Origin of the sequence: Streptomyces sp. NPDC058195 (assembly GCF_042883525.1) — a bacterium.
Lineage (GTDB): Bacteria > Actinomycetota > Actinomycetes > Streptomycetales > Streptomycetaceae > Streptomyces.
Map to the genome: position 1 here is coordinate 87,595 of NZ_JBHVVM010000004.1, position 55,388 is coordinate 142,982.

The following is a 55,388-nucleotide window of genomic DNA, read 5'->3' on the forward strand; positions in this document are numbered from 1 at the left end:
GGCCCCCCCCGCCGCGCCTGCTTCTCCCCCCCCCCCGCCCCCGCGGCCCGCCCCCCCGTGCCGGGGCGCGGCCGGGGGGTCCGCCGGGCCGGCACCGCGCTCAGGCCAGCAACGAGGTGAGCTCCCCGGCGCGGGCCAGGCGCTCCAGCTCGTCCAGCGCCGCGACCGCCGCGCCGGCCGCCTCCGGATCGCGCCCGGCCAGACCGCTCCGGGTGAACTCGTCCTCGTCCAGCCGCAGTACGGACGAGCCGTCCGCCGACACCCACAGGTCGAGGTCCAGGTCCTCCACCCGCAGCTCCCCGTCCCGCAGCACCGCGGGGCGGGTGATGTCGCAGTACCAGCCCTTGAGCCCGCCCGCGCCGGTGCGGACCTCCTTCACGGCGAACCAGCGGTCACGCCAGTAGTGCTCGGTGAACACATCGCCCGGCTCGAAGCGCACGAAGCCGAAGTCCCGCACCCCCGGCGCCGCCCACGGCGCGCGCACCGTGATCCGGGTGCCGTCGTCGCGGACCGCCGTGGCCGGGTACCTGATCTTGGTGCGCCCGGCCTTCACCAGGGCGACGACCAGCGTGGCCTCAGCCGATCCTGCGGACATGGCGCACCTCCGTGGCACAGAGTTCGTAGCCGAACCAGCGGTTGACCGCCAGCATCGGGCCGTTGTCCGCGTCGTTCCCGGTGTACGCGTCCGTGTACCCGGCGGCGCGGGCCCGGTGCAGCGAGTCGTTCTTGACGAGCTTGGCCAGTCCCCGGCCGCGGTACGCCCGGCGGGTGCCGGTCATCCCGGACATGTACCGGGTCAGTCCGTCGGTCTCGGCCGCGCTGAACGCCGCCACTTCACCGTCCACCACCGCCACCGAGGTGAGCTCGTGGTCGAGCCCGGGATGGCGCCAGGTGTGGTTGAGCCAGTCCTCGTAGTCGGACAGCTCCACCGGGGTGTCGCTCGGTTCGTCGGCCGTGGTCTCGGCGTCCGCCTCGAAGAGCGGACGCGGGTCATCCGCGAAGTCCGCGGCGGTCCGCAGCCCCACGCCCGCCGGAACCTCCTGACGGGGCGGCAGCGAACCGCCCGCCAGGTCGAGATGGAGGAAGTGCGCCGGACGGCTCGGCGCGTAGCCGCGCTTCTCGGCGAAGGCCCGGTCGGACGGGGTGTCGAGCACCCAGGTGTAGACCGAGGTCGCGCCCTCCCGCGCCAGATGCTCCTCGGCGGTGCGCAGCAGCAGCGCACCCGCCCCGCGTCCGGTGCGGTCCGGATGCGTGTAGGCGTTGCAGAACCCCTGTCCGGGCTCGGGACTGTCGTGGACGAGGCCGACCTGCGCGGTCCCGATCAGTTCCCCGTCCTCCTCCGCGACCAGCAGCCGGTAGCGCTTGTCCGGGTGGGCCGAGGCCAGGTCGAAGGCGACACACTCGGGCGTCGTCACCATGAACGGCAGTGCGGCCCGCCGCACTTGTACCCAGCCCTCCGCGTCGGTGGGAAGGAAATCGCGAACGATGACAGTCATGCGCCGGACGCTACGCGGGCGACTCGGCCGGCGCCCCCGAATTTTCCGGCGGCGGGGCGGCTGTGAGGGAGAATCGGAACGTGACCCTGAAGATCGTTCTTGACCCGGACACCGGCATCGCCCCGTACGAGCAACTGCGCACGCGGATCTCCGAACTGGCCCGCTCCGGCGAGCTGCCCGTCGGCTTCAGACTGCCGACGGTGCGCGGCTTCGCCGAGGAGCTGGGCCTTGCCGCGAACACCGTCGCGAAGGCGTATCGCGCACTGGAGGCCGACGGGGTGATCGAGACCCGAGGCCGCAACGGCACCTTCGTGGCCGCCGCCGGTGACGCGGCGGACCGGCACGCCGCGTCCGCCGCCCAGGCGTACGCGGAGCAGGCGCGGCGGCTCGGCCTGCCCCACGAGGAGGCACTGACCCTGGCGGCGGACGCGCTGCGGGCGGCGTACGGGACGGGGTGAGTCCGCCGCGGGCGGCGTGCGGGACGGGGTGAGTCCGCCGCGGGCAGCCGCTCTCAGAGGTACAGGCCCGCGTCCGCCCCGGAGTCCTGCTGGGGCACCGAGGCGGGGCCGCTTCCGCGCCGCAGCGCGTACAGCTCGGCGAGGGTCGCGCCCTCGCGGCCGACCCCGTCCTCCGTGCCCAGCCAGCCCACCGCCTCCTCGCGGGTCAGCTGGCCCACCTCGATCCTGGCGAGGCAGCGACCGGGCCGGACCACGGCCGGGTGGAGCCGCTCCAGGTCCTCATTGGTGGTGACGCCCACCAGGACGTTGCGGCCCTGCCCGAGCAGCCCGTCGGTGAGGTTCAGCAGCCGGGACAGGGCCTGGCCCGCGGTGTGCTTGGCCTCGCCGCGGATCAGCTCGTCGCAGTCCTCCAGCAGCAGCAGCCGCCAGCGGCCCTTGGAGGTGCCGTCGTCCTCGCCGATCGCGATGTCCATCAGATATCCGACGTCGTTGAAGAGCCGCTCCGGGTCGAGTACGCAGTCGACCTGGCACCAGTCCCGCCACGAGCGGGCCAGGGCGCGCAGCGCGGAGGTCTTGCCGGTGCCCGGCGGGCCGTGCAGCAGGAGCAGCCGTCCCGCGATGTCGTCGGGGGTGACCTTCATCAGCCGGTCCATGGCGGTGGCCACCGGCGCCGTGTAGTTGCCCCGCACCTCGTCCCAGGTGCCGGCGGCGATCTGCCGGGCGGTGCGGTGCGGGCCGCGGCGCGGGGAGACGTACCAGAAGCCCATCGTCACGTTCTCGGGCTGGGGTTCGGGTTCGTCCACGGCGCCGTCGGTGGCCTGGTCGAGGATCTTCCGGGCCAGTTCCGCGGTGGTGGCGGTGACCGTGACGTCGGCGCCGCGGTTCCACCGCGAGGCGAGCAGCGTCCAGCCCTCGCCCTCGGCGAGTGTGGCGCTGCGGTCGTCGTCGCGGGCGGCGCGCAGCACCGAGGCGTCCGGCGGCAGCAGGCTCGCTCCCGTTCTGACGCGTTCCAGCGTGGTGCTGTGCGAGTAGGGCTGTTCGCCGGTCGCGAAGCGGCCGAGGAACAGCGCGTCGACGACGTCCGACGGGGAATCGCTGTCGTCCACGTTGAGCCGGATCGGCAGCGCGGACTCGGGGTTGGCGGACATGGCCCCATGATCTGGCACCGGGAGGCCCGGCGCACCAGGGTTTCGCGTCCGTCCCCCCTGCCGGAGGCGCGCAGGGCGCTGACGTGCGCTCAAAGAGCCGCCCGGCGCATGTGAATTGATTGGATCAAGTTGGCATGGACACTTCCGGTGGAGGGCGCCGGACTGCTACCACGTACTCGGTAGACCGGACGGAGGTCCGGTCGGTCGGTCCTTGGAGGTCCCATGAAACTGTCCAGACTCGCGGCGCTCTCGTCCTCGCTCCTGCTCGGCGCCGTCCTCGCGCTGACCGGGGCGGCCACCGCCAGCGCCGCGACGTCCGTCCAGGGCGTCGACTACGTCGCGCTCGGAGACTCGTACTCCTCCGGCGTCGGCTCGGGCAGTTACGACAGCGCCAGCGGCAGCTGCAAGCGCAGCAGCAAGGCGTACCCGGCCCTCTGGGCCGCCGCCAGCGCGCCCGCCTCGTTCTCCTTCGTCGCCTGTTCCGGTGCCCGCACCGGCGATGTGAAGTCCGGTCAGCTCGGCTCGCTCAGCTCCGCCACCGATCTCGTCTCCCTCTCCATCGGGGGCAACGACGCGGGCTTCGCCGATGTCATGACGACCTGTGTCCTCCAGTCCGAGGCCACCTGTCTGAGCCGGATCGCCACGGCGCGCAGTTTCGTCGACACCACCCTGCCCGGCAATCTCGATTCGGTGTACACGGCGATCCAGGCCAAGGCGCCGTCCGCCCGGGTCGTCGTCCTCGGCTACCCGCGCTTCTACCAGGTCGGCGGGAGCTGCGTCGTCGGGCTGAGCGACAAGGTGCGCGCCGCGATCAACTCGGCGTCGGACTACCTCAACGCGGCCACCGCCAAGCGCGCCGCCAACCACGGCTTCACCTACGTCGACGTCGCGGGGAAGTTCAGCGGTCATGAGATCTGCTCCGGGAGCGCCTGGCTGCACAGCGTCAACTGGCTGAACATCGGCGAGTCCTACCACCCCACCGCCACTGGCCAGGCCAGCGGCTACCTGCCCGCCTTCCGGTCGGCGGCCTGACCCCGCGGGCGGGCGGAAGATCCCGTGCACCGAGGTCTCCTGCCCGCCGCCGCGGGGAAGCGGGCGCGGAGCTCTGGGGGTGTGCCCAGAGCTCCGGGGCGACGCGGGCGCCTGACTGGAACGCCGTCGTCCGCTTCCGTTCCGTCCAGCCCGCCCGATCATCGGGTGGAATCCTGAGCGGCAGTCAACCTCCGTATGCGTGTACGTAATCCCGTCACCGGGATGCGCGAGTGTCGGCGCGGGACGATAGGGTTAACCTGCCCGGGTCGGGTGCCCTCGTACGGGTGGGGAGTGACATGGAACAGATAGCGATGCGAAGCAGGCCGCGTGTGCCTGCCATCACCTGCGGGAGCGGTGCGACGAGTTCGCGCCTCGACCGCCATCTCGCGGTGCTCGGCGGCCCCGCCGTGCCGCAGCGGGACACCGCGGAGGCGACGTTGCTGATGCGTGAGCTCACCTCGCGCGACGCCGCCCGCCACCGCCGGAGCAAGAGCGCGCGGGTCTCGCTCTTCGCGCCGCTGCGGCGGCTGAGGCGTTCGCTCTTCGGCAGCCGCCACTGAACGACGACGCGTCACGGCCGCCCGCGGGCGGTCACCCGATCCCGGCGCCGCGCTGCTGTCCGCCCTCCTGTCATCCCCGGGGCGCACGGCAGCGCTTCGCTGTGTTCGCGGGCCCGCTGCGAGGCGCCGAAACACTTCTGGACTGTACGTACATCCGAAGAGCGAGCGGTGTGCCTGGGCCCCGGTGGGCGACGGGCTGCCCAGCTGGTCGCCATCGGTCCGGGCGCGCTCGCCGGGCGGACGCCGGACGCACGTTCCACGGACGAGGGCGCGCGCCGGGCGGGTATCTCGCGGGGGCCGCTCTTCCCCTGGGCCGTCGCCGCCCGCGCCCTGGGGCGTTCGCGCGGGAGGCCGTGACCGGCTGGCCGCGTGCGGAGCCGGAAGCGGCGGTGCGGCTCGGGGGGCCTTTCCGGAGCCGGGCTTCATCAGCCTGCCCGGCGCCCTGGACCGCCCTGTGCGCTGCCCGGCGCCCTGGACCGCCCTGTGCGTGCGCTGCCCGGCGCCCTGGACCGCCCCTGTGAGCTGCCCGGCCGAGGCGGGCGCCCCGCGGCCGGACCGGGGCGGATGGGGTACGGGCGGGCCGGGGCGCGGTCACCCGCCGCCGCGCGCGCAACGCCGTACGGACAGCGGTACGAACACCGCGAGCAGCACCGCCGACCAGGCCAGCGTCCCGGCCACCGGATGGGCGACCGGCCAGGCGGCACCGGCCTGCGGGGCCGCGTTGCCGAACAGGTCGCGGGCGGCCGAGGCCATGGCGCTGATCGGGTTCCACTCCGCCACCGTCCGCATCCAGCCCGGCAGGTTTCCGGTCGGGATGTAGGCGCTCGACAGCAGCGGCAGCACGAAGGTGGCGCTGCCCAGCTGGCCCGCGATCTCCTCGTTGCGGATCAGCAGCCCCAGCCAGCAGCCCAGCCACGACGTGGCGAACCTGAGGAGCAGCAACAGTCCGAAGGCGCCCAGTGCCGCGAGCGGGCCGCCCTCGATCCGCCAGCCGACCGCGAGCCCCACGAGGACCAGCGGGACCATACCGGCGGCGGTGGTCAGCAGATCGGCTGCGGTCTGGCCGAACGGCACGGCGGCCCGGCTCATCGGCAGCGTACGGAACCGGTCCATCACTCCGCGGTGGCAGTCCTGCGAGGACTGGAACATGCCGACCATGAGGCCGTTGGCGGCCGTCGCCGCCAGCAGGCCCGGCAGCAGGAACGCGCGGTACTCCCGGCCGGGCACGGCCAGCGCGCTGCCGAAGACGTAGCCGAAGAAGAGCAGCATCGTGATCGGCATGGTCTGGGTCAGGATCATCACGCCCGGGGCCGCCTTGATGCGCTGGAGGTGGCGGCCCAGCACGGCCAGGCAGTCGGCGACGGGGGTGCTCGTGACGCGCGGGGCGTGGTCCATGGCCGTGCCGCTCATGCTGCCGTCTCCTTCGGTGGCGGGGCGCTACGGCCGCTGTCGCGGCCGGTCAGGCGGAGGAAGACCTCGTCGAGCGTCGGCGGGCGCAGGCCGGCATCGGCCACCGGCACGCCCGCCGCGTCGAGTGCGCGGATCAGCCGGGGGAGGGTGAGCGTGCCGTCGGCCGTGACGGCTCCCACCGTGCGGCGCTCGTGGTCCAGCACGGGTGCGGAGCCGGTGAGCTGGTCGAGCACCCCGGCAGCCGCGACCACGGCCGACGCGTGGGCGACGACCACCTCGGCGTAGCTGCCGATCCGGGCCTTCAGCTCGGCGGGGCTGCCGCGGTGGGCGGCTTGGCCCCGGTCGATCAGCACGATGTCGTCGGCCAGCCGGTCCGCCTCCTCCAGGTACTGCGTGGTGAGCAGGACGGTGGTGCCGCGGTCGGCCAGCTCCCGCACCGCCGCCCAGATCCGGTTGCGGCTGTGCGGGTCGAGGCCGGTGGTCGGCTCGTCCAGGAAGAGCACCCGGGGGCGGGTCAGCAGGCTGGCGGCGAGGTCGAGGCGGCGGCGCATGCCGCCCGAGTAGGTGCGGGCCGGACGGTCGGCCGCCTCGGCCAGCCCGAAGCGTTCCAGCAGCTCGTCGGCGCGGGCGCGGGCCGCGTCGCCGCGCAGCCGTTGCAGTCTGGCGAAGAGCCGCAGGTTCTGCCGCCCCGACAGTTCGCTGTCGACCGAGGCGTCCTGCCCCGTGACCCCGATCGCCGCGCGTACCGCGCCCGCCTCGCGCACCACGTCGTGGCCCGCGACGCGGGCGCTGCCGCCGTCCGGTGCCGTCAGCGTCGTGAGCACCCGGACGGCGGTGGTCTTGCCCGCGCCGTTCGGCCCCAGCACCCCGCAGACCGACCCCTGCGCCACCGCGAGATCGAGACCGCGCAGGGCGTGCACCTCCCCGTACCGCTTCTCCAGACCTTCACTAAGTACAGCGTACGTAGTTGTCATGCGGGCCACCGTAGCGCACTACGTACGGTGTACGTAACTACGATGGGGGGCGAGGTGATGATCGATGGTGGGGCGACCCGCTGTACCCGAAGTGATCTGGGCGCGCCCCGAGCGTGCGGGCCGGGGCCCCAGGCCCGCGTTCAGCAGGGCGGACATCGCGGCGGCGGCCGTCCGGGTCGCCGACGCGGAGGGGCTCGACGCGGTCTCCATGCGCAAGGTCGCGGCCGAGCTCGGCTGCGGCACGATGTCGCTCTACAACTACGTGCCGCGCAAGGAAGACCTGTACGAGCTGATGCTCGACGCGGTCAGCGCCGCCTACGACTTTCCCGAGCCGTCGGGTGACTGGCGCGCCGATCTCGTCGCGCTCGCCCACCAGACCCGCGCGATGATGCACCGCCACACCTGGGCGCCCCGGCTGATGTCGCCGGTGTACGGCTTCAGTCCCAACGCTCTGCGGTACCTGGAGTACGCGCTCAGCTGCCTGGACGGGGTCGACGCGCTCTTCGGCGAGAAGATGGAGCTCATCGCCATGGTCAACGGCGTGGTCACCACCTATGTGGCCAACGAGATCGCCACCGAGGAGCGCGGGCGGTCGCTGCCCTGGTCCCAGGAGCAGGAACAGGCCGCCCGCACCGGCTATCTGATCAGCCAGATCGCGACCGGGAAGTACCCGAGGATGGCGGCGGGATTCGCCGAGAACCCCGGGCCGATCGATCTGGACGGGGTCTTCGAACGGGCGCTCCGCCGGGTGCTGGACTCCTTTGACCGCTGAGAGCGCTGAGAGCGTCAAGGCCGCTGAGGCTGCCGGGCTCGGGGGCGGCCGAGTCCGCCGAGTGGCGCGGCCGGGCGCTCAGAGCAGGGCGAACTGCCCGTCCGGGCCCTCCTCCCGGTGGCCCAGGACCGACGCGGGCCGCCGGGAGGCGGCGGCCACGGGCAGGACCCCCGCCGCCCGTAGCTCGGCGGCCGTGATGCACGGGCCTGCGGCCAGGCCCTCCTGCCGGGGCCGCAGCCCGTCCAGCAGGGCGAGCAGGGTGATCAGCTCCAGCAGCTCCGAGGTCCACGCCTGGGGCCAGGCCCCGGGCCGGAGCGCCGCCAGGCCGTCCGCGTCCTTCGCCCCGGCCGCCGAACGGCGCTCGAACCAGAGCTCCAGCATCCGGACCCCGCCCACCCGGAACTCCCACGCCCCGGCCGGAACCGGTGCGATGCGGCCCGTCCCCAGACCGAGCGTCCCGGTGTCCGCGTCGTAGGTCACCGCGTCCGGCACCGGCGGCACCGCCGCCCGCACATAGGGCCGCCGCCCGCCGGGCAGCCGGGGGCGCTCCCCGCCCCGGGCCCCCCGCAGCTGGACCCGCAGCAGTTCCTGTCCCAGCTCCACCCCGGCCGACCAGCGGGCGGTGTCGGCGGGCAGCGGGACCACGCAACCGGCGGGCGAGGGGCGGGCCGCCGCCAGCGCCCACGCCAGCACGGAACGGGCCGTCACCGTCGCCCCGTGGCGGGCCCGCAGCAGTTCGGTCAGCCCGGGGGCCAGATTGGGCTCCCGGGCCCCGGGGCGCCGGAACAGCGGCCGGATCCGGCCGGGACGGCCCGCGGGGGAGTGGCCGTCCGGCAGCAGCCCCGTCACGGACAGGGCGGGACCGGTGTCCTGGGGCACGTGCCCGTGCTCCACGGCGAAGAGCTGGTGGCCGTCGGCGACCCGCCACAGTTCGGGGCGGGCGGCATCGATCAGCCGGTGGTCGGGGAGCAGCCACTGTTCGTCGTACGGGCCGTGCGCGATCCGCACCGGCTCGGGGCACGGCCCCCTTTCGCGGGCGAACCGCCCGGTCCCGGTGGCCTGGCCGGGCAGCGCCGCGACCGTCGTCCGCGGGGTGCGGGCACGGGTCGCTCCGAACAGCCGCTCCCGCTCCTCGGCCGGAGCCCCCACCAGCCGCTCCCAGCGCGCCCGGAGCGAACCGGCGTCCGGGGCGATCACCCAGGGGCGGCCGGTGCGCAGCGGGCGTACGGACCAGGGCATGAGGTCGTCGAGGAGCGGAGCGTCCGCGTCCTGGCCGTCACCCGAGCCGCCCGCCGCCCGTGCTGCCACCGTGTCGTCCTCCCCGTCGCCACGCCGCCCGTCCGTGGGCATCGTAGGGCCTTCAGCGCGCCTCCACGGTGACCGAGAAGGAGAACCGGTCGCCCCGGTAGCGGATCTGGGCGACGTCGACCACCTGTCCGCTCTCGTCGTAGGTCACGCCCGTGTAGAAGAGGATCGGGCTCAGCAGCGGGACCTGGAGGAGGTCCGAGGTAGCCGGGTCCGCCAGCCGCGCCTCGACCGTGTCGGTGATGCGCGCGATCCGTACACCGACCCGGTCGCGCAGCACCTTCGTCATCGGCCAGCGCTCCAGATCGGCGACGTCCAGGCGGGCCGCCACCTCGGGGCGCACCAGGTTCTCCGCCCAGTTGGTGGGTTCGTCGCTCTCCCCGTCGTGGCGCAGCCTGCGGTAACTGACCACTTCTGGGCAGCCGGGGAAGTACGTGCCGAGCTCGCCGGGCACGGCGACGGGGCCGTGGCCGAGCACCGAGGTCCGTTCGCCCGACTGCTGGGCCACGATCGCGTCGATCGACCCCATCAGCCGGACCGGGGACACCCGGCGGGCGCGCGGCTCGATGAAGGTGCCGCGCCTGCGGTGGCGGCTGATCAGCCCCTCGGTCTCCAGCTCCTTGAGTGCCTGGCGCATGGTCAGGACGCTGACCCCGTAGTGCGCGGCGAGCTGCTCCTCGGTCGGCAGCCGTGCCGAGGCGTCCTGGGCCCGCCCCAGTATCGAGGCGCGCAGCGACTGCGAGACCTGGTACCACAACGGCAGCTTGCGGTTCAGGACCAGCGAGTCGGGGGCGAAGGCGGGCCCCGGGGGGATCTTGGGTGTCTGGGGCACCTGGGGCCTTTCGTCCTGGACCGGCCCGCTCCCCGGCGGGAGCGGGCGTCTTCTTCTCGTCGGCGGCCGTCGTCTACGGCCGGAAGTTGCGGCTCAGACCCTGCCACACGTCGTCGTAACCGTGCTGCAGGTGGTCGGCGGCCACCGCCTGTTCCGTCGTCGTCACCGGCCAGCGGGTCTCGAACATGAAGGCCAGGCCGTCGTCGATCTTCTGCGGCTTCAGCTCCGCCCCGCTCGCCCGGTCGAAGGTCGTCCGGTCCGGTCCGTGCGCCGACATCATGTTGTGGAGCGAGCCGCCGCCCGGGACGAATCCGCCCTTGCCCGCCGTCTTGGCGTCGTACGCGCCCTCGATCAGGCCCATGTACTCGCTCATCACGTTGCGGTGGAAGTACGGCGGCCGGAAGGTGTCCTCGCCGACCAGCCAGCGCGGCGCGAAGACCACGAAGTCGACACCGGCCAGGCCCGGGGTGTCGGACGGCGAGGTCAGCACCGTGAAGATCGACGGGTCGGGGTGGTCGTAGCTGATCGAACCGATGACGTTGAAGCGGTGCAGGTCGTAGACGTACGGGGTGTGGGTGCCGTGCCAGGCGACCACGTCGAGCGGCGAGTGGTCGTACGTCGCCGACCAGAGGTTCCCGCAGAACTTGTTGATCACCTCGACCGGGCGGTCCTCGTCCTCGTACGCGGCGAGCGGGGCGAGGAAGTCCCGGGCGTTGGCCAGGCCGTTGGCGCCGATCGGGCCGAGGTCGGGGAGGGTGAAGGGCTGCCCGTAGTTCTCGCAGACGTAGCCCCGGGCGGTGGCGTCGAGCAGCTCCACGCGGAACCGGACGCCGCGCGGGATCAGCGCCACGTGCCCCGGTTCGGCCCGCAGCAGGCCCAGTTCGGTGCGGAGCAGCAGGCCGCCGTGTTCCGGGACGATCAGCAGCTCGCCGTCCGAGTCGCTGAACACCCGGTCGGTCATGGAGGTGTCGGCGTGGTAGAGGTGCACGGCCATGCCGGTGCGCTGCGCGGCGTCGCCGTTGCCGCCGAGCGTCCACAGGCCCGCCAGGAAGTCCGTGCCGGGGGCGGGCTCGGGGAGCGGGTTCCAGCGCCGCCGGTTGGGGTCGGGCACCGATTCGGTGAACGGGGCGGTCCGCAGCGTGCCGTTGCCGGTCCGGACGAACGGCGGATGGGCCGCCGAGGGGCGGATCCGGTAGAGCCAGGAGCGGCGGTTGTGGGCGCGCGGTTCGGTGAAGGCCGAGCCGCTCAGCTGCTCCGCGTACAGCCCCAGCGGGGCGCGCTGGGGTGAGTTGCGGCCGTGCGGCAGCGCCCCCGCGACCGCCTCCGAGCTGTGCTCGTTGCCGAAACCGGCGGAGTACTCCAGCGCCTCCGCCGTTTTCCGCGCCTGCTCGATGCCGCCCATGTGTGCTCCCGGTGCCGAAGGAATCCTATGGGTAACCGTAGGAATCGGTCCGGGAAGAGTCAACGGCATTCGTGCGCCGCCGGTTTCGAAAGTGCGGTACGCGGGGGGTTCAAAAAGGTGAACATTGCTCTACTCTCGCGTCCATGTCGTGGACACGCAGACTTTTGGTGCTTCTGGCGGCGCTTCTCGCCGCCCTCCTCGCGACGCCGAACGCCCAGGCGCACGAGGAGCGTCCGGTCACCCTGCCCGACGGGAAGGGCAGCGTTCCGGTGCACCGCGCCGGCGAGCCCGATCTGCTGGTCTGCAAGACCGACCGGGCGGACTTCGAACGCCGGGTGTCCGGCTTCCCCGCCGTTCTGCGGGCCCGGAACCTGAAGCTCTTCGAACGGTGCCGCGCCTCCGGCTTCCGCCATCTGCAGCAGGCCGTCGACGCCGTCGACCGGCCCGGCATGAACGTCGCCATCCTGCCCGGCCTGTACGAGGAGGAGCCCTCGCTGCCCAGGCCGGCGGGGGAGTGCGCCCGGCTGAAGGCGCCCACATCCCAGCTCGGTTACCAGATCCTGTCGTACGCGCAGCAGAAGAGCTGCCCGCACAACCAGAACCTGGTGGCGATCCTCGGCAAGAAGGACCTCCAGATCGAAGGCACCGGCGCCGAACGCACCGATGTGATCATCGACGCCAAGTACCAGAAGCTCAACGCGATCCGCTCGGACAGGTCCGACGGCATCTACTTCAAGAACTTCACCGCCCAGCGCACCACCTTCAACTCCCTGTACGTCCTCGCCCAGGACGGCTTCGTCATCGACGACGTCCTCACCCGGTGGAACGACGAGTACGGCTTCTTGACCTTCGCCAGCGACCACGGGCTGTACAAGAACTGCGAGTCGTACGGCAACGGCGACTCCGGCATCTACCCCGGCAGCGCCTCCAACATCAACGACCGCTACGGCTACGACGTACCGCGCTACTCCATCGAGATCACCGGCTGCCGCAGCCACCACAACATGGTCGGCTACTCCGGCACGGCGGGCGACTCCGTCTACGTCCACGACAACGAGTTCGACCACAACATGGGCGGCGCCTCGATGGACAGCGCCTTCCCCGGCCACCCCGGCCTGCCGCAGAACCACGCCCGCTTCGAACGCAACCTGATCCACGACAACAACGCCGACTACTACCCCTACGTCGCGGACGGCACCTGCGCCAGACCGCCCGTGGACCGCGGCTACGAACAGGGCGTCGTCTGCCCGCAGATCTCCATGCCGCCCGGCTCCGGCATCATCACCGCGGGCGGCAACTGGAACCTGTACGAGAACAACTGGATCTACGGCCAGAAGCGCGCCGCCTTCGTCCTGACCGCCGTCCCCGCCTTCATCCGCGGCGAGGGCGCGCTGTCCAAGCAGGCCGACACCTCGCACCACAACCGCTACGCGGGCAACCACCTCGGTGTGGACAAGGCGGGTACCTCCCGGCCCAACCGCACCGACGTGTGGTGGGACGGCCAGGGCGCGAACAACTGCTGGCAGGGCGACACCGGCGCCTCCACGCCGCGCACCCTGCCGGTCTGCGGCGCCGAGCGCGGTGCCGTCTCCACCCGCACCGACCGCCTCCTGGGCGAACCGGTCAAGCTCGCCCAACTGCTCGTCTGCGCCGACTACAACGTGCAGGCGCGCCGCCTCCCGGCCGGCTGCGACTGGTACGGGGCACGGGGCATCGAGCGCGTCGAGCTGCAGGCCGCCCTGGTGATCGCGGTGGTGCTCGGGCTGGTCGGCGGGGTGCTGTGGTGGCGCCGGCTGCGCGGCAGCAGGCTCGCCACCGCGGCCGCGGTCCTCGGCGTGACAGGCCTCGGCCTCGACGTGGCCGGTGCGACGATGGGGCTCACCGCGACCTATGTGCCCGCGCTGGCGCTGCTGCTGACGGGGCTGTGGTGGACCGGCACCGGGATCGTGCTCCGGCGGGAGCGGCCGTGGCTGGGCTGGACCACGGTGGTGCTGGGCGCGCTCACCCTGCTCGACGCCGTGGACAAGGCCGTGTTCATGATCCCGTGGATACCGGTCAGCCCGGCCTGGGTACGGGGCCTGCTCGGCGTGGTCTGGGTGGTGTGGGCGGTGATCGCCGCCGCCCGCCACGGCGACCGCGAAGCGCCGCAACGCGCCGCCGACCCGGTTCCCGTCCCCACCGCCCCGGAAGGAGGCGCGGCGTGACGCGCTCCCGCATCCCCGGCCGGATCACCCGGCCCGTCCCGGCCGCCGCCACCCTGCTCGCCGCCCTGGTCCTCGCCCTCGGCACGAGCGGGTGCGGCGGGCGGGCCACCACCCACCACAAACCCGGCACCAGCCACGAGCAGGCCAGCGGCAGCGTCGGCCGGCTGCTCAGGGCCGACGACGGCTCCGGCAGCCGGCTCCGCCAGGTCGACGCCGAGGGCGCCCCCTCACTGACCCTCGCCGTGCGGCCGGACTCCGAGGACGGCTGGAACGTCCACCTCACCGTGCGGAACTTCACGTTCACCCCGGACAGCGTCGGCGGCGCCGCTCTCCCCGGACGCGGCCACGCCCGGCTGTTCCTGGACGGCCGCCCCCTCGCCCGCGTCTACGGCCCCTGGTACCACCTGCCCGCCTCCCTCGCCCGCGCCACCGGCGGCGGAACGAAGCTCACCGCCCGCCTCTACGCCGACGACCACACCGCCTGGGCCGTGGACGCCGCCCCCGTACACGCCACCGCCTCTCTCGCCGCACCGGCCAGCCCCGCCCCGGACCGCTCCGCGAGCCCCCGGCCCGGTGCCACGGTCGCCGTCGAGGTCGCCGACGGCAAGGTCAGCCCCAGCCCCGGCCGCACCGAGGTCAAGAAGGGCACCACCGTCGAACTCCGCATCCGCAGCGACCGCTCCGACACGCTCCACGTCCACGGCTACGACAAGGAGGCCCGCCTCCCCGCCGGAAAGACCGTCACGATCGCCTTCACCGCCGACCGCAGCGGGCTCTTCGAGGTCGAGACCCACGAGTCCGGCCTGCTCCTGACCCAGCTCGTCGTACGGTGACCGCCCTCGCCCACGGCATCGGCGCCCAGCACGACCTGCCGCTGTCCCCCTTCTACGCCTTCGCCGGAGCCTTCGCGGCGCTCTTCGTCTCCTTTCTCGCGCTCGGACTGCTCTGGTCCGCCTCCCGGTTCAGCGGCGACCGGGCGGGGCGCCCGCTGCCACACGCCCTCCAGCGTCTCGTGGACGCCCGCCCCACCCGTCTCGCGGTGCGCGTCCTCGGACTCGCCGCCGCCCTGTACGTCACGCTCTTCCTCCTCCTCGGCCCCGACGACCCGGACCGCAACCCGGGGCCCGGAGCCGTCTACGTACTGCTCTGGGTGGGGCTCGTCCCCGCCTCGCTGCTGTTCGGGCCGGTCTGGCGGACGCTCAACCCGCTGCGCGCCGTCCACCTCCTCGGCTGCCGGGCGCTGCGGCGCGACCCCGCCGCGGGCCGTCCGCTGCCCGCCCGGCTCGGCCTGTGGCCCGCGGCCGCCGGACTGTTCGCCTTCACCTGGCTCGAACTCGTCTCACCCGACCCCGCGTCGACTCGCAGCCTGCTGCTCTTCCTCGCCCTCTACGCCGCCGTCCACCTCGCGGGCGCCGCCCGCCACGGCGCCGGGTGGTTCGACCGGGCCGACGCCTTCGAGGTCTACTCCGCACTGCTCGCCCGGCTCTCCCCGCTCGGCCGCCGCCCCGCCGACCGCCGCCTCGTGCTGCGCTCCCCGTTCAACGGACTGGACGCCACCCCGCAGGACCCGGGACTCGTCGCCACCGTCTGCGTCATGCTCGGCTCCACCGCCTACGACGGCTTCTCCGACTCCCCCTCCTGGATCACCACCGTCCAGACCTCGCCCCTGGGCCGCACCACCGCGGCCACCCTCGGACTCCTCGGCGCCGTCGCGCTCGTCGCCGCCCTCTACGCCCTGTGCGCCGGAGCCGTCCGGCTCATCTCCGGGCGGATCGACCACCCCCTCACCGCCTTCGCCCACTCGCTCGTCCCGATCGCCCTCGGCTATCTCGTCGCCCACTACTTCACGCTCTTCGTCACCGAGGGCCCACGCACCCTCATGGTGGCGTCCGGCACCGACGGTCCCGCCCCGCCCGCGCCGTTCCTGGGCCCCGGCGGCGTCGCCGTGCTCCAGGTCGCCGCGATCGTCCTCGGTCACGTACTCGGCGTCGTCGCCGCCCACGACCGCTCCGTACGGCTCTTCCCGCCCGGCCGCGCCGTGGCCGGCCAGCTCCCGCTGCTGGTCCTGATGGTCACGTACACCCTCGGCGGACTGTCGCTGCTCATCGCCTGACACCCACGCACCGTCACGCGCCGCGGAGGAGGCTCACGGCATCATGGAGCCCGTGCCCCATGCGAACACGAACCTCCGCCGTGCCCCGGTACAGCAACGCAGCGCCGAACGGCTCGCCCGGATACTCGACGCCTGCGCCGAACTCCTCGACGAGACCGGCTACGACCAGCTGTCCACCCGGGCCGTGGCCGTCCGCGCCGGGGTGCCCATCGGTTCCGTCTACCGCTTCTTCTCCAACAAGCGCGCCCTGGCCGATGCCCTGGCCCGGCGTAACCTGGACAGCTACGCCGAGCGCATCACCGCCCGGCTGGCCGCGATCCCCGCCGACGACTGGCGCAGCGCCATCGACGCCGTCCTGGACGAATACCTGGCCATGAAGGGCTCCGTGGCCGGATTCGCCCTGGTGGACTTCGGTGCCCCGCCCCCAGACGACCGGGACGACGACCCCAACCAGCGGGTCGCGGGCCGGCTCACCGAACTGCTCTGCGGCCACCTCGGCCGCACGTCCGACGAAGCCCTGACCCGCACCGTCCTGGTCTGCGTCGAGGCAGCCGACGCCCTCCTGCGGCTCGCCTTCCGCACCGACCCGTCCGGCGACCCGGCCATCGTCGCCGAGACCCGCGTCCTGCTCCGGGCCTACCTGGCCCGCGCACTGGACTGAACGGGCCGATGCGCCAGGGCGCTGCCGGGCCTCCCGCCGCCGCCCGGTCGCCCGGCCGTTGACCTCAAGTCCGCTGGAGGTCGTACGTTCCTCGCATGAGCATGGAAACCACGGCGTGGACACAGCTCCACAACGTCATGAACGCACAAGCGGACAAACGCCCCTTCGACCGGAAGACCCTGCGGCGCATCGCCGCCTTCGCCCGCCCCCACCAGCGCCGCGTCGCCCTGTTCCTGCTGGTCAGTGTGGCGACGGCGCTGCTCGCGGTCGCCACCCCCGTCCTGGCCGGACGGGTCGTGAACACGATCGTGGCGGGCCGGGACGCGGGCACCGTCACCCGGCTCTCCCTCCTGATCGCCGTCATCGCCCTCGCGGAGGCCGCCCTCGGACTGGTCGGCCGCTGGCTTTCGGCCAACCTCGGAGAGGGCCTGATCCTCGACCTGCGGACCGCCGTCTTCGACCACGTACAGCGCATGCCGGTCGCCTTCTTCACCCGGACCCGCACCGGCGCGCTCGTCAGCCGCCTCAACAACGACGTGATCGGCGCCCAGCGCGCCTTCAGCAACACCCTGTCCGGCGTCGTCAGCAATGTGGTGACCCTGCTGCTGACCCTCGGCGTCATGCTCTCGATCTCCTGGCAGATCACCGTGCTCGCCCTGGTGCTGCTGCCGGTGTTCGTGCTGCCCGCCCGGCGGATGGGCGCCCGGATGGCGCGGCTCCAGCGGGAGGCCGCGGCCCACAACGCCGCGATGGGCACCCGGATGACCGAACGCTTCTCCGCCCCCGGCGCCACCCTAATCAAACTCTTCGGCCGCCCCGCCGACGAGTCCGCCGAATTCGCCGACCGGGCCGGCCGGGTGCGCGACATCGGCGTCCGCACCGCCATGGCGCAGTCCGCGTTCATCACCGCCCTCACCCTGGTCTCCGCACTCGCCCTCGCCCTGGTCTACGGGCTCGGCGGCTACTACGCGCTGCACGGCCGGCTGGACGCGGGCGCGGTCGTCGCCCTGGCCCTCCTGCTCACCCGGCTCTACGCCCCGCTCACCGCACTCGCCGGGGCACGCGTCGAGGTGATGAGCGCGCTCGTCAGCTTCGAGCGGGTCTTCGAGGTCCTCGACCTCAAGCCGCTCATCGACCAGAAGCCGGACGCGCGGGCCGTCCCGGACGGCCCGGTCTCCGTCGAGTTCGACCAGGTGCGGTTCGGCTACCCGTCCGCCGACAAGGTCTCCCTCGCCTCCCTGGAGGACGTCGCGAGCCTCGACACCCGGGGCGGCGACGAGGTGCTGCGCGGCATCTCCTTCCGCGCCGAACCCGGCCAGACGGTCGCCCTCGTCGGCTCCTCCGGCGCGGGCAAGTCGACCATCGCCCAACTGCTGCCCCGGCTGTACGACACGGACGAGGGGGCCGTACGGATCGGCGGCGTCGACGTACGCGACCTGACCGCCGACACCCTGCGCGACACCCTCGGCATGGTCACCCAGGACGGCCACCTCTTCCACGAGTCCGTCCGCGCCAACCTCCTCCTCGCCCGCCCCGGGGCCGCCGAGGAGGACCTGTGGGACGCGCTGCGCCGCTCCCGGCTGGAGGGTCTCGTCGCCTCGCTGCCCGACGGGCTCGACACCGTCGTCGGCGAACGCGGCTACCGGCTCTCCGGCGGCGAACGCCAGCGGCTGACCATCGCCCGGCTGCTGCTGGCCCGCCAGCGCGTCGTCATCCTCGACGAGGCCACCGCGCACCTGGACAACACCTCCGAGGCGGCCGTCCAGGAAGCGCTCACCGAGGCACTCGCCGGACGCACCGCCGTCGTGATCGCCCACCGGCTCTCCACGGTGCGCACCGCGGACCTCATCCTGGTCGTCGAGGACGGGCGGATCGTGCAGCGCGGCACCCACGACGAACTCCTCGCCGCGGGCGGCCGGTACGAGGAGCTGTACCGCACCCAGTTCGCGGACCCCGGCGCGGAGCAGGGTGAACTCGACCGGCAGCCCCTGGCGTGACAGGCGCCTGTGGCGCCTGAAAACTAACAGCGCTAGTTTGGGTTGCGGGCGGCGCCCCGCCCGCAACCGTGTCCGGGAGGAACAGCGATGAAGGCGCACGACGGCATGTACCTCGACGGAGCCTGGCGGCCCGCCGCGGGAACGGACAGGATCGCGGTCGTGAACCCGGTGGACGAGCAGGTCATCGCCGAGGTCCCGGCGGGCACCGCCGAGGACGTCGACGCGGCGGTACGGGCCGCCCGCGCCGCGCTCCCCGGCTGGGCGGCCACGTCCCCCGCGCGACGGGCCGCCCGTCTCGCCGCCCTGCGCGACGCGCTGGCCGCCCGCAAGGACGAGATCGCCCGGACCGTCACCGCCGAGCTCGGCGCGCCGCCGTCCTTCGCGCGGGCGGTGCACACGGGCATGCCGATCGTGGTCGCGGGCTCGTTCGCCGAGCTGGCCGCGCACCACCCCTTCGAGGAGCGGGTCGGCAACTCCACGGTGTACGCCGAGCCGGCCGGCGTCGTCGGCGCGATCACCCCGTGGAACTACCCGCTGCACCAGATCGTCGCGAAGGCCGCCCCGGCCCTCGCGGCGGGCTGCACCGTCGTCCTCAAACCGGCCGAGGACACCCCGCTGACCGCTCAGCTCTTCGCCGAGGCGGTCCACGAGGCGGGCGTCCCCGCGGGCGTGTTCAACCTGGTCACCGGCCTCGGATCGGTCGCCGGACAGGCCCTGGCCGGGCATGAGGGCGTCGACCTGGTCTCGTTCACCGGCTCCACGGCCGTCGGCAGCCGGATCGGCGCGCTCGCGGGCGCTGCCGTCAAGCGCGTCGCTCTCGAACTGGGCGGCAAGTCCGCCAACGTCATCCTGCCCAGCGCTGATCTGGCCAGGGCCGTCGCGGTCGGCGTGGCGAACGTGATGGGCAACTCCGGCCAGACGTGCAGTGCCTGGACCCGGATGCTCGTGCACACCTCGCGGTACGACGAGGCGGTCGCGCTCGCCGCCGAGGCGGCCGCCACCTACGGCGACCGCATCGGCCCGCTGGTCAGCGCCCGCCAGCGCGACCGGGTGCGCGGCTACATCGAGCGGGGCCTCGCCGAGGGCGCCCGGCTGGCCGCGGGCGGCCCCGGGGCCCCGCGCGAGCGCGGCTACTTCGTCAGCCCCACCGTCCTCGCCGATGTCACCCCGGAGATGACCGTCGCCCAGGAGGAGATCTTCGGCCCGGTCCTCTCGGTCCTGCGCTACGAGGACGAGGACGACGCCCTGCGCATCGCCAACGGCACCGTGTACGGCCTGGCCGGGGCGGTCTGGGCGGGAGACGAGGCGCAGGCGGTGGCGTTCGCCCGGCGGATGGACACCGGCCAGGTCGACATCAACGGCGGCCGGTTCAACCCGCTGGCCCCGTTCGGCGGCTACAAGCGGTCCGGCGTCGGCCGCGAGCTCGGCGCGCACGGGCTGGCGGAGTACCTCCAGACCAAGTCCCTCCAGTTCTGAACCTGTTCCGGTCCTGCGCCGGTTCTGCTCCGCACCTGCTCTGCACCTGCTCTGCACCTGTTCTGATCCCAGCACCGCCCGCACCCCTCCCGCCGTCGTCCGTCAAGGAGTCCGCTCGTGGTCCGCGCCGCCGTACTGCCCGCCGTCGGAGCCCCGCTGGAGATCACCGGCATCGAGCTTCCCGCACCAGGCCCCGGCCAGGTGAGAGTCGCCCTCGCCGCCGCCGGGGTCTGCCACTCCGACCTCTCGCTCTGCGACGGCACCATGCGGGTGCCCGTACCCGCCGTCCTCGGTCACGAGGGCGCGGGCACCGTCCTCGCGGTCGGCGAGGGCGTCGGGCACGTCGCACCCGGCGACGGCGTCGTCCTCAACTGGGCGCCCTCCTGCGGGAGCTGCCACCACTGCGGGATCGGCGAGGTCTGGCTGTGCGCCAACGCGCTGAGCGGCGCGGGCACCGTGCACGCCCGGCGCGCGGACGACGGCACCGGACTCCACCCCGGACTGAACGTGGCCGCCTTCGCCGAGGAGACCGTCGTCCCCGCGAACTGTGTGCTGCCCGCCCCGGACGGCATCCCCCTCACCGACGCGGCCCTGCTGGGCTGCGCCGTCCTCACCGGCTACGGCGCGGTCCACCACAGCGCCCGGGTGCGCGCCGGGGAGTCCGTCGTCGTGTTCGGCGCCGGGGGCGTCGGTCTCGCGGTGCTCCAGTCCGCCCGGATCGCGGGCGCCGGACGGATCATCGCGGTGGACGTGTCGCCGGAGAAGGAGGAGCTGGCCCGGCGGGCGGGCGCCACGGACTACGTCGTCGCCTCCGACACCACCCCGCGCGCGATCCGCAAGATCACCGGTGGTCAGGGCGCCGATGTCGCGATCGAATGCGTCGGGCGGCCGGTCACCATCCGCGGGGCCTGGGAATCCACCCGCCGCGGCGGCCGTACCACGGTCGTCGGCATCGGAGCCAAGGACCAGCTGGTTTCCTTCAACGCCCTGGAGATCTTCCACTGGGGCCGCTCGCTGACCGGCTGCGTCTACGGCAACAGCGACCCCGCCCGGGACCTGCCGGTCATCGCCGGACACATCCGGGAGGGCGCGTTCGACCTCTCCGCGCTGGTCACCCAACGGATCGGCCTGGAGGACATCCCGGCCGCCTTCGGCACCATGCTCGCGGGCCGGGGCGGCCGCGCGCTCGTGATCTACGGCTGACCCCGCCCCCGTACGGCCGCCCGGCCCGTCAGCCCTTCGCCGGCCCCGTCTCCGACCGCTCCGTGGTGAGCAGCCGGGCATCCATCTCGCCCTGCTCGAAGAGCCGGGAGGCCGGGCCGACGATCAGCGGGTCGGGCTCGCCCACCACCTCCGCGTCCTTGTCCGGGTAGTCGAAGCGGTGCAGCACGTGCCGGATCGCCTCCAGCCGGGCCCGCTTCTTGTCGTTGCTCTTCACCACCGTCCACGGCGAGTCCGCCGTATCGGTGTGGAACAGCATCAGCTCCTTGGCCTCGGTGTACGCGTCCCACTTGTCGAGCGAGGCGAGGTCGACCGGGCTGAGCTTCCACTGCCGCACCGGATCGATCTGCCGGATCATGAACCGGTTGCGCTGCTCGTTGCGCGAGACCGAGAACCAGAACTTCACGACATGGATGCCGTCCCGGGCGAGCATCCGCTCGAAACCCGGCGCCTGGTGCATGAACTCCAGGTACTCGCGGGTGGTGCAGAAGCCCATCACCCGTTCCACGCCCGCCCTGTTGTACCAGGAGCGGTCGAACAGCACGATCTCCCCGGCGGAGGGCAGATGGGCCGCGTACCGCTGGAAGTACCACTGGGTGCGCTCGCGTTCGGTCGGCTTCTCCAGCGCCACCACCCGCGCGCCGCGGGGGTTGAGGTGCTCGGTGAACCGCTTGATCGTGCCGCCCTTGCCCGCCGCGTCGCGCCCCTCGAAGAGGATCACGAGCCGCTCGCCGTGCTCCTTGACCCAGTACTGGAGCTTGAGCAGCTCGATCTGCAGGGAGCGCTTGGACTTCTCGTAGGCCCTGCGGCCGAGCTTGACGGAGTACGGGTAGTCCTCGCGCCAGGCGTCCCGGGGCCGCCCCTCGGGCGTCACCAGGACCGGATCGTCGTCGCCGCTGTCGGTCACGGTGAAGCCCTCGAGCCCGGCTCCGTCGGCCCTGGGCGCCGCCCGCTTCGTACTGCCGCGGCCGTTCGCCCGCTTGGCGTTCCGTGACATCTAGGCTCCTTCCACCGGCTGTGCCCGATCCCCGCGCCTGTGCCCAGTCTGCTCACGCGCCCGGGAGACCGCCACCCCGGCCAGGCAGAGCAGTCCCCCGCCGACGGCGAGCGGCGCGGGCACCTCGTCCAGCACCAGCCAGGACATCACCACCACCAGCGCGGGCACGGCGTAGGTGGTGGCCCCCATCCGCCCGGCGGTGGTCCGGGCGAGCGCGTAGGCCCAGGTCGTGAAGGCCAGCGCGGTCGGGAAAAGGCCCAGGTAGACCATGTTCAGGGTGGCGGGGAGGGGCGCCTTGGCGGCCTCGGAGACCAGCGCCCCGGCGAACGGCAGACAGGCCACCGTGCCGACCAGGCAGCCGAACGTGGTGACCTGGAGCGCCGAGCCGTGTCGCAGCGCGGGCTTCTGGGCGACCACCCCCGCCGCGTACGCCGCCGCGGCCAGCACGCACAGCGCCACGCCGGACACCGGCGCGCCCGAGCGCCCCGACATCGAGAGGCCGACCACGACGGCGCCCGCGAACGACACCGCCATCCCCGCGACCAGCCGGGAGGGCAGCACCTCGCCCAGCACCCGGGCACCGAGCAGGGCGATCAGCAGCGGGCCGGTGTTCACCACCATCGCGGCCGTGCCCGCGTCCACCTGTCGCTCGCCCCAGTTGAGCACCACCATGTAGAGGCCGAACCAGAGCAGTCCGGACCACAGGATGCCCGGCCACGCGGCCCGCGGCGGCAGCCCCTCGCGCCGCAGCACCAGCAGGGTACCCAGCGCCAGGGTGCCCGCCAGCAGCCGGCCGAGGGCCAGCGCTCCGGGCGAGTAGGCGTCCCCTGCGCTGCGGATGGACACGAAGGCGGAGGCCCAGAGCAGGACGGTGGTGCAGGCCGCTGCGGGGGCCCGCCAGTCACGGGGCGCCACGGGGCCGGGTGTCGTCGTCATGCGCCCGACCGTAGAACCGCGACCGTTCGGCGCCTACCGAAGGGACTGCGGCACGATGCCGAGGTGCGCCAGCAGCTCCCGCTCGCCCGCCTCGGTCGTCTTCACCGCGCGCCCGGACCCGATCCGTACGCACCACCCCGCCTCCAGCGCGTGGCGGCACAGCGCGGCTCCCGCCACGCCCGCCAGGTGCGGCCGGCGTTCCGTCCAGTCCAGGCAGCCCCGGGCCAGCGGACGCCGTGACGACGGCTCCAGCCCGATGCCCAGCCCGTCGAACCAGCGCAGACCGTCCTCGGTGAGGGCGAAGCCGGTGTCCTGCCGGAGCAGTCCCCGCGCGGTCATCGCGTCGGCGATCGTGATGCCGAGCCGTCCGGCGAGATGGTCGTAGCAGGTGCGGCCGCGGGCCGTCGCCCGGTCGGCGCCCGCCGCGCCCAGGCTCCGCGGGCGTACCGGAAGGGGGCCGGGGACGGCGTGCGCCGCCAGGTCCTCGATCAGTTGTGCGGCCCGCGCGTCGGCGAGCCGCAGATAGCGGTGGCGGCCCTGCCGCTCCTCGGCGAGCAGCCCGCCGCCGACGAGCCTGCCCAGGTGCTCGCTGGCGGTCGACGGGGCCACGGAGGCGTGCCGGGCCAGCTCCCCGGCGGTCCAGGCGCGGCCGTCGAGCAGGGCGAGGCAGAAGGCGGCGCGGGTCTCGTCGGCGAGGAGCGACGCCAGGGCGGCCAGCCGGGGCGCGGCCGGATCGGGATGTGCCATGTGGACCAGGATGCGTCAGGGGCGCTTCGGCGGTCGCCGAACCGTCGTGCCGGGCGTCAGCAGTTCGTACTGGACCGACAGACCGTCGACCAGGGCCCGCAGCCCGGTCTCGAAGGCCCCCTCGTCGATCTGCCGGCCGCGTTCGGCCAGCAGATGGGCCTGGCCGAGGTGCGGGTAGTCGGCCGGGTCGTACGCCGTCTCGTCGTCCACGAAGCCGCGGGCGAAGGAGCCCAGCGCCGAACCGGTGATGAAGTACCGCATCAGCGCCCCGATGTACGTCGCCTGGGCGGGCGGCCAGCCGGCCCTGACCATCGCGCCGAACACCGCGTCGGCGACCCGGAGCCCGGCGGGCCTGCGGCCCGGCCCCCGGGCGAGCACCGGAACGATGTGCGGGTGCTCGGTGAGTGCCGCACGGTAGGAGACGGCCCAGTCGTGGAGGGCGGCCCGCCAGCCGCGGGGGTCCGACTCCTCGAACATCGACAGGTCGACCTGGGCGGAGACGGCGTCCGCGACCGCGTCCAGGATCTCGTCCTTGTTGCGGAAGTGGTTGTAGAGGGAGGGCCCGCTGACCCCGAGCTCGGTCGCGAGGCGGCGGGTCGACACGGCGTCGAGTCCCTCGGCGTCCACGAGCGCGCTCGCCGCCTCGACGATGCGGTCTCTGCTGAGGAGGGGCTTGCGCGGTCGGGCCATGCGGCACATAGTAGGGCCTGGAAGCCAAAAACTAGCAGTGCTAATTAAAGTGGGGGAGCCGAAGGATGGACCTGGAACTCAGTGAGGAGCAGGAGGCCGTCCGGCGGCTCGCCAGGGACTTCACCGCCCGGGAGGTCACCCCGCACGCGGCGGACTGGGACCGGGCCGAGAGCGTCGACCGGTCGATCGTGAAGAGGCTGGGTTCCGTCGGCTTCCTCGGGCTGACCATCGAGGAGCGGTACGGCGGCTCGGGCGGCGACCACCTCGCGTACTGCCTGGTCACCGAGGAGCTGGGACGCGGTGACTCCTCGGTCCGCGGCATCGTCTCCGTCTCCCTCGGCCTGGTCGCCAAGACCCTCGCCGCCTGGGGCGACGAGCGGCAGAAGCGGCGCTGGCTGCCCGTGCTCGCCTCGGGTGAGGCGGTCGGCTGCTTCGCGCTCACCGAGCCCGGCACCGGCTCGGATGCCGGGAACCTGACGACGAGGGCGGTCCGTGACGGCGACGCGTACGTCATCAACGGCAGCAAGATGTTCATCACCAACGGCACCTGGGCCGATGTGGTGCTGCTCTTCGCCCGCACCGGCGAGGCCCCGGGGCACCGGGGCATATCCGCCTTCCTCATCCCCGCCGACACCCCCGGCCTCACCCGCCGCGCCATCCACGGCAAGCTCGGCCTGCGCGGGCAGGCCACCGCCGAGCTCGTCCTGCAGGACGTCCGGGTGCCCGCGTCGGCGCTCATGGGCCCGGCCGGAAAGGGCTTCTCCGTCGCGATGTCCGCCCTCGCCAAGGGGCGGATGTCGGTGGCGGCCGGATGTGTCGGCATCGCGCAGGCCGCGCTGGACGCCGCCGTGGGGCACGCGGCCGGGCGTGAGCAGTTCGGCAAGCCCATCGCGGGTCACCAGCTCGTCCAGGAGCTGATCAGTGACATCGCCGTGGACGTCGACGCCGCGCGGCTGCTGACCTGGCGGGTGGCGGACCTCATCGACCGCGGCCGGGACTTCGCCACCGCCGCCTCCCAGGCGAAGCTCTTCGCCTCCGAGGCCGCCGTGCGCGCCGCCGGCAACGCCCTCCAGGTCTTCGGCGGCTACGGCTACATCGACGAGTACCCGGTCGGCAAGCTGCTGCGGGACGCGCGCGTGATGACGCTCTACGAGGGCACCAGCCAGATCCAGAAGCTGATCATCGGCCGCGCGCTGACCGGGGTCTCCGCCTTCTGAGCCCGGACCGCGGCACTGCTCGAACAGACATCTGAGTACCAGCTGAGTATGCGAACGGATGTGGCGTGCGCCACGTCCGCCGATGCTGGCGTCATGAGTGACACACCCTCGGTCAAGCAGCAGGGCACCGCGGCCTTCTACGGGCAGGCCGTCGCCTCCTTCGGAGTGGCGATCGGCGCGGTGGCCCTCGGTATCTACTTCCTGGACGCCGACGCCTGGGTCCGGGGATTCCTCGCGATCGGCGTTCTCTACCTCGTCACCTCCTGCTTCACTCTGGCCAAGGTCATCCGTGACCGGCAGGAGGCCGGGCAGCTCGTCAGCCGGGTCGACCAGGCCCGGCTGGAGAAGATCCTGGCCGACCACGACCCCTTCCAGAAGCTCTGACGGCCCCGGCGGACCGGCGGCGGGGCCCTAAGCGCTTGCTCAGGTTCGGGGTATGGTGTTCGTCCTGCCGATGAGAGGGGCGAGCGACGATGAGCACGGCGGAGGAGACCGACGGCGACAGCGCGCCGTGGGCCGAGGTGACACCCGAGGCCGCCAGGCGGCTGCTCGTCGCCGCCGTCGACGCCTTCGCCGAGCGGGGGTATCACGCCACCACCACCCGCGACATCGCGGGCCGGGCGGGCATGAGCCCGGCCGCTCTCTACATCCACTACAAGACGAAGGAAGAGCTGCTCCACCGGATCAGCAGGATCGGTCACGACCGCGCCCTGTCCGTCCTGGAGGCGGCCGCGGACGGCGGCGGCACGGCGGGGGAGCGGCTGGCCGAGGCCGTACGGTCCTTCGTCCGCTGGCACGCCGAGCGGCACACCACCGCCCGCGTGGTCCAGTACGAACTCGACGCCCTCGGCGAGGAGCACCGCGCCGAGATCGTCGAGCTGCGCCGCCGGAGCGACGCGGTGGTGCGGCGGATCATCGGCGAGGGGGTGCGGGCGGGCGAGTTCGACGTACCCGACGTCCCGGGCACCACGCTGGCGGTGCTCTCGCTCTGCATCGACGTGGCGCGCTGGTTCAGCACGGGGGGCAGCCGGACACCGGATGAGGTCGGCGAGCTCTACGCGGGCCTCGTCCTGCGCATGGTCGGGGCGGACCCGCGGAAGTAGCGGGCCCGCCCGCGCGACGGGCCGTCAGGGAGCGCGGCTCGTCAGAAGTAGTAGCGCGACACCGACTCGGCCACGCACACCGGCTTGTCGCCGCCCTCCCGCTCGACCGTGACGACGGCGGTGACCTGCACCCCGCCCCCGGTCTCCTCCACGCTCTTCAGTACGGCGGTCGCCCGGAGCCGCGAGCCCACGGGCACGGTGGCGGGGAAACGCACCTTGTTCGTCCCGTAGTTGATGCCCATCCGCATGCCCTCGACCCGCATGATCTGCGGGACGAACGTGGGCAGCAGCGAGAGCGTGAGATAGCCGTGCGCGATCGTCGTGCCGAAGGGCCCGGTCGCGGCCCGCTCCGGGTCCACGTGGATCCACTGGTGGTCGCCGGTGGCCTCGGCGAACAGGTCGATCCGCTTCTGCTCGACCTCCAGCCAGTCGCTGTGCCCCAGCTGCTCGCCCACCCCGTCGCGCAGCTCCTGCGCGGACGTGAAGATCCTCGGCTCTGCCATGTCCCTGGTCCCTGCCTTCCGCTCCGGGCCGTCCCTCGGTGCACTGTCCAAGCGCTTGCTCAGCATGGTTGGCGGGTGCGCCCCTGTCAACGGCGGGTCGGCGGGGGCTGGGCCACTAGGGTGGGAGGGGTGCCCCAGATCCCACAGACACTTCATGAGCTCACGGTCGGGCAGCTCTCCGCGCGCAGTGGCGCCGCGGTCTCGGCCCTTCATTTCTACGAGGCCAAAGGCCTGATCAGCAGCCGTCGTACCAGCGGCAACCAGCGCCGCTACACCCGGGACGCGCTGCGCAGGGTCGCCTTCGTCCGCGCGGCGCAGCGGGTCGGCATCCCGCTCGCGACCATCCGGGAGGCCCTCGCCGAACTGCCCGAGGAGCGCACCCCGAACCGCGAGGACTGGGCGCGGCTCTCCGCCGCCTGGCGCTCCGAGCTGGACGAACGCATCGAGCAGCTGGGGCGGCTGCGGGACCATCTCACCGACTGCATCGGCTGCGGCTGTCTCTCCTTGGAGACGTGCGTGCTCTCCAACCCGAATGACATCTCCGGTCAGCGGATCACCGGTTCGCGCCTGATGCCGGAAAGCCCGCGGTCCGGGCGCGGGTAGGCGCGGCGGCCTGGGCGTACGCTGCGGCGGCCTGGACGCGTGCCGCGGCGGCCGGGCGCACCGCGGGCCGCGGCGGCGCTCAGGCCACCGAGGCGAGGTCCCGTCGCCCCGCCCTCCTCGCCTTCGTCAGCGCCTCCGGCGTGAGGACCGGGCGGGGCACCGCGATCCCGCACTCCGCGCAGACCGGCCCCGCGCAGGGCTCGTGCGCCAGGCTCTGCCGCCAGTGGATCGCGGCGCCCGCGCACACCGGGCAGGCCGTGCCGGGTGCCGCCTCCAGCGCCGTGATCAGCCGGTGCAGGACCTCGGCGAGCGGGGCGGAGGGATGCACCGCGGGGTTCTCGCACCGCACCACCCCGTTGCCGCCCCAGGTGAGCCGGTGCCAGTCGTCGAAGCTGCCGGGACGGCGCAGCCCGCCGTGCTTCTCCCGCCTGCGCCGCTCGGCGAACCCGGCCTCGTAGCCGAGCCAGACGGCCCGTGCCGCCTCCAGCTCCTCCAGCGCGCGCACCAGGCGCCCCGGATCGGGAGACCGGTCCTCGGGCCCGATCCCGTGCCGGGCGCACAGATGGTCCCAGGTCGCCCGATGCCCGTAAGGGGCGAACCTCTCCAGGCACTTGCGCAGCGAATACCGCCGCAGCGCCAGGTCGTTCCGCGGATCGCGCACCTGTCTCGCAAGACTCCGGAATCCCGCCACCGCTCCGTCACCTCCGTCGCTCGTACTTCGGCGTCATGGGAGGGACGTATGGCCGCCCGAATAGGATCCCGCGCCACGTGACGTTGTCCGGAATTCGACCGGCCGCAGGTCGGAACCCCCGCCGCCGAACTGGTCATGTGATGATTCGGAAAAAGTGACGGATGTTCATCTTACCGATGAGTCATACCGCCAGTAACCTCCGGCGCATCGGCCTTCCGGAGGAGCACGCATGCCCCCACGCACCGTCCTGTTCAGAGCCGCCACCGCCGCAGCGGTCCTCGCGCTCGGCACCACCCTGCTGGCGGCCTCGCCACAGGCCACTTCCGCCGTCGCGGCGGAACCCGCCCCCGTCACCGACTACTGCCAAGGGCAGTGCGACGACATCCTGCCGCCCGGCGAGAACGGCAACGCCACCCTCGTCGAGATCCTCGGCAACAAGACCGTCGGCACGCACCCCGCCCACAGCGACGACCAACTCGACCGCTACAACGGGCTGGTGGCCGGGTATTCCGGCCTCACCGACCAGAAGCTGACCGACTTCTTCAACGACGCCTCCTTCGGGGTGCCCGCGGACCAGGTGGAGTCGGTCACCTCGCCGCGCGACGACGTCACCATCACCCGCGACAAGGCGTCCGGTGTCCCGCACATCAAGGGCACCACCCGCTACGGCACCGAGTTCGGCGCCGGATACGCGGCCGGGCAGGACCGGCTCTGGCTGATGGACCTCTTCCGGCACATCGGGCGCGGCGAACTGACCTCGTTCGCCGGGGGCGCGCTGGCCAACCAGGGGCTGGAGCAGCAGTTCTGGCCGCAGGCCCCGTACACCGAAGCGGATCTCGAAGCGCAGGTCGAATACATCCGGACGCGCGAGGGCGAGCGCGGCGAGCAGGCCATGGCGGACGCCCAGGCGTACGTCGACGGCATCAACGCCTACCGCCAGAAGTCCAAGGACGGACGCTACTTCCCCGGTGAGTACGTGCTCACCGGAAAGATCGACGCCATCACCAACATCGGTGAGATACAGCCCTTCAAGCTGACCGACCTCATCTCCATCGCCTCGGTCGTCGGCGGCCAGTTCGGCGGCGGCGGTGGCGGAGAGGTGCAGGCGGCGCTCTCGCTGCTGGCCGCCCAGCAGAAGTACGGCGTCGCCGAGGGCACCAGGATCTGGGAGTCCTTCCGCCAGCGCGAGGACCCCGAGGCCGTGCTGACGGTCCACGACGGCACCGCCTTCCCCTACGCGGGCAAGCCCGACCAGGCGCGCGGCACCGCGCTGCCCGACCGCGGCTCCGTCACCGCCGAACCCGTCATCTACGACCGCACCGGCTCCGCGGGCACCGGCAGGAAGGACCCCGTCAAGGCCCCGGACCGGCTCAAGAAGGCCCAGGGCATCTACGACGACGGCGTCATCCCCGAGGGCTCGCTGCCCGGCTCCGGCTCCGGCGCCCAGAAGCGCGGCATGTCCAACGCCCTGCTGGTCTCCGGGAAACACACCGCGAGCGGCAACCCCATCGCCGTCTTCGGCCCGCAGACCGGCTACTTCGCCCCGCAGCTGATGATGCTCCAGGAACTCCAGGGGCCCGGCATCAGCGCCCGTGGCGTCTCCTTCGCCGGGGTCGGCATGTACATCCAGATGGGCCGCGGCCAGGACTACGCCTGGAGCGCCACCTCGGCCGCCCAGGACATCACCGACACCTACACCGTCGACCTGTGCGAGCCCGACGGCTCCACGCCCGCCAAGGACTCCACGCACTACCTCTACCGGGGCACCTGCACCGCCATGGAGACGCTGGAGCACACCAACTCCTGGAAGCCGACCGTCGCCGACTCCACGGCGGCCGGTTCCTACCGGATGCAGGCGCGGCGCACGAACTACGGCATCGTCACCCACCGCGCCACCGTGGACGGCAAGCCCGTCGCCTACACCTCGCTGCGCTCCACCTACCGGCACGAGGCCGACTCGATCATCGGCTTCCAGATGCTCAACGACCCCTCGTACGTCAAGGACGCCGCCTCCTTCCAGCAGGCGGCGAGCAATATCGACTACGCCTTCAACTGGTTCTACGCGGACTCCCGCACCGCCGCCTACTACAACAGCGGCATGAACCCGGTGCGCCCGGCGGACATCGACCCGGCGCTGCCGATCAGGGCCGAACGGGCCTACGAGTGGCAGGGCTTCGACCCGGCGGCCAACACCGCCGCGTACACCGCGTTCGCCGAGCACCCGCACTCCAGCGGGCAGGACTACTACGTCTCCTGGAACAACCGCCAGGCCAAGGGGTACGCCGCGGCGGGCTTCGGCCTCAGCGCCGTGCACCGGGGTGATCTGCTCGACGACCGGGTGGCGAAGCTGGTGGAGGACGGCGGGGTGACCCGCGCGTCGCTGACCCGCGCCATGGCCGAGGCCGCCCTCACCGACCTGCGCGGCGAGCAGCTGCTGCCCGAGCTGCTGAAGGTGATCCGCTCCAAGCCGGTCACCGACCCCGGACTGAACGCCGCCGTCCAGCAGCTGGAGTCCTGGCGGGCGGCCGGTTCGCAGCGCCGGGAGAGCAGCCCCGGCTCGCACGCGTACACCCACGCCGACGCGGTGCGGATCATGGACGCGTGGTGGCCGAAGCTGGTCGAGGCGGAGTTCCGGCCGGGACTCGGTGACGACCTGTACGAGGCGCTGACCGCGAGCCTGGCCACCGACGAGTCCCCGGCCGCCAGCCACGGCCCGAGCGGGGCGCACAGCGGCTCCGCCTTCCAGTACGGCTGGTGGGGCTTCGCCGACAAGGACCTGCGTCAGGTCCTGGGGCAGCCGGTCAAGGGGCCGCTGGGCCGGACGTACTGCGGAAACGGCGACGCGGACAGCTGCCGCGAGGCCCTGCTCGGCGCCCTGAAGCAGGCCGTGGCCGAGCCCGCCACCGAGGTCTACCCGGGCGACGGCACCTGCAAGGCCGGCGACCAGTGGTGCACGGACTCGATCATCCACCGGGCACTCGGCGGGATCACCCAGAAGGCGATCCACTGGCAGAACCGCCCGACCTACCAGCAGGTGGTGGAGTTCCCCGCCCACCGGTAGGCCGTGACCCGGGCGGGCCCGCGCACCGCGGGCCCGCCCGGCTCCGTTCTGCCCGTCAGTACTGCAGGTACCGCTTGCGCACCGCACGGAACGCGGCGAGGTCGGCGGACCACGCCCCCACCACCTCGTCGGTGTCCGCGCCCGCGTCGATCATGGTGCGGACCCGGGTGTTGCCGGTCAGCTTGTCGATCCAGTTGTCCGGGCGCCAGGCGAAGCCGTCCCAGGTCCGCTTCGCCGTCACCAGCAGCCCGATGCCGGTACGCACCGGGTCGAAGACCTCGCGGTCCTGGACGTGGAGCTGCACCCCGCCGACCGTCCTGCCCTGGAACTTGGAGAACGTCGGCGCGAAGTACGCCTCGCGGAACGCCACCCCGGGCAGGCCGAGCGCGTTCGCCGCCTGTGCCCAGCGGTGGTCGATGCCTTCCGCGCCCAGCAGCTCGAAGGGACGGGTGGTCCCGCGCCCCTCGGAGAGGTTGGTGCCCTCGAACAGGCAGGTGCCGGAGTAGACCAGCGCGGTGTCCGGGGTCGGCATGTTGGGGCTCGGCGGCACCCACGGCAGCCCGGTGGAGTCGAAGAAGTCCGTGCGCTTCCAGCCGGACATCTTCACGATGCGCAGGTCCACCGGCCGTTCGGCCAGGAAGCGTGCGTTGAAGAGCAGCGCCAGCTCGGTGACGGTCATGCCGTGCGCCTGCGCGATCTCCCGGCGGCCCACGAAGGTGCCGAAGGCCGGGTCGAGCACCGGGCCGAGCGCCGCCCGCCCGGTCACCGGGTTCGGCCGGTCCAGCACGACGAACCGCTTGCCCGCCAGGGCCGCCGCCTCCATGCAGTCGTAGAGCGTCCAGATGTACGTGTAGAAGCGCGCGCCCGCGTCCTGGATGTCGAAGACGACGGTGTCCACGCCCGAGGCCGTGAAGACGTCGGCGAGCGGCTGCCCGCTCTTCAGATACGTGTCGTAGACCGGGAGCCCGGTCGCCGGATCGTCGTACCGCCCCTCCGAGCCGCCCGCCTGCGCGGTGCCGCGGAAGCCGTGCTCCGGGCCGAAGACGGCGATCAGGTCCACCCGGTCGTCCGGGTGCATCACATCGACGATGTGGCGCACGTCGGAGGTGATCCCGGTGGGGTTGGTGACGACCCCGACCTTCTCGCCCCTCAGCAGGGCGTAGCCGTCCGCCGCCAGCCGGTCGAAGCCGGTACGGACCCCGCGCCCCTTGCCCGGCCCGGGGGAGGCGCTCGCCGCCCCGGTCCCGGCGGCCGTCGCCGCGAGGGCCCCCACCGCACCACCGGCGGCCAGCAAACCACGTCTGGACAGGCTCATTCGGCTACCTCCATGATCGCGACGCATGTCATGGTCACGCACGCTAGCGCGGGTTCCGCCCTGACGGAACGAGCCGGACGGGACGGGTGTGACGGGAGCGGCGCTCCTGGCCCGGTTGCCGCGCCGCCGTCCTCCGCGTCTCTTCCACTCCGGCATACCGACTGGTTAGTCTGCCGCTGGAGTCGGCTGAGAGAGGCGGAACCGATGAGTGTGCTCAAGGGCGCGGGCGTGGTGGTCACCGGGGCCGGAGGCGGAATCGGGGCCGCACTGGCCCGCCGGTTCGCCGCCGAGGGCGCGCGGGTCGTGGTCAACGACCTCGACGCGGCGCGGATCGAGACGCTGGCCGGGGAGACCGGCGCCACCGCCGTCGCCGGGGACGCCTCCGGGATCGTGGACGCGGCACGGGACGCGCTCGACGGCGCCATCGACATCTACTGCGCCAACGCCGGACTCGCCTCGCCCGGCGACGCCCTCGCCGAGGAGGAGGTCTGGGCCGCGGCCTGGGACGTCAACGTGATGGCCCATGTCCGCGCGGCCCGGGCGCTGCTGCCCGAGTGGCTGGAGCGCGGCAGCGGCCGCTTCGTCTCGACCGCCTCCGCCGCCGGACTGCTGACGATGATCGGCGCCGCCCCGTACAGCGTCACCAAGCACGGGGCCGTCGCCTTCGCGGAATGGCTCTCGCTCACCTACCGCCACCGTGGCATCAAGGTGCACGCCATCTGCCCGCAGGGCGTGCGCACGGACATGCTCACCGCCGCCGGATCGGCCGGGGAGCTGGTCCTCGCCCCCAGCGCCATCGAGCCGGAGGCGGTCGCCGACGCGCTCCTCGACGCCATGGCCGAGGACCGCTTCCTGGTCCTGCCGCACCCCGAGGTCGCCGGGTACTACCGGGCCCGCGCCAAGGACACCGACCACTGGCTCGACAGCATGAACCACCTCCAGCGCACGTGGGAGGAGACGGGCGCATGACCGGATCGATCTACGCGGCCCAGCCGTGGCTCGCCCTGCTCAGCGAGGCCCAGAAGGCCCCCGTGCACCCCGCCCCGACCCTGGTCCACGCCTTCCGGGAGTCCGCCGCACGCGCCCCAGGACGCCCCGCCCTCGCCTACTTCGACGGCCGCCTGAGCTACCGGGAGACCGACGAGCTCTCCGACGCGGTGGCCGCTCACCTCGCCGCCGCGGGACTGGAGCCCGGCGACCGGGTCGCGGTCATGCTCCAGAACAGCCCGCAGTTCGTCCTCGCGCTGCTCGGTGCCTGGAAGGCCGGTGCGGTGGCCGTCCCGCTCAACCCGATGTACAGATCCGGCGAGGTGGGCCACGTACTGAAGGACGCCGGGGTCACGGCGCTGATCTGCGCGGACCGGGCCTGGGAGGCGTTCTTGCGGGAGACCGCGGCCGCCGCCCCCTCCGTACGGATCGCCCTCACCACCAGCGAGCTCGATCTCCAGACCCGTGACGACGAACGGGTCCTGGGCTTCGAGCGGCTGCCGGTGCCCCCGGACACCGAGGACCTGGTCGCCGTCGCCCGCCGGGGCGCCGAAGCCCCCGCGGGGCGCCTGCCCGCCGCCGACGACACCGCGCTGATCAGCTACACCTCCGGGACCAGCGGCACCCCCAAGGGCGCCATGAACTCCCACCGCAACATCATGGTCAACGCCGAGCGCCAGCGCACCGGGCACCCGGTCCCCGAGAACTCCGTCTACTTCGCGCTCGCCCCGCTCTTCCACATCACCGGCGTCGTGTGCCAGCTCGGCGCCTGCCTCACCAACGCGGGCACCCTCGTTCTCGCGTACCGATTCCATCCGGGCGTCGTCCTCGACGCCTTCGCCGAGCACCGCCCGGCCTACACCGTGGGCCCGTCCACCGCCTTCATGGCGCTGGCCGCCCACCCCGGCGCCACCCCCGGGCACTTCGCCTCCTTCCGGATCATCTCCTCGGGCGGTGCGCCGGTGCCGCCCGCCCTGGTCGAGAAGTTCCGCACGGACCTCGGCCCGTACCTCCACAACGGCTACGGCCTCACCGAGTGCACCGCGCCCTGCGCCTCCGTACCGCCACAGCGCGAGGCTCCCGTCGACCCGGGCTCCGGAACCCTGTCCGTCGGTGTGCCCGGCCCGGACACGGTGGTCAGGATCCTCGACGAGAACGGCGAGGAGGTCCCCTTCGGCACGCACGGTGAGATAGCCGTCCGCGGCCCGCAGGTGGTCCCCGGCTACTGGCGTCTGCCCGAGGCCACCGCCACCGCCTTCCCGGACGGCGAACTGCGCACCGGCGACATCGGCTTCATGGACGAGGCGGGGTGGCTCTACGTCGTCGACCGCAAGAAGGACATGATCAACGCCTCCGGTTTCAAGGTCTGGCCCCGCGAGGTGGAGGACGTCCTCTACACCCACCCGGCGGTCCGCGAGGCGGCCGTGGTCGGCGTGCCCGACGCCTACCGCGGCGAGACGGTCCGCGCCTACGTCAGCCTGCGGCCCGGCGCCACGGCCGGACCCGAGGAGCTGGCGGCGTACTGCGCACAGCGGCTGGCGGCGTACAAATACCCTCGCGAGGTGCAGATCCTGGCGGAACTGCCGAAGACGGCGAGTGGGAAGATCCTCCGGAGGGAACTGCGTTCCCCTCGATGACCGGTTCACGTGGAAGGCAGGTGGCGGCAATGGCCAAGGCGACGGACGGGGAGCAGGCTCCCGTGCCGCAGCGGCTGCTGGCCGCCGCCACCCGGCTCTTCGCCGAGCGGGGCTACGACCGCACCTCGGTCCAGGACATCGTCGAGGCGGCGGGCGTCACCAAGGGCGCGCTGTACCACTACTTCGGCTCCAAGGAGGATCTCCTCCAGGAGGTCTACGCCCGGGTGCTGCGCCTCCAGCAGGAACGCCTCGACGCCTTCGCGGGCGCGGACGCCCCCGTCGAGCAGCGGCTGCGCGACGCGGCGGCCGACGTGGTGGTCACCACCATCGAGAACCTCGACGACGCCTCGATCTTCTTCCGTTCCATGCACCACCTCAGTCCGGAGAAGAACAAGCAGGTCCGGGTGGAGCGCCGCCGCTACCACGAGCGCTTCCGGGCGCTGGTGGAGGAGGGCCAGCGCAGCGGTGTGTTCTCCACCGCGACCCCGGCCGACCTGATCGTCGACTACCACTTCGGCTCGGTCCACCACCTGTCCACCTGGTACCGGCCGGACGGCCCGCTCACCCAGCAGGAGGTCGCCGACCACCTGGCCGATCTGCTGCTGCGGGCCCTGCGCCCCTGAGCCGGGAGTTCTGTTCCGATGCGCAGGCCTGGTCCGCGGCGCGTACGGGGCGGCCGGAGGCCGGGCGGATCGCGTCAGGTGAGAAGCGGGCCGCGCCGGAGGGCGGGTGCGGCGTCGTTCCGCCCGCAGGCGTGGGACGTGCGCTGCCGGAACGTCCTGTCCCTGATCGCCCGCGACCGCGGATCACCTCGCCATGACTGGTCTGCCCGGCGGGCCTCGCCCTCGAAGGGATGGCCGCCGTGCTGTTCCTGGTTGCCGTGCCGTGCCGTGGCGCGGCGGGCACCTACGGGTGGTAGAGGGCGTGGGCGAGAGCCAGGTCGGCAGGCCCGTCCTGGCCGAGGCTGAAGAAGTGGTTCACCTGCCATGCCTGCGTGCTGCGGGCCTGTCGGCTGGTCGTGGTCACCCACGGCGGGTAGACGCGGAATCCGCGCTTCCCTCCTGAGCCGTCGCGGGAGACGATGCCGCGCCCGCACAACACCTCGCGCGGGAACACGAACTGTCCGAAGCCGTCGTCGCCGCGGCTGCTGATGACGAAGAGGTCCACCCCGTCCTCGGCGGCGAAGGGCCGGATCGGCCCCTCCTGGGACCGCTGCCACACGGTGACGAACTGGCCCGCCTTCGCCGGGGTGGTCCTGGCCACGCGGAACCGGACCGAGCGGTCATCGAGTGTGAACGAGCAGGCCGCGTACGCGGCACTCTCCGGTTCGGGCACCGGCAGCGAGCAGGCGAAACCGCTCGGGTCGTACACCAGTGCCTTCGCTGCCGACAGGTCACCGTGAAGGCCCGTCCACGGCTGATGCGTCACCATGCCGTCATCCTGCCATCGCAGGCCGGTCTGTGAGGAATGACCTGGATGCCCTGCTCGCCGCGCGGTGCGTGAGGACCGGCGGCGGGACCGGTGGCACCCGAGGGCTGGGCCGCCCGCCACGGTGGTCTGGCTCCGGGCCCGTATGCCCCGCTGTTGCCCGGGAGACGCCGGGCCGTGTCCCGGGGCCCAGGGGGCTGCGGTTCGTCCGTCCCCGGCTCGGCCCGGTGTTCCCGTACCCGCTGGAGCGGCCTGGCTGGGGCAATAGGCGGCGGGCCGCGCTGCCGCCGGCCGGGCGGACGATACGACTCCTCGGCAGCGGCAGCGGCACCGGCACCGGCCTCTGGTTCGGCAACCGCTGGATCACCGGCTCCGTCCCGGTCCGGGCGGTAGGCCGAGGCCGGCAGTGAAACGGCCGGACGGTCCGGCCGGGCCGGACACGGACATCGCGCTTCCCGCTCCCGTTCCGTCGGGGGCCCGCGGCCGTACGGCCCGGGGCGACGGCCGGGCGACGGGCTCAGGGGCCGTCCGTCGTCAACCGGCCGAGGAGCGCTTCCGCCGCTGGATTGCGCGGCCGGGGCGCCCGTCCGGCGAGGACCACGGTCCGGCCGGGCTCCGGCTGACGGATGCTCACACACGGCAGCCCCGCCTCCACGCCGATCCGCCGGGGCACGATCGCCACGCCGATCCCGGCCCGTACGAGATCGACGAGCAGCCGGATCTGGGTGACGTCGCAGGTGATCCGGCGCTCCAGGCCGCAGTGCGCGGCCAGCCTGCGCACCGCGGTCTCCAGCCCCGTGCCCGCCCGGAAGTCCACGAACGGCTCGTCGGCGAGATCCTTGATCAGGGTGCGCCCGGCGTTCGCCAGCCGGTGGCCCGGCGCGGTGATCAGCACCAGGTCCTCGTGCCAGGTCGCGAAGCCGGCGATGCCCTCGGGGAGTTCGGCGGCGTCCGGGGCGAGGAAGGCCAGGTCCAGCTCTCCGGCGCGCAGCCCCGCCACCAGCTCCGGTGTGGTCGCCTCACGCAGCGAGATCTGCACGCCCGGCCACACGCGGTGGTACGCGGCCAGCTCGGCCGCGAGATCCACGCAGGTCAGCGTCTGGATCGTGCCGATCCTGACCCGGCCGGCCAGCAGTCCCGACACCGCCGCCACCGCGTCCCGCCCCGCCTCCGTTCCGGCGAGCACCGACCGGGCCGACGGCAGCAGGGCCCGGCCCGCCTCGGTCAGCACCACCCGGCGGCCGGTCCGGTCGAACAGCTCGGCCCCCAGTTCCCGCTCCAGATTGCGTACGGAGGTGCTCAGCGCGGACTGAGCGATCAGCTCGGCACGGGCGGCGGCGGTGAAACCGCCCTGGGTGACCACCGCCACGAAATGGCGGAGTTGGCGAAGCTCCATCCATCCACGGTAGCGATGGGAGCCAGCTGAATCATCTGTTGGACCGATCCCGGGAGCGGGTCCGAAGCTGATTCCATGACGCAGATCCAGCACTCCGGGCCCCGGCGGTCCGCGCAGGTCCCCGCCCTGTGGACGGCGGCCTACGGCCCGCACCGCCCGGCGGCCGTCCGGCTGTTCGCCCGCTGCCTGCTGCGGGTGCGTGCCTTCGCCCGCGAACTGGCCCTGGTGGACCACGTCGGCTCCGGGGGCTACTGAGCCCTCGGACCGGCACGGTCCGAGGGAAACGAAACGGCCGCCAGGAAATGAACTGCCCGAAGGGAGCGAGACGTCCCTGAGGGAAGGGAACGGTCCGAGGGGAAGGAACGGCCGGCAGAGCCGGAACCGCTGGGGAGCCGCACCGGCCAGCGGGTTCGAATCCGTTGGCCGGGCCGGTGCTCACGCGGTTAGCATCCGACGATGCTGACCCCGGCCGACGAACAGGTCCACACCGCCACGGCCCCACGGGACCTCACGCCCCGGGAACTGGGACGGCTGATCCGCCACGACGACCCTGCCTCACGCCACCTGGGTCTCGCCCTGCTCACCGAGCGCCTCACCGCCCTTGCGCCGTCCGGCGAAGCGGAGGCGGCCGAACTCGCCGCACTGCTGCCCACGACGCTCACCGGCCCACCGGAGGCGGACCTCCTGCTGGCCGGGCTCCACGAAGGGGCCGGGCACGACGAACGGTTCGGCCGCGCCCTGAAGGACCGTCCCCGGCCGCCGTGGCGCGCCGCTGAACCCCTGCCCGCGTCGGTACGGACCGCCTGGCTGCGCGCCGACCTGCTGCACGACCCGGCGGCGCTGCTGCGCGAGGAACCCCCGGGCGAGCCGCTGTACCAGGCGGTGCGGAGCGCGGACATCACCGCGGCCCGCCGCCCGGTCCGGCTGGTGGCGGAGCTGGCGGGCAGCGGTGACCCGGTGCTCCGGGCCGAGTCGGTCCGTCTGGCCCGGCAGGGGCTGCACGCCGGACTGCTGGCCCCCGCCCCGGTCCGGGCGGTTCTGGCCGGGCTGCTGGGCGCCGACGACGACGGGGCCGCCGCCGCGCTGGGCGAGCTGGCCCAGCCGTGGGCGGCACTCGACCCGCTGCCGCCCGGCCTCCTCGCACCGTTCCTCCGTCCCGCCCCGGCCGCGGTGCCCGAGTCCGTGGCCGATGCCGCCCTCACGGCCGCCGCCCGCCACGGCCACCGGGAGCTGCTGCGCCGGGCCGTAGCGGACCCGGGCCTGCCGCCCGCGCTGCGGCGGCGTGCGCTGGAACTCCTCGGCGATCTCGCGGAGCGCGCGGACATCGGCGAGCTGATCTCCCTCGCCGCACGTGACCCGCTGCTGCTCGGTGCCCCGGCCGTGACCTGCCTGCGCGGCCTCCACCGGCGCGGGCACTTCCCGGACGCCCCGGACGTCCCCGTGGTCGTCGGCCTGGCCCTCGCCGACCACTCGATCGCGCCCCGCGATGTGGCGACCGTCCTGTTCACCGCCCGCCAGGACGCGCTCCGGGTCCTCACCGACGCCCCCGCCGCGGATCCGGGCTGGCCGCGCAGGCTGGCCCTGCTGACCGCCCTCGCCGCCCAGGGAGGCGGTGACCTCCCGGCCGGGGCCGCCGTCACCCGGCTGCTGCCCACCGCGCCCGTACCCGGTCCGTTCCTCGACGCGATCCGCGTGCTGCGCCACACGGACGCCGAGGAGTCCGTACTCGCCCTGCTGCCCTCGGCACCGGACGCGGCCCTGGAGACGCTGGAGGCGATCGGCGGCGACCGGACCGTCCTGGCGCTGAGCGAGGGACTGGGCCTGGGGGACGGGCCGGGCGTGAGCGATGGGGCGGGCTCGGGTGAAGGTTTGGGCCTGAGCGGCGGACCGGGGCCGAGTGGCGGACCGGGCCCGAACGACGGACAGGGGCTGAACGACGGACCGGCCCTGAACGACGGACACGGGCTCAACGACGGGACGGCCCCGGGCGAAGCGACGGCCCCGGGCGAAGAGCCGGACCTCGTCGGCGGCGGGGTGGCGCGCCGCCTGCGCCCCGTACGCCACCGCGCCCTCGAACTGCTCTGGCAGCTGAACCGCGACCCGGAGCGCCGCCGCGCCCTGATCGCCCGGCTCGACCCCGACGACCTGCCGCCCCGCGTCGCGGCCGACCTGGGCCGCCCGGACGCGCGGGAACTGGCCCTGCTCCGCTCCCACCTCGACCCGGACCGGCCGGTCGCCGCGCTGTGCCGACTGGCGGTCCACGGTGACGGGCACACCCTCCCGGCCCTCGCCGACCTGCTGCTGCGCGTCGTGTCGGGCCTGGCCGCCGCGCGAGAGCCGGGCGCACCCGACCGGACCGGCGAACACGGACAGCCGGCCGGGGAGCCCGTGGTGCCCCAGGAAGTCCTGGACGCTGTGCACGGTCTCGGCCGCAGGCTGCACGAACGCGGCGCGATCAGACCGGTCTGCCTGCTCGGCGCCGCGGACGCCGACGAGGCCGGACACGCCCTCGTCGCGAGCCTCGCCCTGGACCTGCTGGACCGCCCGGGGCTCACCGACCACGAGCGGGTCATCCTGCTGGAGCTGCTGCTCAGGGCCCCCTGGACGGGCACCCGGGCCCGGGTCCACCGATTGCTGCGCCACCGGGACCGGCACGTCCGCAAGCACGCCATCGCTCTGCTCGCCCGCGAAGCCACGGGCGAGGACGCCCAGGCGCTCTCGGCGACCCTGATCGCGCTGACCCGTGCCCGGGACATCCAGACCGCACGCCAGGCCCTGCTGGCCCTGGGGCACGTCCGGGCCCATTGGGCCGGTGCCGCGATCGCCGCCCGGCTGGACCACCCGAACATGAACATCCGCAAGACGGCGGCCGCGACCCTGGTCCGCACGGGTGGCCCGGCGGCGGTTCCCGGGCTCCTCGACCGGATCGGCCGCGAGGACCACCCCGCTCTGCGTGACACGCTCGTCGCGGCCCTGCGCACCGCACTCGGCGACGCCCACGCCGCCACGCTGCTGGCCGCCGCCGAGCACAGCCGGGACGACGCCACCCGCGAGCGGTTCCTCCTCGGCCTGTGCGGCGCCCTCGCCACCCGCGCGGTCCTGGCCCTGGCCGAACAGGAGTCACCGGTGGCGGCTTCGCTGCTCGCCCTGCTCGCGTCCGGCCGCGTCCGCCCGGCCACCGGCACCCTGGACGACCTCGCCGTACCCCTGGCCCGGTACGGCATCGCCGCACCGGGCGACGGTCCGCCGCCGCCCGCGCCCGCAGCGGCGGACCGCGACATCGACGTCCTGCTCGCCGCCGGATGGGATCCCGCCGTCGCGCTGCGCCTGGCCCGGCGGGACGAGCCGCCCGCCCCCGGCCGGGCCGAAGCACTGCGGCCGATGCTCGCCGACTGGCTCCGGCTCGCCGCGTCCGCGCCGGTGCGCCGGAACGCGGTCCTGCGGAACACGGTGGTGCGGTACGCGCTGCGCGTCTGCCCCCGGCCCCGGGGCGAGGCGGAACTCGGGGCGTACGCCCGGTCCGCCCCGGTCCTGCTCGACGCGCTGGCCGACGCCCGCGACCGGGACCGGCACGATCTGATCGCCGTGCTCGAAGCGGTGGCGCCGATGCTGGCGCCCCCCGCCCGGATCACCGCCACCGCCGCCGTACGGGCCCTGCACCCCGCCCCGGCCACCCCCGCCCGCTCCACGGTGCCGCTGCTGCGCGGGCTCGGGGCGGTCCCGGTCCGCGCCGACCTCGACCGTGACCTCGCCGCCGCCCGGACCGGCGCCGACCCCTGGCGGGCCGCCACCACCGTGCTCCGGGCCGCCTTCGCCGTAGCGGGGGGCGGTGCGCCCGGCTCCGCCGGAACCCGGACCTGGCGGGCCGCGCTGGAGGAAGCGGTGCGCACCCCGGACGCCCTCGCCCGGTTCAGGGACCGGGACGACGCGACGGTCCCTTCACGGGACCGGCTGGCAGCGCTCGTCGAGACCCACGAGGGCGCCGACCCGGAGGTCCAGGCCGTGCTCGTCGACTGGATGACGCGGCTCCAGCCCCTCGACACACCCCCCTGGACTCTCGCCGAGACCGCCCGTGCACAGCCGCCGTCACCGCGCCGGGTACGCGGCGACGACCTCGGCCAGCCTCGCTCGGCGGCCCTGCGGGAGCGGCTGCTGACCCTGCTGGAGGCAGCCGACGGGGACCGCCGCCGCACCGCCGCCAGGACCCTGGCCCGCTGGCCCGAACCGGAAGCCCGGCTGCCGGTGCTGCGCGCGTATCTGCGCGGCCGGGTCGACCTGCCCGTCGACGGCGGCCTGGCCCGTACGCTGCCCCTGCTGGACACGGCCGAACTGCGCGGCGAGGACATCCTGCGCGAACGGGTGGCGCTCACGGCCGCCCGGCTCGGCCCCTGGGCGCTGGAACGACTGGTTCCGCTGCTGCTGGAGTGGTGGCGGGACGCGCCGCCCGCCACGGCCCGCGCGATCCGCGGGGCCCTGCACGCCTGCCCGCCCGACGCCCTGGCCGCGCACCTCGCCGACCCGCTCGCCACCGGGGCCCGGGGCTTCCTGGACCTGCTCACCGGCCGCCCGTTGCTGCGGACCCCGGCGCTGGAGCGCGCCCGGGAGCGGCTGCGGGAGGAAGGCCACGCCGACCTGGCCGACCGGCTGCTGCTCGTCGGGGGCCCGCTGCGCGGTCCGGACGCCGCGCGGCGGGACGCGGCGGCCCTGGCCTCGCTCCGCGAGCGCCAGGAACCCCCGCCCGCCTCGGGCGGCGCCCGCCCGCCCCGGCACGAGCTGCTGGAGCTGGCCGCCACCGGCACACCGGAACAGGTCTGCCGCGCGCTCACCGCGCTCACCGAGGCGCACCCCGGTCCCGCGCCGGACGACGACCCGCGCCTCCTCGACCTGCTGGGCGGCCTGCTCACCCACCCGCGCACCCGGGTCCGGCTGCGCGCCCACCGCACCTCACGGGCGATGCTCGACCGGCCGGCCCATCTCGGTCACACCCGGATCCTGCTGGACGACCCCAGCCCGGACGTGGTGCGCATGGCGGTCCGCACCCTGTGCCGGGCGGCCTGGACGCCCGCGGTCCCCGCCGTGACCGGCCTGCTCGGCCACCCGCACCCCGGGGTGCGCGAGGCGGCGGCCGAGGGGCTGGCCGGGCTGGGCGCGGCGGCGGTCCCCGCCCTGCGCAACGCGGCCGCCCACGCCCGCCCCGACCGCCGTGCCCGCTACGCCGAGGTGCTGGACCGGATCAGGGCGGGCGGGAACTGATCCCGGACGCGGCCGGGGACCTACAGGTACCGCTTGATCTCGCGCCGGGCCAGCGACCGCTGGTGCACCTCGTCCGGGCCGTCCGCCAGCCGCAGCGTCCGGGCCGCCGCCCACAGCTCGGCCAGCGGGAAGTCCTGGCCGACGCCGCCCGCCCCGTACAGCTGCACCGCCTGGTCGAGGATGCCGGCCACGGCGCGCGGGGTGGCGATCTTGATGGCCTGGATCTCCGTGTGCGCGCCCCGGTTGCCCACCGTGTCCATCAGCCACGCGGTCTTCAGCACCAGCAGCCGCAGCTGCTCCACGGTGACCCGGGCGTCCGCGATCCAGTTCTGCACGACGCCCTGCTGGGCGAGCGGCTTGCCGAAGGCGCTGCGGGACACGGCGCGTCGGCACATCAGCTCGATGGCCCGCTCCGCCATGCCGATCAGCCGCATGCAGTGGTGGATGCGGCCCGGACCCAGCCGCGCCTGGGCGATGGCGAAACCGCCGCCCTCCTCGCCGATCAGGTTCGCGGCGGGCACCCGCACATCGGTGAAGACCACCTCGGCGTGGCCGCCGTGGTAGTGGTCCTCGTAGCCGTAGACCCGCATGGCGCGGCGGACCTCGACGCCGGGGGTGTCGCGCGGGACCAGGATCATCGACTGCTGGCGGCGGATGTCCGCGCCCCCGGGGTCGGTCTTGCCCATCACGATGAAGACCGCGCAGTCCGGGTTCATCGCCCCGGAGATGTACCACTTGCGTCCGTTGATGACGTAATCGTCCCCGTCCTCGGCTCCGCTCGGACGGGAGGTTCCCCCTGCCTCGCGCATGATCCGGGTCTCGATGTTCGTCGCGTCCGACGAGGCCACCTCCGGCTCCGTCATCGCGAAGGCCGAGCGGATCTCCCCGGCGAGCAGCGGCTCCAGCCACCGCTTCTTCTGCTCGTCCGTGCCGAACTGATGGAGCACCTCCATGTTCCCGGTGTCCGGGGCGGCGCAGTTCAGCGCCGTCGGCGCGAGCTGCGGGGAACGGCCGGTGATCTCGGCGAGCGGGGCGTACTGGAGGTTGGTCAGCCCGGCCCCGTACGCCGGGTCGGGGAGGAAGAGGTTCCACAGTCCCTGCCGCCGGGCCTCGGCCTTCAGGTCCTCCACGACCTGCGGTGTGTCCCAGGGGGAGGCCAGCAGCGCACGCTGCTCGTCCGCGGTCCGCTCGGCGGGATACACGTGCTCGTCCATGAAGGCGAGCAGCCGCGCCCGCAGCTCCTCGGTGCGGGCGTCGAACGCGAAGTCCATGGGATCAGCCTTCCTGGAGGGTGGTGAGGCCGTGCTCGATGAAGACGGGGACGAGGCCGCCGATCCGGTCGAATCCGGCGCCGACGGTCTGGCCCAGGGTGTAGCGGTAGTGGATGCCCTCCAGGATCACGGCCAGCTTGAACCAGGCGAAGGCGGTGTACCAGGAGAGGGCGGAGGTGTCCCGGCCGGAGAGGGCGGCATAGCGCTCGATCAGCTCGGCGGGGGAGGGGTGGCCGGGCGCGCCGCTGGTGGTGGAGACCGGTGACTCGGCCAGACCCAGGTCCGAGCTGTACATCACCAGCAGGCCGAGGTCGGTGAGCGGGTCGCCGAGCGTCGACATCTCCCAGTCCAGGACGGCCCTGATCCGGTCGTCGGTGCCGATCAGGACGTTGTCCAGCCGGTAGTCACCGTGGACGACCGTGGGGGCGGGCGAGGCGGGCAGCTCGCGCCCGAGCGCGGCGTGCAGCGCGTCGATGCCGGGAAGTCCGCGGTTGCGCGAGGCGTCCAGCTGCTTGCCCCAGCGGCGCAGCTGCCGCTCCAGGAATCCCTCGGGGCGCCCGAAGTCGCCGAGCCCGACGGCCTGCGGGTCCACGGCGTGCAGGGCGACGAGCGTGTCGACGAGCCCCAGGACGGCCGCCCGGGTGCGCTCGGGGCCCAGCGGGGCGAGCTGCTCGACGGTGCGGTACGGGGTGCCCTCCACGTACTCCATCACGTAGAACGGCGAACCGATCACCGCTTCGTCCTCGCAGAGCAGCACCGGCTCGGGCACCGGCACGCCCGTCGGGTGCAGGGCGCTGATCACCCGGTGCTCGCGTCGCATGTCGTGCGCGGTGGCCAGTACATGGCCCAGCGGGGGCCTGCGGACCACCCAGTGGCCGGTGCCGTCCGTGACGACGTACGTGAGGTTCGAACGGCCGCCCTCGATCAGCCGGGCCCGCAGCGGTCCGCTCACCAGACCCGGCCGCTCGCGGTCGAGATGTCCGCGCAGCCGGTCGAGGTCGACACCTGGCGGGGGGACTGAGCTCATCGTGCGCACCTCCGGGGGAATGAAAGTCGGGGACCATCATGCCGACCAGTCGGTATGTCGTCCAGTGCCGGGCGGCGGGTCGTCGGCGGGTCATCGGTGCCCCGTGGGGCGGTGTGTCCGTCCCGGGCACTCCGGAGTCTGGCGTTCAGTCGCATCCCTGAATAGAGTTCACGTATGAATACAGCGCTGCTGATCGACGACGTCCGGCTGACCCCGATCCTGATTGCCGACCCGCCCCTGCTCAACACCCAGGGCGTCCACCAGCCCTACACCCCGCGCCTCATCGTGGAGGTCGTCACCCGCGGCGGGGTCACCGGCATCGGCGAGACGTACGGGGACGGGAAGTACCTCGAACTCGCCCAGCCGCTCGCCGATGCGCTCCGCGGGCGCCCGGTCAGCGATGTGAACGGCCTCTTCGCTCTGGCCGACGCGGTGTGCGGCGATTCACGCGAGGCCGACGACCGGGTCGAGGCGGGCGGCCTGCGCGGCGTCCAGACGGCCGACAAGCTCCGCCTCTCCGTCGTCTCCGGCTTCGAGGTGGCCTGCCTGGACGCGCTGGGCAAGTCCCTCGGCCTGCCGGTGCACGCCCTGCTCGGCGGGAAGGTCCGCGACCACGTCGAGTACAGCGCCTACCTCTTCTACCGCTGGGCCGCCCACCCCGAGGGCGGCGAACGGGACGACTGGGGCGCCGCCCTCGACCCGGCCGGCATCGTCGCCCAGGCCCGCCGCTTCGCCCGTGAGTACGGCTTCTCGTCCTTCAAGCTCAAGGGCGGCGTCTTCGAGCCCGACCGTGAGATCGCCGCGATCCGCGCCCTGGCCGAGGAGTTCCCCGGACAGCCGCTGCGCCTGGACCCCAACGGCGCCTGGTCGGTGGAGACCTCGCTGTACGTCGCCGAACAGCTCGGGGACGTACTCGAATACCTGGAAGACCCGGCGACCGGCACGGAGCCGATGGCCGCGGTCGCCGCGGGCACCGGCGTACCGCTCGCCACCAACATGTGCGTGACCACCCTCGCCGAGGTGCCGCAGGCCTTCGCGAGCGGTGCCGTGCAGGTCGTCCTCTCCGACCACCACTACTGGGGCGGGCTGCACCGGACCCGGGAACTGGCCGCGGTCTGCCGCACCTTCGGTGTGGGTCTCTCCATGCACTCCAACACCCATCTCGGCATCAGCCTCGCCGCGATGACCCATGTCGCCGCCACCGTCGCCAACCTCGACTACGCCTGTGACAGCCACTACCCCTGGCAGACCGAGGACGTCATCACCACCCGCCACGTCTTCGCCGACGGCCGCCTCGCCGTCTCCGACGCCCCCGGGCTCGGCGTGGAACTCGACCGTGAGCGGCTCGCCGTGCTGCACCGGCGCTGGCTCGACGACGACGGCACGATGCGTGAGCGCGACGACGCGGCCGCGATGCGCAAGGCGGAACCGGACTGGCGGACCCCGGCGATCCCGCGCTGGTGACCGGCCGCCCGGAGTGCGGCGGCCCGCCCCGCGGGCCGCGCACCGGGCGTTCGCGAGGACGGCGTTCGCGAGGACGGCGTTCGCGAGGACGGCGTTCGCGAGGACGGCGTTCGCGAGGGCGGTGTTCGTGATCACCGCTCGTGAACACCGTTCCTGAGGGCCGTTCCTGAGGGCCGCTCGGGACGCCCGCCGGGCACGTCCGCCCCCGGCCTCCGCTCAGAACAGCATGGCCGTGGCGAACACCGCGAGCGCCACCGTGCACCCCGTCACGGTCAGCGCTCCGCGCACCGCCAGCGGCCGGGGCCGGGCGGTCCGCATCCCGAGCACCCGCAGATGCGCCACCCGCAGCACCCCCAGCCAGGCCAGCGCGCTCAGTGAGACCGCCACCAACGCGGCCGGGCCCGCCCCGGCGTGCAGTGCCTGCTTCACCGCCAGAGCCAGCACCACCGTGCAGGACAGCGTCGTACGCCGCCAGGCCAGCCGGGTCCGCTCGGGCTGGAGCCCCGGATCGCGCTCGGCCGTGCTCACCGGCCCTCCCAGCCGAAGAGGACCACCACCACCATCACCACCGCGACCACCGCGACGGCCAGACCGAGCAGTGTCGGGAACCGTGAGACGGGAAGATCCTCCCCGCGCCGCATCGCCCGCTCGCACCGCACCCAGTGGTTGACGGCGCGCAGCGCGCACAGCACCCCGGACGCCAGCAGGGCGAGCGCCAGACCCGCGCGCACCTTCCAGGCCAGCTCCGGCAGGAACTGGTCGACCGCGAAGCCGCCGCCGATCAGCGCCAGGGCTGTCCGGATCCAGGCGAGGAAGGTGCGCTCGTTGGCGAGCGAGAACCGGTAGTCGGGTGTCTCGCCCTCCTCGCGGATGCGCTGCGGCGCGAACCACAGCCGCAGGCCCCGCAGGAATTCGTTCACGTCCGGACCTTATCCGCCGTTGCCCGCGGGCGGCCCGCCGGGCGGGCTCAGCAGGCCGTCCCGCCCGCCCGGAAGGCGCGCAGCCGGTGGTACGCCGCCAGCCCGTCCGGCACCCAGGGCCAGTCGTCGATCCGCCCGTCCAGCTCGGCGTCGGTGAGGAAGGTGTGCCAGGCGACCTCCTCCGCCTGCGGGCTGACCGGCAGCTCGCACCGCACCTGGTAGACGTACGACCACCACGCGTGCCCGGCGCTCTCGTAGAGGAACTTGAAGAGCGGCTCGGGCGCGGGCAGCCCGGACACCCCCAGCTCCTCCTCGGCCTCCCGCAGCGCCGCCTCGTCGTACGACTCCCCGGCGCCGACCACCCCGCCGACGAACATGTCGTAGTGGGACGGGAAGACCAGCTTTCCCGGGGTCCTGCGGTGGACGAAGAGCCGCCCCGCCGCGTCCCGGGCCTCGATGAAGACGCAGCGATGGCGAAGGCCCCGCGCGGTCGCCTCACCGCGCGGGGCCTGCCCCACGACCTCGTCGTTCTCGTCGACGATGTCCAGGATCTCGTCAGAAGGAGTCATGCTCCTCATCCAACATCAGGACACCGCCCGACGGTCACCGGCCCATGACGCGGGGCCGGACGGTCACTGGCCCATGACGTACTTGACGGTCGGACCGGTGGTCCAGCCGCCGTCCACGGCCAGCTCGGCGCCGGTGACGTACGAGGCGGCGTCCGACAGCAGGAAGGCGACCGCGGCGGCGATCTCCGGGGCCTCGCCGACCCGGCCCATGGGGGTGTTCGGGTAGTTGCCCTCGCCCTGCTGGATGCCGACGGAGGCGGTCATCGGCGTGTAGACCATGCCGGGGTGCACCGAGTTCACCCGGATGCGCGCCGTGCCGAGCTCCACCGCGCCGACCTTCGTCAGCCCGCGCACACCCCACTTCGAGGCGCCGTAGCTGGAGGTCAGCGCGAGACCCATCAGGCCGGCCGCCGAGGAGATGTTGACGATCGAACCGCCGCCGTTCTCCTTCATCGCCGGGATCACCGTCTTCATGCCGATGAAGACGGCCGTCAGGTTGATGTCGATGACCTTGCGGAAGTGCTCGACGCTCTCGGTCTCCAGCGGCTGACCGGTCGAGACCCCGGCGTTGTTGACCAGTCCGTCGATCCGGCCGAACTCGGCGACGGTGAACTCGGCGACGCGCTGCCAGTCCTCCTCGGAGGTCACGTCGTGGTGGACGAATCGCGCCTTCGCGCCCAGCTCGGCGGCGGTGGCGGCACCCTCCTCGTCGAGCACGTCGGTGATCACCACGTTGGCGCCGCCCGCCACCGCGAGGCGCGCGGCCTCGGCGCCCAGGCCCCGGGCGCCGCCGGTGATGATGACAGTCTTGTCGCTGAGGTTGCTCGTGTCAGTCATGGTGTTTCCTCTGTGCGGTGCGGAATGGTGCGTGACGCGGAGGTCCGGGCGGGTACGGGCGGCGCCTCAGGGGGCGCCCGGCACCGGGGCGCGCAGGAACGCGGTGGTGGTTTCGATGAGATCGGCGAGGAAGAACGCCTCGTCGGTCAGTGGCTCGATCCCGTCGAGCCGCTGACGGGCGCGGTCGGCGAACGCCGCGCCGATCAGGGTGAGCGCCAGGTCCAGGCGCTCCAGGCGCACCGGAGCGGGCAGGTCGCCCAGACGGTCCCCGAGCAGGGCGATCAGCCGCCCGTAGCGGGAGTCGACCAGGACGGGGTGCGGGGTGCCGGTCCGCAGTCCGGTCTCATGGGTGAGCCGGACCGAGATCCGCAGACAGCGGCAGCCCCGGTCGTCGGCGAGCAGGCTCGCCTCGGCCGTCACCAGCGCGCCGATCAGCTCCCGTACGCCGCAGTCCGCGTCCAGCGCGTCCAGCAGGGGGGCCATCACCCGTTCGGTACGGGCCTGGCGGCCCGCCATCACCGCGTCCAGCAGCCCGGCCCGGGAGCCGAAGTGGTACTGGACGGCGGAGGGGTTGCTCTGTCCGGCCAGCCGGACGATGTCCCGCAGCTGGGCGCCGTCCGGACCCTGTGCGGCGAAGATCTCCTCGGCCGCGCGGATCAGCTTCTCCCTGGTCTCCGGACCGGATGTTCGCGCCATACCCGCACTGTAATACTGGCCATTATTAAAAACCAGTGGCGGGCGGCCCCACCCGCTCAGTTGGGCTGGAGGCTCTTCTCGCGGCGCCCGCCCACCGGTCCCTCGGGCATCGCCGGATGCAGCCCGAGCAGCACGATGCCGACGACGATCGCGGCGATCCCGGCGGCCTGCCAGGTCAGTGCGCCGGTGTCGGTGCGCAGCCGGTCGCCGAGGAAGCCCACCCCGCAGGCGATCCCGGCCAGTGGCTGGGCGGCGGTCAGCGGCGGCAGCGAGACCCTCAGCGGCCCGGTCTCGAACGCGCTCTGCACCAGCAGCAGACCGGTCACGCCCAGGACCGCCACCGCGTACGGCTGCCACGCCGTGACCAGCGCCGTCCAGCCGTCCCCTGAGACCAGCTGGCCGCTGACCCGGGTGAGCGCGTCCTGGAGTCCGTACAGCAGTCCGGCCGCCACCGCGAGCAGGGCGGGGGAGGCGGCCGTCCCGGAGCGCCTGGCGAAGGCGGTCAGGAGCAGCGCGGTGCCCACCACCACCCCGATCACCAGCCAGTGCCGCAGTGCGCTGGTCACCGCCTCGCCGCCCTCGGGCCGCCCCGCCAGCAGAAAAGCCGCCACCCCGCCGGCCAGCAGCCAGAGCCCGGCCCAGCCCTGGCGGCCGAGCCGCTGGCCGGTGCGGTGGCGGGACAGGGCCATCGCGAAGAGCAGATTGGTCGCCAGGAGCGGTTCGACGACGGACACCTCGCCGTTGCCCAGGGCCAGGGCGCCCAGCACCATCCCGCAGACCATCAGCCCGACCCCGGCCAGCCAGCTCGGCACCCGCATCAGGTCGAGCAGCAGCCGGGGCGAGAGGTAGTCGCTCCTCGGGGCGTGTGCGGCGGCGGCCTGCTGGAGGACGAAGCCGAAGCCCAGGCAGCAGGCGGCACTCACGGCGAGCGCGACGACCAGCACCGACATGCCGCTACCTCGAATAAGGCCGGAAATGGGTGATGTGTACCGACGATAGCTCCGGAGCGCCGGGGGTGCGGCAGGAATGGGGCCGAACGGGCCGTTGACGCGGGGGCGGCGGGTGCAGAGGATCTGACGCACGAGTAACTTCCGGCCCCGGGAGCGGCTGCCGCCGCCCCGGCCGGACCTCCCCGGCCCGACCGCCCCGACAAGGATGGAACCCATGGCGTACGACGCTGATGTGATCGTGATCGGGGCGGGGCTGGCCGGTCTGGTGGCCACCGCCGAGCTGGCCGGGGCAGGACGCTCGGTGATCCTGCTCGACCAGGAACCCGAGCAGTCCATCGGCGGCCAGGCGCACTGGTCCTTCGGCGGCCTCTTCCTGGTCGACTCGCCCGAACAGCGCCGGATGCGGGTCAGGGACAGCCACGAACTGGCGCTCCAGGACTGGCTCGGCACGGCGGGCTTCGACCGCGAGGAGGACCACTGGCCGCGGAAGTGGGCCGAGGCGTACGTCGATTTCGCGGCCGGTGAGAAGCGCTCCTGGCTGCACGCCCAGGGGCTGCGGCTCTTCCCCGTGGTCGGCTGGGCCGAGCGCGGAGGCTACGACGCCACGGGCCACGGCAACTCCGTACCCCGTTTCCACATCACCTGGGGCACCGGCCCCGGCGTCGTCGCCCCCTTCGAGCGCCGGGTCCGCGAGGGCGTCGCCAAGGGGCTCGTACGCTTCGCGTTCCGGCACCGGGTCACCGGCCTCGGCCGCACCGCGGGCACCGTCGACACCGTGACCGGCGAGGTGCTGGAGCCGAGCGCCGCGGCCCGGGGAACCGCGAGCAGCCGGGAGGTGACCGGCTCCTTCGCGCTGCGGGCCCAGGCGGTGATCGTCACCTCCGGCGGCATCGGCGGCAACCACGACCTGGTGCGCGAGCAGTGGCCCGCCCGGCTCGGCACCCCGCCCGCGAAGCTGCTCTCCGGCGTCCCCGCGCACGTCGACGGGCTCATGCTCGGCATCGCCGAGGAGGCGGGCGCCCACCACATCAACCGCGACCGGATGTGGCACTACACCGAGGGCATCGAGAACTGGAACCCGATCTGGGCCAGGCACGCCATCCGCATCCTGCCCGGACCGTCCTCGCTCTGGCTGGACGCCCGCGGCAAGCGGCTCCCGGTCCCGCTCTTCCCGGGCTTCGACACCCTCGGCACCCTCGAACACATCATGAGGTCCGGCCACGAGTACACCTGGTTCATCCTCGACCAGAAGATCATCGGCAAGGAGTTCGCGCTCTCCGGCTCCGAACAGAACCCGGACCTCACCGGCAAGTCGGTCCGGGGCGTGATCGGCCGGGCCCGTGCCGACGTACCGGCCCCGGTGAAGGCGTTCATGGACAACGGTGCGGACTTCGTCGTCGAGAAGGACCTCTCCGCGCTCGTCCGGGGCATGAACAAGCTGACCGGCGAGGAGCTGATCGACGAGGCCGAGCTGCGCCGCGTGATCGTCGCCCGCGACCGCGAGATCGCCAACCCCTTCACCAAGGACCTCCAGATCACCGCGATCCACGGTGCCCGCGCCTACCTCGGCGACAAGCTGATCCGTACGGCGGCGCCGCACCGCATCCTCGACCCCAAGGCCGGTCCGCTGATCGCCGTCCGGCTGAACATCCTGACCCGCAAGTCGCTCGGCGGGCTGGAGACGGACCTGTCCTCCCGGGTGCTGACCGCGGACGGCACCCCGCTGGACGGGGTCTACGCGGCGGGCGAGGCGGCGGGCTTCGGCGGCGGCGGGGTGCACGGCTACCGCTCGCTGGAGGGAACCTTCCTCGGCGGCTGCATCTTCTCCGGGCGGGCGGCCGGGCGGGCGGCCGCGAAGGCGGTCGGCTGAGGCGGCCGGCTGAGGCGGCCGGGGCGCGGGCCCGGCTGGGCGGCTACCGCTCCTTCGCCCCCGCGGCGGCGTCCAGCAGCTCGACGACGCGGAACCGTTCGGCGACGACCATGGTGTCGTCGTCGACGGTGAACTCCGGGTCGCCGAGGGCCTCGCGCATCTCGTCGCTGTGCCAGAACCTCTCGTGCCCCGCACGCCACTCGGCCACCGAGGAGTACCCCTCGCCCTCGTCGATCGCGTGCTGGAGACCGACGTCGCCCAGGCGCAGCACCCGTACCTCCGTCACCTCCAGCACCGCGGCCTCCCGGCCGTCGGAGTCGATCAGCGCGGACCGCTCGCCGACGGGCGGCAGTTCCTCGCGCTCCGCCTCGTACTCCGCGAGCAGCCCGGTCGTCGAGACCTTCGCGCCGCCGAGCACCGCCCCGACCAGCTGATCGCGCAGCGGCCCCGGGAAGGCCAGCAGGAAGGGCTTGAGGGGCTCCCGGAGAGAGGGTGCGGGGGTTTCGTCAAGGGGTTCGTGGTTCGGCATGGCGCCAAGTCTGGCACGCGCCGCCGGACCGGCCGGCGCGGCGGGCGGACGGCCGCCGAAGCGCCAACCACGGGAGCGAGGGCCGCGGTTGGCGTGAGCAGCGCGGCCGGTACGGCGACGGCGCCCGCCGCGTCCGGGGCACGCCGTGGCATGCGCACCGGGGCGGCGGACGCCGACGGGGACGGCTCCGGGTGCCGTGGGCTCAGAGGATCAGCGACAGCAGCAGGACGAAGACCAGCGCGACCACGGAGATGATCGTCTCCATCACCGACCAGGTCTTCACCGTCTGGCCGACGTCCATCCCGAAGTACTCCTTCACCAGCCAGAACCCGGCGTCGTTGACATGGCTGAAGAAGAGCGAACCCGCTCCGACGGCCAGCACCAGCAGCGCGGCGTGGGATGTCGACATGTCGGTGGCCAGCGGGGCGACCAGACCGGCCGCCGAGATGGTGGCCACGGTCGCCGAACCGGTCGCCAGCCGGATCGCCACCGCGATCAGCCAGCCCAGCAGCAGGGCCGGGATCGACCAGTCCTGCGAGAAGTCCAGGATCATCTGGCCCACACCGGCATCGATGAGGGTCTGCTTGAAACCGCCGCCCGCGCCCACGATCAGCAGCACGCCAGCGATCGGCGCGAGTGACTTCTCGACCGTGCTGGAGAGCCGCCCCCTGGAGAATCCGGCCGCCCGGCCCAGCGTGAACATGCCGAGCACGACGGCCGCCAGCAGCGCGATCAGCGGCGAGCCGATCACATCGGTGATCTTCTGAAGACCCTGCTCCGGGTCGTCCACGACGATGTCGACCAGGGCCTTGACCAGCATCAGCACCACCGGAAGCAGCATCGTCGCCAGGGTGGCGCCGAAGCCGGGACGGCGGTCGAGCTCCTCCGAGGGGCGCTGCGGGATCATCCGCTCCGGGGCCTGGATGTCCACCCAGCGCGCCGCGTAGCGGGAGAACAGCGGTCCCGCGATGACCACGGTGGGGATCGCGACCAGGACGCCCAGCGCCAGCGTGACGCCGAGATTGGCGCCGAGGGCGTCGATCGCCACCAGCGGGCCGGGGTGCGGCGGGATCAGACCGTGCATCACGGAGAGACCGGCCAGCGCCGGGATGCCGATCCGCATCAGGGAGTAGTTGCCGCGCTTCGCGACCAGCAGCACCACGGGGATCAGCAGCACGATGCCGACCTCGAAGAAGAGCGGCAGGCCGATCACCGAGGCGATCAGCACCATCGCCCACGGCATGGAGCGCTTGCTCGCCCGGTCGAGGATGGTGTCGACGATCTGGTCCGCGCCGCCGGAGTCGGCCAGCAGCTTGCCCAGGATCGCGCCGAGCGCGATCAGCACACCGACGCTCGCGACGGTCGAGCCGAGGCCGGCGGTGAAACTGGCGATCGTCTTCGCCGGGGCGGCCCCGGCGAACGAACCGAGCGCCAGCGAACCGATGGTCAGCGCGAGGAACGCGTGCATCTTGAATGTGGTGATGAGCAGGACGATGACGGCGATGCCCGCCAGAACGGCGATGCCCAACTGCGCGTTGCCGGCCGAAGTGATCGGTTCGACGGCGTCCGCTGCCAACATCTCGACGCTGAGACTGGTCACGGTGGTGGTCCTTAGTCGTCGAGCCGGCGC

51 protein-coding genes (1 of these 51 running past the window's edge) are annotated in these 55,388 nt (G+C 73.3%); 23 read left to right on the forward strand and 28 right to left on the reverse strand.

Going from position 1 to position 55,388, the window contains the following annotated elements:
- Positions 1 to 100 precede the first annotated feature (100 nt).
- Both ACFVWY_RS06390 and ACFVWY_RS06395 read right to left on the reverse strand, forming a co-directional pair.
- The gene (locus ACFVWY_RS06390) at positions 101 to 595 is read right to left on the reverse strand and encodes a DUF402 domain-containing protein (protein ID WP_389867879.1); all 495 of its coding nucleotides are present in this window, start codon (positions 593 to 595) and stop codon (positions 101 to 103) included.
- A complete protein-coding gene (locus ACFVWY_RS06395; RefSeq protein ID WP_389867881.1) occupies positions 576 to 1,496 on the reverse strand; it encodes a GNAT family N-acetyltransferase in 921 nt (306 codons plus the stop codon). The genes ACFVWY_RS06390 and ACFVWY_RS06395 overlap by 20 nt, the downstream gene beginning before the upstream one ends.
- Positions 1,497 to 1,576: 80 nt before the next feature.
- Here ACFVWY_RS06395 and ACFVWY_RS06400 point away from each other — a divergent pair, with 80 nt between their 5' ends.
- Entirely contained in the window at positions 1,577 to 1,954 is a 378-nt protein-coding gene (locus ACFVWY_RS06400) for a GntR family transcriptional regulator (RefSeq protein ID WP_389867883.1), read from the forward strand.
- Positions 1,955 to 2,007: 53 nt separating this feature from the next.
- On the opposite strand, the gene ACFVWY_RS06405 is transcribed toward ACFVWY_RS06400, so the two are convergent.
- The gene (locus ACFVWY_RS06405; protein ID WP_389867884.1) at positions 2,008 to 3,102 is read right to left on the reverse strand and encodes a DUF5925 domain-containing protein; all 1,095 of its coding nucleotides are present in this window, start codon (positions 3,100 to 3,102) and stop codon (positions 2,008 to 2,010) included.
- Positions 3,103 to 3,324: 222 nt separating this feature from the next.
- On the opposite strand from ACFVWY_RS06405, the gene ACFVWY_RS06410 reads away from it, so the two are divergent.
- Both ACFVWY_RS06410 and ACFVWY_RS06415 read left to right on the forward strand, forming a co-directional pair.
- Complete coding sequence (locus tag ACFVWY_RS06410; RefSeq protein ID WP_389867886.1) at positions 3,325 to 4,134, forward strand: SGNH/GDSL hydrolase family protein; 810 nt, start codon at positions 3,325 to 3,327, stop codon at positions 4,132 to 4,134.
- A gap of 296 nt (positions 4,135 to 4,430) precedes the next feature.
- Positions 4,431 to 4,694 carry a hypothetical protein gene (locus tag ACFVWY_RS06415; RefSeq protein ID WP_389867888.1) on the forward strand — a complete coding sequence of 88 codons (264 nt, stop codon included), beginning with the start codon at positions 4,431 to 4,433 and terminating at the stop codon, positions 4,692 to 4,694.
- A gap of 591 nt (positions 4,695 to 5,285) precedes the next feature.
- On the opposite strand, the gene ACFVWY_RS06420 is transcribed toward ACFVWY_RS06415, so the two are convergent.
- Both ACFVWY_RS06420 and ACFVWY_RS06425 read right to left on the reverse strand, forming a co-directional pair.
- On the reverse strand, positions 5,286 to 6,104 hold the full coding sequence (locus ACFVWY_RS06420; protein ID WP_389867890.1) for an ABC transporter permease: 819 nt from the start codon (positions 6,102 to 6,104) through the stop codon (positions 5,286 to 5,288).
- Complete coding sequence (locus ACFVWY_RS06425) at positions 6,101 to 7,078, reverse strand: ATP-binding cassette domain-containing protein (RefSeq protein ID WP_389867892.1); 978 nt, start codon at positions 7,076 to 7,078, stop codon at positions 6,101 to 6,103. Before ACFVWY_RS06425 ends, ACFVWY_RS06420 begins: the two co-directional genes overlap by 4 nt.
- A gap of 64 nt (positions 7,079 to 7,142) precedes the next feature.
- On the opposite strand from ACFVWY_RS06425, the gene ACFVWY_RS06430 reads away from it, so the two are divergent.
- Positions 7,143 to 7,850, forward strand: coding sequence for a TetR/AcrR family transcriptional regulator (locus ACFVWY_RS06430; protein ID WP_389867893.1), 708 nt, complete (start codon positions 7,143 to 7,145; stop codon positions 7,848 to 7,850).
- Positions 7,851 to 7,928: 78 nt separating this feature from the next.
- Here ACFVWY_RS06430 and ACFVWY_RS06435 read toward each other — a convergent pair whose 3' ends face one another.
- The 3 genes from ACFVWY_RS06435 to hmgA all read right to left on the reverse strand — a co-directional run bounded on the left by ACFVWY_RS06435 (position 7,929) and on the right by hmgA (position 11,389).
- A complete protein-coding gene (locus tag ACFVWY_RS06435) occupies positions 7,929 to 9,158 on the reverse strand; it encodes a type ISP restriction/modification enzyme (protein ID WP_389867895.1) in 1,230 nt (409 codons plus the stop codon).
- 52 nt (positions 9,159 to 9,210) lie between these two features.
- Positions 9,211 to 9,987: a GntR family transcriptional regulator gene (locus tag ACFVWY_RS06440; RefSeq protein ID WP_389867897.1), complete on the reverse strand. Its 777-nt coding sequence runs from the start codon at positions 9,985 to 9,987 to the stop codon at positions 9,211 to 9,213.
- Between the two features lie 73 nt (positions 9,988 to 10,060).
- The gene (gene hmgA / locus ACFVWY_RS06445) at positions 10,061 to 11,389 is read right to left on the reverse strand and encodes a homogentisate 1,2-dioxygenase (RefSeq protein ID WP_389867899.1); all 1,329 of its coding nucleotides are present in this window, start codon (positions 11,387 to 11,389) and stop codon (positions 10,061 to 10,063) included.
- 143 nt (positions 11,390 to 11,532) lie between these two features.
- Between hmgA and ACFVWY_RS06450 the strand changes: the two genes are divergently transcribed.
- The 7 genes from ACFVWY_RS06450 to ACFVWY_RS06480 all read left to right on the forward strand — a co-directional run bounded on the left by ACFVWY_RS06450 (position 11,533) and on the right by ACFVWY_RS06480 (position 21,043).
- Positions 11,533 to 13,593 carry a right-handed parallel beta-helix repeat-containing protein gene (locus ACFVWY_RS06450; protein WP_389867901.1) on the forward strand — a complete coding sequence of 687 codons (2,061 nt, stop codon included), beginning with the start codon at positions 11,533 to 11,535 and terminating at the stop codon, positions 13,591 to 13,593.
- Entirely contained in the window at positions 13,590 to 14,426 is an 837-nt protein-coding gene (locus tag ACFVWY_RS06455; RefSeq protein ID WP_389867903.1) for a hypothetical protein, read from the forward strand. Before ACFVWY_RS06450 ends, ACFVWY_RS06455 begins: the two co-directional genes overlap by 4 nt.
- Positions 14,423 to 15,706, forward strand: a complete 1,284-nt coding sequence (locus tag ACFVWY_RS06460; protein WP_389867905.1) for a hypothetical protein — start codon at positions 14,423 to 14,425, stop codon at positions 15,704 to 15,706. Before ACFVWY_RS06455 ends, ACFVWY_RS06460 begins: the two co-directional genes overlap by 4 nt.
- A 43-nt stretch (positions 15,707 to 15,749) precedes the next feature.
- Positions 15,750 to 16,367: a TetR family transcriptional regulator gene (locus ACFVWY_RS06465; RefSeq protein WP_389867907.1), complete on the forward strand. Its 618-nt coding sequence runs from the start codon at positions 15,750 to 15,752 to the stop codon at positions 16,365 to 16,367.
- A 95-nt stretch (positions 16,368 to 16,462) separates the two neighbouring features.
- Complete coding sequence (locus ACFVWY_RS06470) at positions 16,463 to 18,364, forward strand: ABC transporter ATP-binding protein (RefSeq protein WP_389867909.1); 1,902 nt, start codon at positions 16,463 to 16,465, stop codon at positions 18,362 to 18,364.
- 87 nt (positions 18,365 to 18,451) lie between these two features.
- Positions 18,452 to 19,840: an aldehyde dehydrogenase family protein gene (locus ACFVWY_RS06475; RefSeq protein ID WP_389867911.1), complete on the forward strand. Its 1,389-nt coding sequence runs from the start codon at positions 18,452 to 18,454 to the stop codon at positions 19,838 to 19,840.
- Positions 19,841 to 19,957: 117 nt separating this feature from the next.
- On the forward strand, positions 19,958 to 21,043 hold the full coding sequence (locus ACFVWY_RS06480; RefSeq protein WP_389867912.1) for a Zn-dependent alcohol dehydrogenase: 1,086 nt from the start codon (positions 19,958 to 19,960) through the stop codon (positions 21,041 to 21,043).
- Positions 21,044 to 21,071: 28 nt separating this feature from the next.
- On the opposite strand, the gene ppk2 is transcribed toward ACFVWY_RS06480, so the two are convergent.
- Genes ppk2 through ACFVWY_RS06500 form a run of 4 tightly spaced genes read right to left on the reverse strand, consistent with a single transcriptional unit; the run spans position 21,072 to position 24,431 of the window.
- Positions 21,072 to 22,058: a polyphosphate kinase 2 gene (gene ppk2, locus ACFVWY_RS06485; RefSeq protein WP_389867914.1), complete on the reverse strand. Its 987-nt coding sequence runs from the start codon at positions 22,056 to 22,058 to the stop codon at positions 21,072 to 21,074.
- Positions 22,059 to 22,994 (reverse strand): DMT family transporter, encoded by a 936-nt coding sequence (locus ACFVWY_RS06490; protein WP_389867916.1) that lies wholly within the window; start codon positions 22,992 to 22,994, stop codon positions 22,059 to 22,061. It abuts the gene before it with no gap.
- A gap of 33 nt (positions 22,995 to 23,027) precedes the next feature.
- Positions 23,028 to 23,741, reverse strand: coding sequence for an ArsR/SmtB family transcription factor (locus ACFVWY_RS06495; protein ID WP_389867918.1), 714 nt, complete (start codon positions 23,739 to 23,741; stop codon positions 23,028 to 23,030).
- Positions 23,742 to 23,756: 15 nt separating this feature from the next.
- Entirely contained in the window at positions 23,757 to 24,431 is a 675-nt protein-coding gene (locus ACFVWY_RS06500) for a TetR/AcrR family transcriptional regulator (protein ID WP_389867920.1), read from the reverse strand.
- Between the two features lie 65 nt (positions 24,432 to 24,496).
- Between ACFVWY_RS06500 and ACFVWY_RS06505 the strand changes: the two genes are divergently transcribed.
- The 3 genes from ACFVWY_RS06505 (at position 24,497) to ACFVWY_RS06515 (ending at position 26,751) form a co-directional block, all read left to right on the forward strand.
- Complete coding sequence (locus tag ACFVWY_RS06505; protein ID WP_389867922.1) at positions 24,497 to 25,648, forward strand: acyl-CoA dehydrogenase family protein; 1,152 nt, start codon at positions 24,497 to 24,499, stop codon at positions 25,646 to 25,648.
- 93 nt (positions 25,649 to 25,741) lie between these two features.
- Positions 25,742 to 26,032: a YiaA/YiaB family inner membrane protein gene (locus ACFVWY_RS06510; RefSeq protein ID WP_389867924.1), complete on the forward strand. Its 291-nt coding sequence runs from the start codon at positions 25,742 to 25,744 to the stop codon at positions 26,030 to 26,032.
- An 89-nt stretch (positions 26,033 to 26,121) separates the two neighbouring features.
- Complete coding sequence (locus ACFVWY_RS06515) at positions 26,122 to 26,751, forward strand: TetR/AcrR family transcriptional regulator (protein WP_389867925.1); 630 nt, start codon at positions 26,122 to 26,124, stop codon at positions 26,749 to 26,751.
- Between the two features lie 41 nt (positions 26,752 to 26,792).
- Here the strand turns inward: ACFVWY_RS06515 and ACFVWY_RS06520 are convergent, their stop codons facing one another.
- Entirely contained in the window at positions 26,793 to 27,254 is a 462-nt protein-coding gene (locus tag ACFVWY_RS06520; protein ID WP_389867926.1) for a MaoC family dehydratase, read from the reverse strand.
- Positions 27,255 to 27,383: 129 nt separating this feature from the next.
- On the opposite strand from ACFVWY_RS06520, the gene soxR reads away from it, so the two are divergent.
- The gene (gene soxR, locus ACFVWY_RS06525; protein WP_389867928.1) at positions 27,384 to 27,857 is read left to right on the forward strand and encodes a redox-sensitive transcriptional activator SoxR; all 474 of its coding nucleotides are present in this window, start codon (positions 27,384 to 27,386) and stop codon (positions 27,855 to 27,857) included.
- 79 nt (positions 27,858 to 27,936) lie between these two features.
- Here soxR and ACFVWY_RS06530 read toward each other — a convergent pair whose 3' ends face one another.
- A complete protein-coding gene (locus ACFVWY_RS06530; protein ID WP_389867930.1) occupies positions 27,937 to 28,548 on the reverse strand; it encodes a hypothetical protein in 612 nt (203 codons plus the stop codon).
- Positions 28,549 to 28,777: 229 nt separating this feature from the next.
- On the opposite strand from ACFVWY_RS06530, the gene ACFVWY_RS06535 reads away from it, so the two are divergent.
- A complete protein-coding gene (locus ACFVWY_RS06535; RefSeq protein WP_389867932.1) occupies positions 28,778 to 31,609 on the forward strand; it encodes a penicillin acylase family protein in 2,832 nt (943 codons plus the stop codon).
- Between the two features lie 55 nt (positions 31,610 to 31,664).
- Here ACFVWY_RS06535 and ACFVWY_RS06540 read toward each other — a convergent pair whose 3' ends face one another.
- Positions 31,665 to 32,924, reverse strand: a complete 1,260-nt coding sequence (locus tag ACFVWY_RS06540) for an exo-beta-N-acetylmuramidase NamZ domain-containing protein (protein WP_389867934.1) — start codon at positions 32,922 to 32,924, stop codon at positions 31,665 to 31,667.
- 204 nt (positions 32,925 to 33,128) lie between these two features.
- Between ACFVWY_RS06540 and ACFVWY_RS06545 the strand changes: the two genes are divergently transcribed.
- From ACFVWY_RS06545 to ACFVWY_RS06555, 3 genes are read left to right on the forward strand one after another with little or no spacing between them, the layout of a single operon-like run.
- A complete protein-coding gene (locus ACFVWY_RS06545) occupies positions 33,129 to 33,893 on the forward strand; it encodes an SDR family oxidoreductase (protein ID WP_389867936.1) in 765 nt (254 codons plus the stop codon).
- A complete protein-coding gene (locus tag ACFVWY_RS06550; RefSeq protein WP_389867938.1) occupies positions 33,890 to 35,548 on the forward strand; it encodes a class I adenylate-forming enzyme family protein in 1,659 nt (552 codons plus the stop codon). Before ACFVWY_RS06545 ends, ACFVWY_RS06550 begins: the two co-directional genes overlap by 4 nt.
- A gap of 29 nt (positions 35,549 to 35,577) precedes the next feature.
- Positions 35,578 to 36,171, forward strand: coding sequence for a TetR/AcrR family transcriptional regulator (locus ACFVWY_RS06555; protein WP_389867939.1), 594 nt, complete (start codon positions 35,578 to 35,580; stop codon positions 36,169 to 36,171).
- Between the two features lie 283 nt (positions 36,172 to 36,454).
- On the opposite strand, the gene ACFVWY_RS06560 is transcribed toward ACFVWY_RS06555, so the two are convergent.
- Positions 36,455 to 36,979 carry a MepB family protein gene (locus ACFVWY_RS06560; protein ID WP_389867940.1) on the reverse strand — a complete coding sequence of 175 codons (525 nt, stop codon included), beginning with the start codon at positions 36,977 to 36,979 and terminating at the stop codon, positions 36,455 to 36,457.
- 514 nt (positions 36,980 to 37,493) lie between these two features.
- A complete protein-coding gene (locus ACFVWY_RS06565; RefSeq protein ID WP_389867942.1) occupies positions 37,494 to 38,372 on the reverse strand; it encodes a LysR family transcriptional regulator in 879 nt (292 codons plus the stop codon).
- Positions 38,373 to 38,447: 75 nt separating this feature from the next.
- On the opposite strand from ACFVWY_RS06565, the gene ACFVWY_RS06570 reads away from it, so the two are divergent.
- Both ACFVWY_RS06570 and ACFVWY_RS06575 read left to right on the forward strand, forming a co-directional pair.
- Positions 38,448 to 38,627, forward strand: a complete 180-nt coding sequence (locus ACFVWY_RS06570; RefSeq protein ID WP_389867944.1) for a hypothetical protein — start codon at positions 38,448 to 38,450, stop codon at positions 38,625 to 38,627.
- A gap of 201 nt (positions 38,628 to 38,828) precedes the next feature.
- Positions 38,829 to 43,625: a HEAT repeat domain-containing protein gene (locus ACFVWY_RS06575; RefSeq protein ID WP_389867946.1), complete on the forward strand. Its 4,797-nt coding sequence runs from the start codon at positions 38,829 to 38,831 to the stop codon at positions 43,623 to 43,625.
- A gap of 20 nt (positions 43,626 to 43,645) precedes the next feature.
- On the opposite strand, the gene ACFVWY_RS06580 is transcribed toward ACFVWY_RS06575, so the two are convergent.
- Positions 43,646 to 44,896: an acyl-CoA dehydrogenase family protein gene (locus tag ACFVWY_RS06580; protein WP_389867948.1), complete on the reverse strand. Its 1,251-nt coding sequence runs from the start codon at positions 44,894 to 44,896 to the stop codon at positions 43,646 to 43,648.
- 4 nt (positions 44,897 to 44,900) lie between these two features.
- Positions 44,901 to 45,923 (reverse strand): phosphotransferase family protein, encoded by a 1,023-nt coding sequence (locus ACFVWY_RS06585; RefSeq protein WP_389867950.1) that lies wholly within the window; start codon positions 45,921 to 45,923, stop codon positions 44,901 to 44,903.
- Positions 45,924 to 46,097: 174 nt separating this feature from the next.
- Between ACFVWY_RS06585 and ACFVWY_RS06590 the strand changes: the two genes are divergently transcribed.
- On the forward strand, positions 46,098 to 47,387 hold the full coding sequence (locus tag ACFVWY_RS06590) for a glucarate dehydratase family protein (RefSeq protein ID WP_389867952.1): 1,290 nt from the start codon (positions 46,098 to 46,100) through the stop codon (positions 47,385 to 47,387).
- A 216-nt stretch (positions 47,388 to 47,603) separates the two neighbouring features.
- Here the strand turns inward: ACFVWY_RS06590 and ACFVWY_RS06595 are convergent, their stop codons facing one another.
- The 6 genes from ACFVWY_RS06595 to ACFVWY_RS06620 form a co-directional block, all read right to left on the reverse strand.
- On the reverse strand, positions 47,604 to 47,915 hold the full coding sequence (locus ACFVWY_RS06595; RefSeq protein ID WP_389867954.1) for a DUF202 domain-containing protein: 312 nt from the start codon (positions 47,913 to 47,915) through the stop codon (positions 47,604 to 47,606).
- A complete protein-coding gene (locus tag ACFVWY_RS06600) occupies positions 47,912 to 48,307 on the reverse strand; it encodes a YidH family protein (RefSeq protein WP_389867956.1) in 396 nt (131 codons plus the stop codon). Before ACFVWY_RS06600 ends, ACFVWY_RS06595 begins: the two co-directional genes overlap by 4 nt.
- A 47-nt stretch (positions 48,308 to 48,354) precedes the next feature.
- A complete protein-coding gene (locus ACFVWY_RS06605) occupies positions 48,355 to 48,876 on the reverse strand; it encodes an NUDIX hydrolase (protein WP_389867957.1) in 522 nt (173 codons plus the stop codon).
- A gap of 63 nt (positions 48,877 to 48,939) precedes the next feature.
- Positions 48,940 to 49,713 (reverse strand): glucose 1-dehydrogenase, encoded by a 774-nt coding sequence (locus ACFVWY_RS06610; protein ID WP_389867959.1) that lies wholly within the window; start codon positions 49,711 to 49,713, stop codon positions 48,940 to 48,942.
- A 66-nt stretch (positions 49,714 to 49,779) separates the two neighbouring features.
- Positions 49,780 to 50,409 (reverse strand): TetR/AcrR family transcriptional regulator, encoded by a 630-nt coding sequence (locus ACFVWY_RS06615; RefSeq protein ID WP_389867961.1) that lies wholly within the window; start codon positions 50,407 to 50,409, stop codon positions 49,780 to 49,782.
- Between the two features lie 56 nt (positions 50,410 to 50,465).
- Positions 50,466 to 51,359 carry a DMT family transporter gene (locus tag ACFVWY_RS06620; RefSeq protein ID WP_389867963.1) on the reverse strand — a complete coding sequence of 298 codons (894 nt, stop codon included), beginning with the start codon at positions 51,357 to 51,359 and terminating at the stop codon, positions 50,466 to 50,468.
- 214 nt (positions 51,360 to 51,573) lie between these two features.
- On the opposite strand from ACFVWY_RS06620, the gene ACFVWY_RS06625 reads away from it, so the two are divergent.
- Positions 51,574 to 53,229, forward strand: coding sequence for an FAD-binding dehydrogenase (locus tag ACFVWY_RS06625; protein ID WP_389867965.1), 1,656 nt, complete (start codon positions 51,574 to 51,576; stop codon positions 53,227 to 53,229).
- A gap of 43 nt (positions 53,230 to 53,272) precedes the next feature.
- Here ACFVWY_RS06625 and ACFVWY_RS06630 read toward each other — a convergent pair whose 3' ends face one another.
- The 3 genes from ACFVWY_RS06630 to ACFVWY_RS06640 all read right to left on the reverse strand — a co-directional run.
- Positions 53,273 to 53,758: an ASCH domain-containing protein gene (locus tag ACFVWY_RS06630; RefSeq protein WP_389867967.1), complete on the reverse strand. Its 486-nt coding sequence runs from the start codon at positions 53,756 to 53,758 to the stop codon at positions 53,273 to 53,275.
- 202 nt (positions 53,759 to 53,960) lie between these two features.
- Positions 53,961 to 55,358: a GntP family permease gene (locus ACFVWY_RS06635; protein ID WP_389867968.1), complete on the reverse strand. Its 1,398-nt coding sequence runs from the start codon at positions 55,356 to 55,358 to the stop codon at positions 53,961 to 53,963.
- 11 nt (positions 55,359 to 55,369) lie between these two features.
- Positions 55,370 to 55,388 carry the end of a gluconokinase gene (locus ACFVWY_RS06640; protein WP_389867970.1) on the reverse strand. 491 nt of this gene lie beyond the right edge of the window, so 19 of the gene's 510 nt are visible here — the last part of the coding sequence; its start codon lies beyond the right edge, outside the window; the stop codon is at positions 55,370 to 55,372.

What these genes read in the sequence shown, in the direction of transcription:
- ACFVWY_RS06390 (WP_389867879.1), bottom strand. Translation starts at nt 595, where the DNA reads ATGTCCGCAGGATCGGCTGAGGCCACGCTGGTCGTCGCCCTGGTGAAG.
- ACFVWY_RS06395 (WP_389867881.1), bottom strand. Translation starts at nt 1,496, where the DNA reads ATGACTGTCATCGTTCGCGATTTCCTTCCCACCGACGCGGAGGGCTGG.
- ACFVWY_RS06405 (WP_389867884.1), bottom strand. Translation starts at nt 3,102, where the DNA reads ATGTCCGCCAACCCCGAGTCCGCGCTGCCGATCCGGCTCAACGTGGAC.
- ACFVWY_RS06410 (WP_389867886.1), top strand. Translation starts at nt 3,325, where the DNA reads ATGAAACTGTCCAGACTCGCGGCGCTCTCGTCCTCGCTCCTGCTCGGC.
- ACFVWY_RS06415 (WP_389867888.1), top strand. Translation starts at nt 4,431, where the DNA reads ATGGAACAGATAGCGATGCGAAGCAGGCCGCGTGTGCCTGCCATCACC.
- ACFVWY_RS06420 (WP_389867890.1), bottom strand. Translation starts at nt 6,104, where the DNA reads ATGAGCGGCACGGCCATGGACCACGCCCCGCGCGTCACGAGCACCCCC.
- ACFVWY_RS06425 (WP_389867892.1), bottom strand. Translation starts at nt 7,078, where the DNA reads ATGACAACTACGTACGCTGTACTTAGTGAAGGTCTGGAGAAGCGGTAC.
- ACFVWY_RS06430 (WP_389867893.1), top strand. Translation starts at nt 7,143, where the DNA reads ATGGTGGGGCGACCCGCTGTACCCGAAGTGATCTGGGCGCGCCCCGAG.
- hmgA (WP_389867899.1), bottom strand. Translation starts at nt 11,389, where the DNA reads ATGGGCGGCATCGAGCAGGCGCGGAAAACGGCGGAGGCGCTGGAGTAC.
- ACFVWY_RS06450 (WP_389867901.1), top strand. Translation starts at nt 11,533, where the DNA reads ATGTCGTGGACACGCAGACTTTTGGTGCTTCTGGCGGCGCTTCTCGCC.
- ACFVWY_RS06465 (WP_389867907.1), top strand. Translation starts at nt 15,750, where the DNA reads ATGGAGCCCGTGCCCCATGCGAACACGAACCTCCGCCGTGCCCCGGTA.
- ACFVWY_RS06470 (WP_389867909.1), top strand. Translation starts at nt 16,463, where the DNA reads ATGAGCATGGAAACCACGGCGTGGACACAGCTCCACAACGTCATGAAC.
- ACFVWY_RS06475 (WP_389867911.1), top strand. Translation starts at nt 18,452, where the DNA reads ATGAAGGCGCACGACGGCATGTACCTCGACGGAGCCTGGCGGCCCGCC.
- ppk2 (WP_389867914.1), bottom strand. Translation starts at nt 22,058, where the DNA reads ATGTCACGGAACGCCAAGCGGGCGAACGGCCGCGGCAGTACGAAGCGG.
- ACFVWY_RS06490 (WP_389867916.1), bottom strand. Translation starts at nt 22,994, where the DNA reads ATGACGACGACACCCGGCCCCGTGGCGCCCCGTGACTGGCGGGCCCCC.
- ACFVWY_RS06495 (WP_389867918.1), bottom strand. Translation starts at nt 23,741, where the DNA reads ATGGCACATCCCGATCCGGCCGCGCCCCGGCTGGCCGCCCTGGCGTCG.
- ACFVWY_RS06500 (WP_389867920.1), bottom strand. Translation starts at nt 24,431, where the DNA reads ATGGCCCGACCGCGCAAGCCCCTCCTCAGCAGAGACCGCATCGTCGAG.
- ACFVWY_RS06505 (WP_389867922.1), top strand. Translation starts at nt 24,497, where the DNA reads ATGGACCTGGAACTCAGTGAGGAGCAGGAGGCCGTCCGGCGGCTCGCC.
- ACFVWY_RS06510 (WP_389867924.1), top strand. Translation starts at nt 25,742, where the DNA reads ATGAGTGACACACCCTCGGTCAAGCAGCAGGGCACCGCGGCCTTCTAC.
- ACFVWY_RS06515 (WP_389867925.1), top strand. Translation starts at nt 26,122, where the DNA reads ATGAGCACGGCGGAGGAGACCGACGGCGACAGCGCGCCGTGGGCCGAG.
- ACFVWY_RS06520 (WP_389867926.1), bottom strand. Translation starts at nt 27,254, where the DNA reads ATGGCAGAGCCGAGGATCTTCACGTCCGCGCAGGAGCTGCGCGACGGG.
- ACFVWY_RS06535 (WP_389867932.1), top strand. Translation starts at nt 28,778, where the DNA reads ATGCCCCCACGCACCGTCCTGTTCAGAGCCGCCACCGCCGCAGCGGTC.
- ACFVWY_RS06540 (WP_389867934.1), bottom strand. Translation starts at nt 32,924, where the DNA reads ATGAGCCTGTCCAGACGTGGTTTGCTGGCCGCCGGTGGTGCGGTGGGG.
- ACFVWY_RS06545 (WP_389867936.1), top strand. Translation starts at nt 33,129, where the DNA reads ATGAGTGTGCTCAAGGGCGCGGGCGTGGTGGTCACCGGGGCCGGAGGC.
- ACFVWY_RS06550 (WP_389867938.1), top strand. Translation starts at nt 33,890, where the DNA reads ATGACCGGATCGATCTACGCGGCCCAGCCGTGGCTCGCCCTGCTCAGC.
- ACFVWY_RS06555 (WP_389867939.1), top strand. Translation starts at nt 35,578, where the DNA reads ATGGCCAAGGCGACGGACGGGGAGCAGGCTCCCGTGCCGCAGCGGCTG.
- ACFVWY_RS06560 (WP_389867940.1), bottom strand. Translation starts at nt 36,979, where the DNA reads ATGGTGACGCATCAGCCGTGGACGGGCCTTCACGGTGACCTGTCGGCA.
- ACFVWY_RS06565 (WP_389867942.1), bottom strand. Translation starts at nt 38,372, where the DNA reads ATGGAGCTTCGCCAACTCCGCCATTTCGTGGCGGTGGTCACCCAGGGC.
- ACFVWY_RS06570 (WP_389867944.1), top strand. Translation starts at nt 38,448, where the DNA reads ATGACGCAGATCCAGCACTCCGGGCCCCGGCGGTCCGCGCAGGTCCCC.
- ACFVWY_RS06575 (WP_389867946.1), top strand. Translation starts at nt 38,829, where the DNA reads ATGCTGACCCCGGCCGACGAACAGGTCCACACCGCCACGGCCCCACGG.
- ACFVWY_RS06580 (WP_389867948.1), bottom strand. Translation starts at nt 44,896, where the DNA reads ATGGACTTCGCGTTCGACGCCCGCACCGAGGAGCTGCGGGCGCGGCTG.
- ACFVWY_RS06585 (WP_389867950.1), bottom strand. Translation starts at nt 45,923, where the DNA reads ATGAGCTCAGTCCCCCCGCCAGGTGTCGACCTCGACCGGCTGCGCGGA.
- ACFVWY_RS06590 (WP_389867952.1), top strand. Translation starts at nt 46,098, where the DNA reads ATGAATACAGCGCTGCTGATCGACGACGTCCGGCTGACCCCGATCCTG.
- ACFVWY_RS06605 (WP_389867957.1), bottom strand. Translation starts at nt 48,876, where the DNA reads ATGACTCCTTCTGACGAGATCCTGGACATCGTCGACGAGAACGACGAG.
- ACFVWY_RS06610 (WP_389867959.1), bottom strand. Translation starts at nt 49,713, where the DNA reads ATGACTGACACGAGCAACCTCAGCGACAAGACTGTCATCATCACCGGC.
- ACFVWY_RS06615 (WP_389867961.1), bottom strand. Translation starts at nt 50,409, where the DNA reads ATGGCGCGAACATCCGGTCCGGAGACCAGGGAGAAGCTGATCCGCGCG.
- ACFVWY_RS06620 (WP_389867963.1), bottom strand. Translation starts at nt 51,359, where the DNA reads ATGTCGGTGCTGGTCGTCGCGCTCGCCGTGAGTGCCGCCTGCTGCCTG.
- ACFVWY_RS06625 (WP_389867965.1), top strand. Translation starts at nt 51,574, where the DNA reads ATGGCGTACGACGCTGATGTGATCGTGATCGGGGCGGGGCTGGCCGGT.
- ACFVWY_RS06630 (WP_389867967.1), bottom strand. Translation starts at nt 53,758, where the DNA reads ATGCCGAACCACGAACCCCTTGACGAAACCCCCGCACCCTCTCTCCGG.